This is a genomic window from Dokdonia sp. R86516 (assembly GCF_044596715.1).
Classification (GTDB): domain Bacteria; phylum Bacteroidota; class Bacteroidia; order Flavobacteriales; family Flavobacteriaceae; genus Dokdonia.
This window is the reverse complement of sequence record NZ_CP138998.1, coordinates 1,010,678-1,068,348: the sequence shown is the minus strand read 5'-3', so window position 1 is coordinate 1,068,348 and position 57,671 is coordinate 1,010,678. Positions and strand designations below refer to the sequence as shown.

Below are 57,671 nucleotides of genomic sequence, written 5' to 3'. Positions count from 1 at the left end.
AAATTCTTTTGAGTTTCACGACCAGATTTTGCTATGATTTCGCTCCACTCCATGAGTCCTAAAACGGCTTCTTTTTTACCCTTTGCTTGGAAGGCTGTTCGTACCCATGTAACAAACCATTTTTCAAACTGAATATCGTCTCCATCATGATGCAATAAATGCATGGCTTGCTGGTAATCTCCTTGTGCTTGATGAGCAATTTTATGAGCTTCGGCATCTGGAGTATTATGATGATTAATTAAAGCATCGGCAATTTGTGGTTCGCTTAATCTTGGGAAATGTAATACTTGGCATCTTGACTTTATCGTGTCTATAATGCTATCCTCATTTTCAGATATGAGAATAAATAAAGTTTTTGCTGGTGGCTCCTCTAGTAGTTTGAGAAGTTTATTTGATCCAGCAGTATTCATTTTATCGACTGCCCATATAATCATTACTTTATAACCTCCTTCATAAGATTTTAGGGCGAGTGCTTTATTGATTTCGGCAGCTTCATCTACTCCTATTTGCCCTTGCTTCTTTTCAATACCTAGATGCTGGTGCCATTCAAAAAGATCTCCATATGGATTTTCTGTAATAAATGATCGCCACTCTTTCATAAAATTATTAGAGACAGGATGGCTTTTTACTTCAGGAGTAGTAGCTACGGGAAAAGCAAAGTGCAAATCTGGATGTGATAAGTGTTCAAACTTTAAATTACAAGCTTGAGATCCTCCCTCATTTTCGCCTTGAGCGTTATTACATAAAATATATTGTGCATAAGCAATCGCCATGGGTAAAACCCCTGTACCAGATAAACCTATAAAAAGTTGAGCATGAGCAATACGCCCTGCATCAACACTTGTTGTGAGATGATTTTTAATAAAATCTTGCCCGATAACGTTTGAGAACAGCATAGCTCCAAATATAAAGGAATCACTGCATTTTTTATCCTCTGTATCTATTATATTTGTTAGCAAAACCAATGAAAATGATTACAGTAGACGACTTTAATTTTGAGAATAAGAAAGCTTTAATCCGCGTAGATTTTAATGTTCCCCTTGATGAAGATGGTAATGTTACTGATACTACAAGAATTGAGGCCGCAAAACCTACTATTTTAAAGATATTAGAAGACGGAGGATCTGCTATCCTTATGTCTCATTTAGGTCGCCCTAAAAACAAAGAAGAGGAGTTTTCTCTTTCTCAGATTTGTAGAACTGTTTCTGAAGTCATTGGTGTAGAAGTAAACTTTGTGGAGGATTGTGTAGGTACAAAAGCTACAGAGGCAGCATCTAACCTTGAAATGGGAAAGATATTATTACTAGAAAACCTTCGTTACCATAGCGAAGAAACAGCTGGTGATGTAGAATTTGCAAAGCAGCTAAGTGGGCTAGGAGATATTTATGTAAATGATGCCTTCGGTACTGCACACCGCGCTCATGCATCTACTACGATCATAGCTCAGTTTTTTCCAGATGCAAAATGTTATGGTTATTTACTAGCTAAAGAAATTGAGAGTCTTGATCGCGTGCTTAATAACAGCGAGAAGCCTGTACTAGCTATTCTTGGTGGTTCTAAGGTATCTTCAAAAATTACGGTTATTGAGAATATCCTAGATAAAGTAGATGAGATGATTATAGGTGGAGGTATGGCTTTTACCTTTATTAAGGCACAAGGAGGTAACATAGGAAACTCTATTTGCGAAGATGATAAAATGGAGCTCGCGCTTGATATTCTTAAACAAGCCAAAGAAAAAGGAGTGCAGATTCACATACCAGTAGATGTTATTGCAGCAGATGATTTCTCAAACGATGCAAACACAAAAGTGTCTGATATCATGAGTATCGAAGATGGATGGCAAGGCCTTGACGCTGGACCAAAATCTCGCGAACTCTTTGACGAAGTAGCAAGGCGTGCAAAAACTATCTTATGGAATGGACCATTAGGAGTTTTTGAGATGGAAACATTTGCCGGAGGAACTATCGCACTAGGTCATAGTATTGCTGCAGCTACAAAGGATGGAGCGTTCTCACTAGTAGGAGGTGGAGATAGTGTTGCTGCTGTAAAACAATTTGGTTTTGATACAAAAGTAAGCTACGTCTCTACTGGAGGCGGTGCAATGCTTGAGATGCTGGAAGGTAAAACTCTACCAGGTATAGCTGCTATACAAGAATAATTAACAATACATCAATAGATAAGACCACCTCTTGAGGTGGTCTTATTTTTTATATACCTAACAGAAGTTGTGCTGGCTAGAAGTTATATCCCCTATCTTTAAAACCATACGATTTTCCCGTATCTTTCGTTCCTTGACTATGACTCTAATGCAACATAATTTTAAAATATCCCTAGTAGCTTCTATACTCTTGTTTTCCGCTTTCGCGAAAGCGCAAGATACCCTCTCATATGAGGCCTACAAACAGAAAGCTCCGGTTATAAAAGAAAATAAAAAACCAACGCTCCAAAGAGATACTATCAAAGTAGTAGATACTGTCATTACAAATACAATCTCTCAAGATTTACCTCAAGTATTACTAGATACACAAGTGAGAGATTCTATAACCTTTAACTTACCAGATAATCCTCAAGCAGCACTTATAGATATGCGCTGGCGCAAGGAACTGGCAAGAATGGATCTATTTGATTCTATAAATAATATACGTGAAAGCCACACATACCGTCCAGAAGTAAACTTAGAACTTCCTACAGACACACTAAAAAAACGCCTTGCCGAAATAAATGCGCGTACTCCATTTAACGTGGAGTATAACCCGTCGCTAGAAAGCGTGATAAATCGTTACTTAAAGCGTCACAAACCTACCATGGAGAAGCTTATGGCCGTGAGCCAGTTTTACTTCCCTATGTTTGAGGAGCGTCTCGATAAGTACGACATCCCTCTAGAGATGAAATATCTCGCCATTGTAGAGAGTGCACTGCGTCCAAGAGCAAAATCTAGAGTAGGAGCAACAGGTTTATGGCAGTTTATGTTTGCAACGGGTAAAATGTTTAAGCTCGAAGTAAACAGTTATGTAGATGATCGCATGGATCCTATTGCAGCAACAGAGGCTGCTTGTGCTTATTTATCACAACTCTATGATATTCATGGAGACTGGGATCTTGCACTAGCATCTTATAACTCTGGTCCCGGAAATGTTTCTAAAGCAATAAGACGCTCTGGAGGTGCTACAAATTACTGGAATATTAGAAAGAATTTACCTAGAGAAACCGCTGGTTATGTACCTGCGTTTCTAGCCACCATGTATCTTTTTGAATATGCAGATGAGCATGGATACACACCAGAAAGAGCACCTATAAACTACTTTGCCACAGATACCATTCACATAAAACAAAGCATCGCGCTAGATCAGGTTTCTAGTATCGTGGGAATTCCTTTGGAGATTGTTCAATTTCTAAATCCTCAGTATAAATTAGATATTATTCCGGTGGTAAAGGACAAGAAATATTACGTGCGACTCCCTATCGAGAGTGTGGGTAAATTTGTACAAAATGAACAGGCTATTTACGCTTTCGCGAAAGCAGAATTAGACAAACGTGAAAAACCATTACCTGAGGTACTTACAGCAAGTTCGCAGGTGAGATATCGAGTACGTAGTGGGGATTATTTAGGTAAAATTGCCAATAAATATGGCGTAAGAGTAAGCCAAATCAAGAAATGGAATAACCTCCGATCCAATGCCCTTAAAATAGGACAGCGATTAACAATCTACCCAAGAAAACCTGTTACCAGTAGCTCATCAAATAGCAGTAAAAAAACTGTATCATTTAAAGGAAAGAAAACATATATCGTTCAAGACGGTGATTCGCTATGGAAAATTGCAAATAAATTTCCTGGAGTAAGTATTGAAAATATTAAAGTTTGGAACGATATTAGTAGTTCTAAACTCAAACCAGGAATGAAATTACGCGTTTCTAAATAATTAGATTATGAAAAAGTTATTTCTCGTCTTAAGCCTATGCTTTACAGCAGCACTTGCCGCACAAGAAGTAACTCTCAAACCTTTTGACCCTGCTGCTTATGTAGCAATAGATAGTGAAGGAAATGAAAATCGTACTGTTAAGAATCTAGTTTATACATACTTGATAGATAACTACAAAGCCATTTCAGAAAAGGAAATTCTTCCACCTAATGGTGGCGGAGATTGTGGATTTACACAAACTTTTGAAAATGGAATCGTTTACACAAAACGCAATTGTGGCGACGCAGCACTTGCAACTGGAGAAGTGCTCACCATAGCAAACCCTAATAGAGAATCTGTGCTGTTATGGGTAGAGGCGGTGAATAAGATTTTTGGAGATTATGGTCAGAATCATTGGAACTTTGACCTTACAGAATACAGACCTACGGACAATATACTAGGCGGTTTTTTTACAATTAAGAGAGATACAGATTACACCACGGTCCTTGTGATGTCTGGATGTTAATCATTAATAATAGCAATATGATAAAAAGAATATTTTTAAGTATAGTAACAGCGTCCTTACTTATTTCTTGTGGGGATAATGACGGTAAACGCATTTTAAGCCAGTCTGTAGGTAATATTAACAACGTTAAGGTAATTGTGACTAAAGCACAATGGCAAGGAGCTATAGGAGACGCGCTACGCGATGTGCTGGCAGATCCGGTGTATGGATTACCACGTGAGGAGCCTAAGTTTTCTATAGATCAGATTCCGCCAGAGGCTTTCAGTGATTTCTTACTTAAGAACAGAATTTATTTGCAAATAAAACCAGCCGATAGTGCTTCTTTAACTATCGTAAAAGATAAGTATGCACGCCCACAAACAGGAGTAATTGTTACTGGAAGTAGCCACACACAAATTGCAAATCTTATTATTGATAATGAGGAACGTATTGTAACTGCTTTTAAAGAACAAGAGCTTGTTGCAAATCAAAGTCGAATTAAAAAGGCATTGAAGAAAACAGATTCTTTACAAAAGGTATTTGGAGTAAAACTTAACTTTCCAAATGCATATCGATATGCAGAACAGAAAGCAGATTTCTTCTGGATGCGCAAAGAGCTTAAGCGCAGCGGTAACATGAATATCACAGTGTACGAGGTGCCGCTACAAGCAATTGATAAGGATACCTTAACAATCAAGAACATTATACGCATGCGTGATTCTATAGGTGGAAAGAAAATACCAGTAGATGACGGTCGCTTTATTACAGAACGTGCTTTCTCACCATACTTACAAGAAACAGAGATAGATGGAAAACTAGCTTATGAGACTAAAGGAACATGGGAAGTAGATGGTCGTTATATGGCTGGACCTTTTGTAAACTATGCCGTAAGAGATGAAAAAAATGGAAGATACTTGATATTAGAAGGTTTCATCTTCTCCCCATCACAAGACCAGCGTGATAATATGTTTGAGCTTGAGAGTATCTTGAAAAGTGCTAGGTTGAGGTAGAAGCATATTAACTTTATAAATTAAGAAGAGCTATCATAAATATGATAGCTCTTCTTAATTGTGATAGAGAATATGAATTAATAAATACTGTTAACGATTATATACGTACTCATATGTTGTAGACTGTTCTTCTTGTTTAGTAGGAAATCCATCATCGTCGTAAGTATAAGTATGTGTTATTGTAAATGAATTGGTTGTTTGAATAACGTTATTGACAAAGCTGAAAAAATCGTCTATATGCAGAATTTTCGGCTCAACATTTAATAAGGGGTTATTGAAGTCATCGTATAAATATTCTGTTGTGGAACTTTCATTTTGATTATTTAGGTAAGTAACCGACCTTGTACTTACATTATTGGACTCATCATATTGAAATTCTATTATATTAGAAATTTCAGAGGCATTGGCTCCTATATAACTGATCTTGGAAACATTTTCATTTTCAAATGTGTATAGAAATCGCTCACTAACTATTGTCTCACCGGTATCTTCATTTACATAGGTGTCTCGTCGCTCCGAAATTATGTTGTTTTCATAAAGATACTCTTCTTTGCCATCTGGGGTGCCATCGGGATTTATATATTCCGCGTAATCAATATTACCATCTAGATAATGAAATTGTTTTGTGAAGTTTTCATGCGGTTGGTTGATAAATACGCCTTCTATTTTATCTAAAGTGTAATCATCATTATAAAAAAATAATAAATAGAAATAATTATCGACAGTCAATTTTGTGAGAAGCTTTGGAGAGGATTCTTCATTGTCACTGTCATCCATTTCTACATCATCCATTTCTACATCATCTATTATTTCAATTATTTCCTCTTCAATTACTTGGGAGTCATTTTCACTACAAGAGATAATTGAGAATGCAAGTATTGTTATTATTAAACAGGCGTATTTCATTTTGTAAAGTTTTGGTCGAAAATATAAAAAAACCGCATAACTCAAAGAGCTATGCGGTTTTTCTATATAAGAAAGAGCGAGTATTACTTCTTCTCTTCTATCATATCGTCTTCTTCGTCCTTAGACGCTTTCTTAAATTCTTTGATACCGCCACCTAAGCCGCGCATCATTTCAGGGATTTTCTTACCTCCAAAAAGTAATAAAACAACTAATACAATAAGTCCTATTTGCCAAGGGCCTACCATTCCTAAAAATATTGCTAAAAAATTCATCTTCATCTGTTTTAGAAAAACAAAGATAGTAAGAAAACAGACATACGAGCGTTAAAGTGATAAAAAGGACTTAATTGTTGCTGAGTGGTTATCGCAATCCAATTTTCGCGAAAGCGTAAAGACATCAATTATCTCATATCTAAAAAGTATATTTGTATCTCAAATGGCAGAAAAAAAAGAGAAGAAAAAAAAGATTGCAAAAAAGCTACTGCATAAGTATCGCTTAGTTATTCTCAATGAAGATACTTTTGAGGAGCGTATTTCTTTTAAACTCACACGACTCAATGTGTTTATTCTAGTAGGTATATCTGCTATTATTCTTATTGCACTTACTACATTACTTATCGCATTTACACCATTAAGGGAATATATTCCTGGTTACTCAAGCACAAAACTCAAGCGCAATGCGACGCTACTCGTTGCAAAAACAGATTCTCTTGAAAATGCAATTAGAGTAAATGAGCAATATTACTCTTCTATACGTAGAGTGTTAAGTGGAGACGTAGAGGAGCTAGAATTTGATAGAGATTCTATACGCGATGCTGTTTTTAATGATGAAGAAATATATGTGCTCCCTAGTAAGGAAGATAGCCTGTTGAGACAAACAGTAGAGCAGGAAGACAAGTATAATGTGTTTGATAAAGCTATTGAGGATACAGATTTCTCACTATTTCCTCCTGTGAAAGGAACCATATCGTCTGCATATAATGCTAGCCAAAAACACTTTGCGGTAGATATTGTAACGGTAAAAGATGCCCCAGTAAAAGCGGCAGCAGATGGTACTGTAATTTTTGCCGAGTGGACTGCAGAGACAGGTCATGTACTTATTATAAATCATGGTAAAAACCTTATCACTGTTTATAAGCACAATGCTTCTCTCAATAAGTCACAAGGAGCCTTGGTTCAAGCAGGTGAAGTTATTGCCACGGTGGGTAATACAGGTGAGTATAGTACTGGACCACACTTACATTTTGAGTTGTGGAGTAATGGTTACCCTATAAATCCGACTAATTTTATAGATTTTAACTAATGTCGATAAAGTCTTTTGGAGCAAAAATTTTTGCGTCGTACATACAGCGAAGTATAAAAAAATGGGCAGATAACCCTATTGAGACTCAGCACAAAGTTTTTGAGGGTCTTATAGATGCTGCTCAGTATACGACCTTTGGTAATGATCACCGTTTTGACACAATAAAATCGCATGCAGATTTTGTTAAGCAAGTGCCTATTAGAGATTATGAAGACTTGCGCTACTATGTAGATAAAATGGTTGCTGGAGAACCAGATATACTCTGGCCAGGTAAACCTCTTTACTTTGCAAAAACTTCTGGAACGACATCTGGGGTAAAGTACATACCGCTTACTAAGGATAGCATGAAAACCCATCCTAACAGTGCACGTAACGCAATTCTCTCTTACATCGCAGAGACAGGAAATACAGACTTTGTAGATGGTAAGATGATTTTTTTACAAGGAAGCCCAGAGATGACCGAAAAGAATGGCATCAAACTAGGCCGTCTTTCTGGTATCGTAGCACATTATGTGCCTAATTATCTACAGAAGAATAGGCTTCCTAGTCTGGAAACTAATTGTATAGAAGACTGGGAGCAAAAGGTAGATGCTATTGTAGATGAAACCATAGATCAAGATATGACGCTCATAGGTGGGATTCCTCCGTGGGTACAGATGTATTATGAACGTCTTATCCAGAAAAGTGGTAAAACGGTGGGAGAGCTCTTTAAAAACTATCAGTTGTTTGTGTATGGAGGTGTAAATTATGAACCTTACCGTCGCAAGCTAGAAGACCTTATAGGTAGAAGGGTAGACAGCATTGAGTTATATCCAGCGAGTGAAGGATTTTTTGCATTTCAAGATACGCAAACAGAGAAGGGAATGCTGTTGCAACTAGACAATGGTATCTTTTACGAGTTCGTAAAAGCAGATGAGTTTTTTAATGAAAACCCAACGAGAATAACGCTTAAGGACGTAGAACTTGATGTAAATTACGTAATGATTATCTCTACCACAGCAGGACTGTGGGCATATAATATAGGTGATACTGTGATTTTTACCAGCCTTAAACCCTATCGTATCATGGTGTCTGGGAGAATCAAGCATTTTATATCTGCTTTTGGAGAGCATGTGATAGGCAAGGAGGTAGAGCAGGCTATGCTTGAAGCCTCTGCAGGAACAGACATTAAAGTGACAGAGTTTACCGTAGCACCGCAAGTAGCACCTCAAGAAGGATTACCTTATCATGAGTGGTTTATAGAATTTGAAAATGAGGGTAGTGGTGATTTGCACGCTTTCGCGAAAGCGTTAGACTCCTCACTACAAGCTCAAAACTCATACTACCTTGACTTAATCACTGGAAAGGTACTGCAGCCGTTAAAAATTACTAAAGTGGTAAAAGATGGCTTTAATGATTACATGAAATCTCAAGGAAAGCTGGGAGGACAAAATAAAATACCAAGACTTTCAAACGATCGAAAGATTGCCGATCTATTGCAATCAAAATAGTAGTTAATAATGAACTTGAACACGAAATTACCGCGGTCAAGTTCAATTAAGTACCTTTATCCCCAATTATGAGCACACAAAAAAAACAAGGCCGTACGAGAGCCCAAGAGAGCAGCAGCGCTATAGAACGCATGTATATTACTATGCGTCACCTTTTTAATAGAGGATTTTATAAACCTATGGGAGTCTCTGGTGAGACACTTAGAGAGTCACTTCTTATACTAAGGCCAGAAATTTACGGTACCATCGCCGAAGAAAAGGTAGAACTAGATGGTCTTCTTTACGTTATTGATAGACTTCCAGAAGGAATAGAGCAGTGCAGGTTTATTAACCTAACAAGTGATGAGGGTTATAAAAACAGCCACTTTGAACCTATTATTCCAGCAAAACGACGTCGTAACTGCTACCGCATAGATGAAGAACAAATGAACATCGAGATTACTCGTGGTCGTTCTGAAATTTATGATATTCTTACACACGTGACGTTCTTATTCATAGAGTCTCACAAGATTATGAAACGTGTCCTTATAAATGATGAGGGTGCAGTAATACGCGATTGGGAAAAGCTAGAAAAAGCAGTTTTAAATAACGAAGAGTTAGATCAAAATAGCTGGGAGATTGCCACCACGCATACTGCAAACATCTTAGGACGCACCTTTGCAGAGGTACGAGCTATTGCACCGCACTTTAATACTAGATCAAACAATAAACGTTTTTTTGAACTTATTTACTGGTTAGGTAAGCTGGCTATAGCAGAAGTACTTAGAGAGGAAAAGCGTACAGTTACCTTTAGTCCTGTTCTAAGAGAGCGTCTAGGTCACCACATACATGGTAAGATCTGGGCAAATGATATAAAGGCTACGTTAAAAAAGAACAACCTTCTAGGTAGGCCTTTACATATTATAAGTGCAAATATGCACTCTGTAATGAACACACTGTATGCTCCACTCGCACTTAAATCTGAGCTTAAGAAAAAGTCTAAACTAGAGGTGTATGAGATGCTTAGTGATAGCGGTAATAGTGCTCTACGTGCCAAAGTAGAGAGGGCTGCATTACAAAATGGAATGATATACCTACCAGATGATAGTGGTACTAATATCAATGTGCAAATTTTTGACATGTGTAAGCTACCAGTAGCCGAAAATGATTTTTGTAGTAATGATCTAAAAAAGGAGGAGCAGCCAGTCATTATAGTGATGGACTACGCCTTTGGAGAGCAGGCTTATGAAACTATGGAAGAGCTTCTCAAACCGTATGAAGAGGGAGAGGAGAAAACATATTTAGACGTAGATTCTGTATCTATTATGGGTAAAGCAGGTATTCTAGAAGGTGGAAAGGGAGACCTTATGATACCAAGTGCACACCTTTTTGAAGGTACGGCAGATAACTATCCGTTTGAGAATGAACTTACTAAAGAGGATTTTGAAGGACATGGATTAGAAGTGTTTGAAGGTGCTATGGTTTCTGTATTAGGAACATCACTGCAAAATAGAGATATCCTTAAATTCTTCCATGACAGTACGTGGAGTGTGATAGGTCTAGAAATGGAAGGAGCGCACTATCAAAAAGCAATACAAGCTGCCGCAAAACTACGTAAGAGTATACAAGAAGATGTAAAAGTAAGATATGCGTATTATGCTAGTGATAACCCACTAGAAACGGGTAGTACACTCGCATCTGGCGGACTAGGAACTACAGGAGTAAAACCTACGTACCTTATTACAGAAAAGATTCTACATCAGCTTTTTACCTCTAATAAGTAGTACGGATATAATACAACTAACATTCAATTTTAAGTAAGCTCATGAGCGATCACAACAATCCGCCTGTAAATCAGCAAGAAATGGACCTCTCAGATATCTTTTCTTTGATAGGTAGACTATTTAAAAATGTAGTTTATTCATTTTTTAGGGTTGTTGATTACTTCATCAAAATGTGGTGGGCCTTCTTATTACTCATTGTTGCTGGAATAGCTCTAGGGTTTGTTTTTAAGGAGGAGCCATCTTATGAGGCAAATCTGTTATTAAAAACTAATTTTACTAGTCAGGCGTATGTTTATACGGCAATAGAGCAGTTTAATAATAACCTTGAGGAAGACGATGAAGGTTTTATAACCTCCCTTGGTAAATCACCAGAAAGCTTTAGTATTAAAGAAGTAAGCGTAGAGCCTGTAGTTGAGGTGATAGATTTAGTGAATTATATTGGAGAAAATGACGGTGCACTAGGAGAGATGACTAGAGAGTTTAAGCTTGAAGATGATCGTGAGTTGTTTGCAACAGATCGGTTTTTATCTAAGTTTAAATTTCATAAACTCAAATTTGTATTTGATAGTGATAAAAACTTAAACGATATTGAGACTTTCTTGTCATTTATTAATGACAACTCGTATGCTAAAGAATTGAAAAAGGAAGGCCTCAAAAACCACATAGCTTACCTTGAAAGTCAAGAACAATCTATTGCTCAGATAAATGAGCTTATCAATTCTATTAGTAAGGATAAGAATATATCAGATCAACAAGGGCAGCAGGGGTTCTATTTTAATAATCAAAATGAAAACTTAGCATCATTATTTCATGCCAAATCAAATCTGGTAGGAAATTTAGAAATAGAAAAGAATGACTTTGTAAGTTATAGTAATCTAGCAGTAATCGTAAGTGACATTCAAGTATCAAAGAAATCATCTATAACAGATAACTTAATTGTTATCTACCCATTAGTATTTGTGATAATATTTTTAATACTCTCGGGTATTGTAAGTGTATATAGATCATACAAGCGTGAAACTTCTGCATTAAAAAGATAGTTTTTCTTACATATTAATAATTATTTATGAGTAATAAAGTAGCATTAATTACCGGTGTGACTGGTCAAGACGGAGCGTACTTAAGTGAGTTTTTACTTAAAAAGGGCTATGAGGTACACGGTATTAAACGCAGATCATCTTTATTTAATACAGATAGGATAGATCACCTTTATGAAGATCCTCATATAGATAATCAGCGATTTTTTCTGCACTATGGAGATCTTACAGACAGTACAAACTTGTTTAGAATTATTCAAGAAGTACAGCCAGATGAGATTTATAACCTAGGTGCAATGAGTCATGTACAGGTATCCTTTGAGATGCCAGAGTATACAGCAAATGTAGATGGACTGGGTGCCTTACGATTATTAGAAGCTGTGAGAGCTCTAGGACTTGAAAAAAAGACGCGCATTTATCAAGCAAGTACATCTGAGTTGTATGGAAAAGTACAAGAAGTACCGCAATCTGAAACCACACCTTTTTATCCAAGAAGCCCTTATGCAGTAGCAAAACTATATGCATACTGGTCTACCGTAAATCATCGTGAAGCTTATGATATGTTTGCGTGTAACGGTATTTTATTTAATCACGAGTCTCCAGTACGAGGAGAAACTTTTGTGACTAGAAAGATTACTAGAGCTACATCAAAAATTGCTTTGGGATTACAAGATAAAATGTATTTAGGTAATCTAGATGCAAAGCGTGACTGGGGTCATGCTAAGGACTACGTAAGGATGATGTGGATGATCTTGCAAGCAGAAGAGCCAGAAGATTGGGTAATCGCCACGGGAGAGACTACAACAGTACGTGACTTTATAAAAATGGCCTTTACACATATAGGTGTTACCTTATCTTTTGAAGGTGAAGGAATTGATGAAAAAGGAATTGTTACGGCATCAGAAAATGCAGATTATCCTGTAAAAATAGGGCAAGTAGTGGTTGAGGTAGACCCAAAATATTTTAGACCTACTGAGGTAGAGCTTTTAATAGGTGATGCTACAAAAGCCCTCAAAAAGCTGGGCTGGAAGCCCGAATATAAACTTCAAGGTCTTGTAGATGATATGATGCAGAGCGACCTAAGGTTAATGAAAAAAGATAGCTACCTCAAAGAAGGCGGATATAAAACGATGAATTATTTTGAGTAATACATCCATACCTACCAACGCTAGAATTTTTGTTGCTGGACATCGCGGCTTAGTGGGAAGCGCGATTGTTAATACACTTGTAGCAAAAGGCTATACGGATATAATCACGCGCACTCACAAGGAACTCGACTTAACAAACACAGTAGCAACACAAGAGTTTTTTAAGAAAGAAAAGCCAGAATATGTTTTTCTCGCAGCTGCAAAAGTGGGTGGGATTATAGCAAATAATACGTATCGAGCAGATTTTCTTTATGTTAATCTCATGATTCAAAACAATGTAATTCATCAGAGTTATGTACACGGAGTTAAGAAGTTGTTGTTTTTAGGAAGTACTTGTATTTACCCTAAAAATGCACCGCAACCTATGCCAGAAGACGCTCTGCTTACAGGAGCTTTAGAATATACAAATGAGCCCTATGCCATTGCCAAAATAGCCGGCATCAAACTTTGCGAGAGTTATAATTTGCAATACGGGACAGATTTCATTTCGGTGATGCCTACTAATCTTTATGGAATTAATGACAACTTCGACTTAGAGAAATCTCATGTCTTACCAGCATTGATAAGAAAGATTCACCTTGCAAAATTACTTTCAGAAGGAAAGAATGATGAGGTCTGTAGAGACTTAGATGTTTCCGCTTTCGCGAAAGCGCAACCTATACTAGAAAAGTACGGTGTAACAGCCAAAAGCGTTGAGATATGGGGAACAGGAACGCCTAGAAGAGAGTTTTTATGGAGCCAAGATATGGCAGATGCCTGTGTGCACATTTTAGAAAACACAAGTTTTGATGACGTAAGAGGAAGCACAACCGAAGTAAGAAATACACACATAAACATAGGCACAGGAGAGGATATATCTATAAAAGAGCTAGCAACGCTTATTAAAGAAACGATAGGTTTTAAAGGAAAACTAATTTTTGATAGCTCAAAACCAGATGGCACACCGCGCAAGCTTACCGACGTTACAAAACTTAATAGTTTAGGATGGAAACATACGGTAGCGCTTGAGGATGGAGTTAATAGATTATATAATTGGTATTTAGATATTAAGAACCGATAAAAATGTCATTTTACAATACACTTAAATTTATAGTTACACATCCTCTTAATAAGAAAAATCCTGTAGCTGGCCTTGTACGTTTTGGTAAATGGCAGTTAAAAAGTAGGCTTCTTAACAGGCCTATAATTTGCAATTTTGCTACTAAAAGTAAGCTATTAGTCTCTAAAGGAATGACTGGAGCAACCCAGAATATATACTGTGGCCTTCAGGAATTTAATGATATGTCTTTCCTTCTTCATTTTCTGCGAGATACGGATCAATTTATTGACATAGGGGCAAACGTAGGTAGTTACAGTATACTTGCTTCTTCTGAGATAGGTGCTACCACGTTTGCTGTGGAACCAGTTCCTAAAACTTTCGAAAGTTTACAAAGAAATATTGAACTAAATAATAGTCAAGATAGAACGCAATCATTTAATATGGGTGTGAGTAGTACTAAAGGGAAGATTTTATTTACTGCCGGATTAGACACAATGAATCATGTAGCTATAGAAGGAGAAAAAAATACTATAGAGGTCCTTGTAGACACTTTTGATAATCTGTTTGAATTAAATAAAACTACTCTCGTTAAGATAGATACAGAAGGATTTGAATCTGCCGTTTTAGAAGGAATGGAGGAATCAATCTCAAATAGCAACTTGCAAGCTATAATCATTGAGTTAAATGGACTATCTAAAAGATATGGTTATGATGATAATAAAATTCACAATAAGCTCATAGAAAGCGGTTTTAAGCCATATGATTATAATCCTTTTACACGCACTCTGAATTTACGCACATCGTACGGACAATATAATACTTTGTATTTACGTGATTATAATTTTATTTTAAACAGAGTTCAAGCGGCTCCATTATTTAAGATTCATAACACTGAATTTTAAATGTAACAATCACATTATAGTTTGAAAAACCTTCATAAAATTAAGGCGTTAATTCATTCCTCATTTGGGAAGAGAATTTCTGTAAATTATATCTCGCTTTTACTTATTCAAGTTACAAACCTAGTATTACCTATAGTTACTTTTCCTTATCTCATCTCAATATTAGGCTTGCAGAAGTTTGGATTGATAATGTTTGCACAAGCAATTTGTTCTGTACTTTACATTTTTGTTGATTATGGGTTTAGTCTCAGCGCAACAAGACATATAACGCTACAGAGATCTGATAAGGAAGAAATGGCAACTGTTTTTTCAACTGTCCTTCTTATAAAAATTGTAATCGCTACAAGTGTATTTATGTTATACGCTATTACTGTTTTTGTTGTGCCCAAATTTCAAATTGAAAAAGAAGTGTTTTTATTAAGCTACCTTATGGTCTTTGGACAGGCGTGCTTTGTAGATTGGTTTTTTCAAGGAATAGAAAAGATGAAAGTGATGGCACTCTTGAGTCTTTTGGCAAAAGGAGTTTTTACACTTCTTATATTTGTGTTTATACGTGATGTGTCAGATTATGTTCAAGTTCCATTCTTTATGGGTATAGGATATATTCTAGCAGGAATTCTGAGTATTATTTTAGCTTTGAAATACGTTTCCATTGTTAAACCTAGTTTAACCTTAGTAAGAAAATTATTAAGGGAAAGCTTTAGTTTATTTGTGTCTAACCTCGCTGCTAGATTGATTAACACTATTCCCATCTTAGTGCTAGGTTTCTTTGTTAATGAGTCTACAGTAGCTATTTACACAAGTATGGAAAAGCTTATCACAACTTCAAAAGGGGTCTTTGTGTCTCTATATCAAGCGTTATTTCCATGGTTAGTTAGTCAAACACGTGTAAAACAGAGAGAATACGTAATAAAAATGTTACCTATAGTTGGCTTACTTGCAATTATGGTTACACTACCATTCCTAATTTGTGGAGGATGGCTGTTAAACATATTGTATGATAATATAGCTATAAATGAAAATAGTTACCTTTTCTACATACTTGCACTTAATATCATTTTCACTAGTTATTTTATGCTATTTATTGCCCATTACTTTCCTGCTGTTGGTGATTTTATGTCTCGATTGAAGACATTGGCTTTTTCAGCTGTTTGCGGGATCATAATAGGCTTAATCTTTATCAGTCAGCTTGAGATACTTGGAGCAGTTATCACGGCGGTTTCTATAGAAGCTATTCTATTAATATTCTCAATATATTACTTTATTAAAACGAGACCTGTTGGAACTATCTAAAGATAAAAAGTTTATTATTATTCAAACGGCTGTCCCAGATTATAGAAAAGGTTTCTTTAAAGCCTTGAGAGATAATCTAGGGTATAATTTTGAGTTGTATAGTGGTAATCACTATTTTGAAAAATCTATACAGTCTGACGCGACAATCCCTCATAAGAAAACTAAGAATACTTACCTTTTTAACGCTAGATTTTTAATTCAATTTCAAGTCATAAAATTAATAGCGAGTGATAACCTGTTAGTGCTTGAACTCAACCCTAGAATAATTTCGAATTGGATATTATTGATAGGTAGAAAAATTTTAGGTAAACAAACGATACTGTGGGGTCACGCATGGCCACGACAAGGTAAAGATTCTAGTACTGATAGTTTAAGACATCTCATGCGTAAACTAGCAAGGGCTATTGTTGTATATACTAATAAACAGCAATTAGAACTTCAAGAGAAAATGCCCCGTAAAATCATTCTCGCAGCACCTAATGCACTTCTCAATACATCTCAAATGGGTGCAATTGCTGGAAACCCTAAACACCTTATTTATGTGGGGCGTTTAACAGAAAGTAAAAAAACACTTTTTCTTGCAAAGGCATTTAGCAAAGCACTTAATGATATTCCAAACGATGTACAGCTTTTTATTGTAGGAGATGGAGAAAAAAAGAAAGTTCTAGAATCATTTATAATAGAAAACAACTTGTCTCACAGAATACATTTGCTGGGCCATATTAATGATATAGCTCGATTGAGAGAATTATATAGCAACAGTTATTTTAGTGTTTCTCCTGGTTACGTTGGGTTGTCTGTAACTCAAAGTTTTGGTTTTGGTGTACCTATGATCGTTTCAAGAGATGAAAACCATTCCCCAGAAATTGAAGCAGTTTTAGATGGTGTAAATGCTCTTTTTTTTGATACTAATAGCGAATTAAGCTTTCGCGAAAGCTTAATAAATGTGTACAGCAATATTGATTTATGGACATCAAGAAGAAATGAAATTGCCGCATTTTGCGCCAAAAATTATTCTGTAGAGGCAATGGCTCAAGTATTTTGTAAATTGTTAAATACTAAGAGGTAATGAGCCCCTGTAACCACTAGCCCGTCAAGCGAAGCTTTTTTACTTGTACTCAATAAAGAAAGTGATAATTTCTAATAATTCTCAATTAAATGGATATAATAAGGAGCCAAAATAGTATCAAGTTAGTAGAGGGTGCTCTCTTGTTATTATTTGCCTCTATTTTATTACCCTCTAATATAAAATCGATTGCAATCGGCTTCTTTGCCGTTGTGAGTTGTTTACATTTTTTTAAAAGTGGAAACACCTTTAATACTAGGTTTTTCTTTTTAAATAGTGCCGTTTTTATAGTAATGGTCTTTACGTTACTATATAGTGATAATCTTGAGTATGGAGTACAGAGACTTATCATGTTTTTATCTCTTGTAGTTTTCCCACTTTGCTTTTCTATGTACTCCCAAAAAGATATTAACTTCTTATATAGAAATAAGTATAGGTACTTGTTTGCATATATAATTACAGTGGTTCTATTTAATGTAATACCTTTTTTGTGGTTTTATATCACTCATTACAGTTTTATAGAAATGTTAGAACACTTTCCTATGACAATGAAATTAAATGTAGGAAAATATGGAATGCATGCTATATATCTATCCATGCATTGTAGTGTTGCCCTTATCTTTTCAGTGTATGTATTACAGTCCTTAACAACAAAATGGAAAGTAATATGTTTAATTGTCTTAGATCTAATATTAGTTTGTTTCTTATTAATTTACGCAAAGAAAGGATCAATGATTGGTTTAACTATAGTTGCTTTTCTCTTTATACTCTTTCGACGAAAAAAGATAACTATAAGACCTTATCTTTTTGCTTTAATAGGACTAATGGTACTCATAGTCGCAATTCCGCGCACTCGAAATAAATTTTTAGAATTTAAGAAAATTGAGGCAGTAGGTGAAGGAGCCCCTACCTCCACAAATATTAGATACACTATCTATAATGTTGCTAAAGATGTAATACTAGATAGCCCTATTTTAGGTTATGGAGTAGGTGATTTTAGATCAGTTTTAACTGATAAGTATCACGAATTAGAAATTCCAGTGTTACAAGAAGGAAGATATAATGCACATAATCAGTTTCTAAGTTTTTTGATTATTGGCGGTATTGTAGCGCTTCTAGCTTTTATATGTACGCTTTTAATAAACTTTATCTTTGCTGTAAAGTTTAATGACGAATTACTAATACTATTTATCATTTTTTATGGTATTTTAATGCTTACCGACAATATTTTAGAGAAGGAGGCAGGTGTTGTATACTTTTCATTATTCTTCAATTTTCTTACTGCCAAATCACTATTTGCAATTCCTAATCACAGTGACTTAAGAAGATAATTAGAATGGGTTTAGTTGAAAATATTCAAGTTTAAAGATGTATGCTAGGTAAACTCATATTGATGTTATCTTATCTACTGATAAGTATATTTCTATTTGCAACATTCAGTGCAGATACTTCTGTATGGATATCATTCTTTATAAGTAATCTCTTATTATTTGGGATGTTCTGGTGGCATTTGTATCAAGAGAAAGAGTTTTCTCCTTTCATTTCTGTGTTTCTTGTCTTTAGCTTTCTATTTTTCATACTTTCTCCGCTTCTCCAAATAGGAGAATTAAACCTTACAAATGGAGTTTTCATAACTAAATTAAAATACTCCCAAGCGGCAATTGTACACACAAATGTACTTGTAATCATATTCAACCTGACCTTTGCTGTAGCATATCTTTATTTTAAAAAGTTTCGAAAACTGAGAGTTATTCCAGTTTATGATCAGACCAAATATAAAGCCCTGCCAGTACTAATTAGTATAATCTCTATCGCTACAGTGCTAGTGTTTATTGCTAGTTTCGGTTTTGTACAAGAAGAAATAAGAAGACATAGTGGGACACCCTCGTCTGCGTCAATAGGGATGCTCTTGTTATGGAAAAAGGTGCTATTTATGATGCCATTTGCAGGAATCGTACTATGCTTTCAATATTTTGACAAACGAAAAAAACTACCAATAAACATTATTATTGTAGCCTTACTTTTCTTAATTCTTGGAGCGTTTTTATTATGGTTTAAAAACCCCTTGACAGAAAAGCGCAACGCTTTAGGTCCCATTTATATTTGTATTATATTCTTAATGGCACCTAGATTACTTAATAGCAATGTTAAAATGACGCTATTTATGTTCTTTTCAATGATTATAGTTTTCCCACTCTCTGCCATGCTCACACATGTGACAGCCACGTTTGAGGAGATTTTAGACAGACCTAGAGTGTTATTGGACAGTTTTGAAGGTTATGGTATAGGTCAGGTTTTTAATACATTACATTATGATGCCTTTATAAATATTACAGCAACCTTAGATTATGTAAAATATGAGGGCTTTTCATACGGTTATCAATTGCTAAGCGGTTTATTATTTTTTGTTCCTCGTAGTCTATGGGAGACAAAACCCATAACCACTGGAAAATTAGTTGGTGAACATCTTATTGAATATCATGGGTTCCATTATAGTAATTTATCTAATCCACTAGTATCTGAGGGTTACATTAATTTTGGGATTTTTGGAGTCGTTATGATGGCTATTTTTCTCGCAATTACATGTATAAAGCTTCTTTCATGGTTTAAAAGCGACGACTATCTCAAGAAGATTTTAGCACTTTACTTTGCTATACATTTATTATTCTTATTGAGAGGTGATTTTGCAAATGGCTTTTCTTATTACATTGGCATATTTGTCGGAGTTTATATACTTACACGCTTTATACAATATACAATGGAACAGATGTTTTTAAACCAGAAATCATGGAAGGCAAAACATGAGCAACGTATATAAAGAAGCCTTATACTACGCAAATTTATAAATTAATGTAGGCATCATTTTGAACTGTAAAAAGTGATTTACTTATCTGCATTTTTGATTGTTTTCACTTCTAATATCTCTAAGTAAGAAATGCACATAGTTCAAATACATAATAGATATAAAGACATAGGCGGTGAAGATATCGTTGTAAGTCGAGAAAAATTAATACTACAAGCGGCAGGCCATAAAGTCTCTCAATATATTGTAAATAACAATGATATTAATACGCTTTCGCGAAAGCTAAAAACGGCATTGTCGCTACCATATTCGGTTTCTCAAAAGAAATTAATTAAGGCATTTTTAAAAGATTCTTCACCTGATGTTGTGCACGTGCATAATTTTTTGCCTGTAATTACTCCGTCGATTTTTTACGCGTGTAAAGAACTACACATACCAGTAATAGTTACTCTACATAATTACAGAATACTATGTAGTAACGGGCTTCTTTTTAGAGATGGGAAACCTTGCGAAGACTGTATAAAAAGTAAATGGGGTATTCCCGCTATTAAAAACGGTTGTTATCAAGAATCTAAAATCGCGACAGTATTTCCTGTAATCAGTAACGCCCTGCATGGACATTTAGAAACATGGTCATCATATATTGACAAAGTGATATTGCTAAGCGAATTCTCTCATGAGATTTTTAAGAAATCCCATATAACTTTTAGAGATGAACAAGTTATAGTCAAGCCAAATTTTACAGAAGATAGAGGCTACCTCTATGATAAAGAGAATTATATGCTATTTGTAGGGCGTCTCTCAGATGAAAAAGGGATTGTAAACGTAATAGAAGCTTGTATTAAAGCAAATAAAAGACTCAAAATTGCAGGTACAGGTCCCCTTCATGAAGTTGTTGAGAATTATTCACACCTACATAATAATATAGAATTTGTAGGAAATCAAGATGGAGAAGAGTTATCAAGCTTATATAAAAATGCTCAAGCATTAATCACAGCATCTAAGATGTACGAGACTTTTGGGTTGGTTATAATAGAATCATTCTCCTTTGGTACCCCAGTTATTGCACCATCGTTTGGGAATGGTGGGCAATTAGTTAAAGATCAATACAATGGATTACATTACACGTTAGATGATATTGATAATCTTGTAGAAGCGATTGAAAAAACAGATTACCTAGATCAAGAAACTATGAGAAATAATGCCCGAGAAACATTTCTGAAAAACTACACAGCTCAACAGAACGTATTAAAATTGCTAGATGCGTATAAATCCGTTTTGTGATTAGGAAATTCTATTAAACTATTTTTACAAGCCCTATGAATAATCTCCAAGGCAAACACATCACACTTATTTCCTTAAACTTCTACCCAGAAGACACTGCAATAGGACTTTACAGCACGCAACTAGCAGAATATCTAGAGCAGCAAGGAGCACATATTTCGGTGATTACTGCGTTTCCTTATTATCCAAAATGGGAGATAGCAGAAGCATATCAAAACCAAGGAGCTTATCTACATGAGAAGAAGGGAACCATTGATATATATAGATATAAGCAGTTTACTCCCAAGGAGCCTACATTCTTAAAACGGGTTATACATATAGCCGATTTTACCATAGGTTCACGCTTTAATTTCAAGCAGATTGCAGCGTGTGATATTGTAATCTCTGTAATTCCTTTTACGAGTAGTGCATGGTTAGGAAATACGCTTTCGCGAAAGCGTAACGCAAAACACTGGATTCACATTCAAGATTTTGAATTTGACGCGGCTTTTCAGTCGGGTCTTGCCGCTGGAGGTGAAAGTAAAAGTATGGCGTATAAAGGGTTGATGAAATTAGAGCGCAGTATTCTCAATAAAGCAGATTATGTGAGTACGATAAGCCATGCGATGCTTGCCAAACTAAAAGAGAAAACCACCACCGAATCCTACTATTTACCTAACTGGATAGATGCAAACGAGAGTGATCCATCTAAGTCACAAGCACATCCTTATTTTTCTAAAGATAAGTGTAGTATTTTATATTCTGGTAATGTGGGAGACAAGCAAGACTGGCAGTTATTTACAGACCTTATCAAAGCATTAGACTTTAATACGTTTGAAGTAATTGTAGTAGGAGCAGGGGCAAAAATGAATGCTCTAAAGGAGAATTTAAAACATACAGAAGTAAATTTTTATCCTCCGGTACCATTTGCCGCGTTATCAAGTTTGCTAGCTAGTGCAGATGTGCATATTTTATTTCAAAAGAGCGAAGTTGTAGATACGGTTATGCCTTCTAAAATACTAGGTATGATGGCGAGCGCTAGTCCATCTATCATTACCGGTCACCCAGATGCAGAGCCAGCTAAGATTATAAATGATTCGAAAGGTGGATATTACAACTCCGTTATTAATGTTGATATAATATTGAGCCAGCTACAGACTCTCCATTCGGCTCCAGAAACTGCTTTAACTATGGGTACAGCTGCAAGAAACTATGTACTTGAAAAATTTGCAAGGAAACCTATTTTAGATAAATTTTCTCAAACGCTGAGTAGGTTGTAGGGCTTAGGCTTTACAAGCAGGTAATACTTCCTTATTTTTACGAACACAGATTGTTAAGTCTGTATAGATTAATCAACCAATTATGAAGAGAGTTTTAATTACGGGTGCTGCAGGATTTTTGGGGTCTCATTTATGTGATAGATTTATTAAAGAAGGTTTTCATGTAATTGGTATGGATAACCTTATCACTGGTAGCCTGTCTAATATTGAGCACCTTTTTAAGTTAGAGCAATTTGAGTTCCATCATCACGACGTTACTACTTTTGTGCATGTGCCAGGTGACTTAGATTATATTCTACATTTTGCGTCACCAGCGAGTCCTATTGACTATCTTAAAATACCCATACAGACACTTAAAGTAGGTTCGTTAGGAACACACAACCTATTAGGATTGGCCAAGGTTAAAAATGCCCGTATTCTGATTGCATCAACATCAGAAGTTTATGGTGATCCACTCGTGCATCCTCAGGATGAAAATTATTATGGTAATGTAAACACTATAGGGCCAAGAGGAGTATATGACGAGGCAAAACGCTTTCAAGAATCTATCACAATGGCTTATCATCGTTTTCATGGCTTAGAAACTCGCATAGTGAGAATTTTTAACACCTATGGACCTCGTATGAGACTTAATGATGGTAGAGTAATACCTGCATTTATGGGACAAGCGCTCAGGGGAGAAGATCTAACGATATTTGGTGACGGTTTACAAACTCGTTCCTTTTGTTATGTGGATGACCAGGTAGAGGGTATTTACCGCCTATTAATGAGTGATTATGCATTTCCCGTAAACATTGGAAACCCAGATGAAATTACAATAAAAGATTTTGCAGAAGAGATTATAAAACTCACAGGGACTGATCAAAAAGTAATTTACCAAGACTTACCGGTAGATGACCCGATGCAACGTAAACCTGATATTTCTAAAGCAATGGAAATATTAGATTGGGAGGCCAAGGTAGGTCGCGCAGAGGGTATGAAAAAGACGTTTGAGTATTTTGAAAGTTTATCTCAAGAGCAATTATATAAAAGCGAACATAAAGACTTTTCAAAACACATACGTAAATAAGTATGGCGCAACGCGTAGGTAGGTATTCCTTTTACATAAGACCCATAATTTATGTTATAGACCTAGTAATTATTTTATTACTAGCTAGGGTATGCCTCATTATGAATGAGGATTTTGTGGTGTTCTCATTGTATATCACGACAACTTGGATTTTATCAACCATCAAGTCAGATTTTTATGAAGTTTATAGGTATACTAAGCCTACACGTATAGTATCCCTTTTACTATTACAGTTATTCATTTTTGCATTACTTGTTTTTGCATTCTTCGGTCTATTTCAAACAGTAGACGCCTCTCCAATAGCTGTGTTTCTATATGTTTTATATGTTTTTATAGGTGTAGGGATCAATAAATTTGGAGTATTCTATTTGTTAAAAACGTATAGAGCAGTTTTAGGAGGTAACCATCGTCGTGTTGTTATTTTAGGCTGGAATGTGCAAGTTAAGGAGCTTAAAAAGTTTTTTGATGAAAACAAAAGGTATGGTTATGTAGTGAGTAGCACCTTTGATATAAAAGACCCAAGTGTATCTCTTGACAGTATATTTAATTACATATTAGAGAATAGTGTAGATGAGGTTTACTGCTCAGTAGAGCAGTTTACTAATGAAGAGTTGAGAGAGATATCTGAATTTACAGATAACAATCTTAAGATATTAAAATTTATTCCAGACAGCCGCGAGATTTTCACAAAGAAACTAGAATATCAATACCTAGGGATTACTCCCATTCTATCATTGCGTACCATCCCTATAGATAAACCATTAAATCAGTTTATTAAGCGTGCGTTTGACATCGTTCTTTCTATTGCGGTACTTGTAGGCGTATTATCATGGCTTACCCCTTTGCTTGCAATTTTAATAAAGCTCGACTCTAAAGGGACTGTGTTTTTCAAACAGAAACGTAACGGATTAGATTATCACGAGTTTTACTGCTATAAATTTCGCTCTATGAGAGATAATGAGAAGGCAGATATTGAGCAAGTGAGTAAAAATGATAGTCGTATTACTAGAGTAGGTCGCTTCCTACGTAAAACCAGTATGGATGAATTACCGCAATTCATTAATGTCCTTAAGGGAGACATGTCTGTCGTGGGGCCTAGACCTCATATGGTGAGACATACTCATATGTATGCAGAGCGTATAGATAAATTTATGGTGCGTCACTTTATAAAACCTGGAATCACTGGTCTTGCCCAAGTGAGTGGTTACAGAGGAGAAATAGAGACTGAAGAGGATATAGTAAACCGCGTAAAATTTGACATATTCTACGTAGAAAATTGGTCACTCTTCTTAGATATTAAAATTGTTTTTAATACTATTTATAAAGCTATTGTAGGAGATGACAAAGCTTACTAAAAATGACATACAGCCACTAGTCTCCATTATCACTCCGCTGTATAATGCAGCACCATTTATTGCTCAAACTATCGCGAGTATTCAAGCACAAACGTATCAAAACTGGGAGCAAATTATCGTAGATGATTGCTCGACAGATAATTCTGTTGATATTGTAAGAGCCCTAGCAGCTCTTGATGATAGAATTAAACTTATTACGCTTTCGCGAAATAGTGGTGCCGCACACACCCGCAACATTGCAACAGAAGCTGCCCAAGGAAAATACATTGCATTCTTAGATTCTGACGACTTATGGAATGCAGAAAAACTCCAGAAGCAAATTGCCTTCATGCAAAAAACAGCTTGTGACGTTTCTTATACCAGCTATGTACATATAGATGAACATGGAAAACCACTTGGTAAACGCATCGTGGCATTACCAGAGCTCCATTACAAAAAGCAACACAGCAATAACTATGTGGGAAATCTCACTGGTATTTACAATGCAACCTCAATAGGTAAAATAAGCGCTCCAGACGTTAGAAAAAGACAAGACTGGGCGCTGTGGTTAGACGCGATAAAGAAGAGCGGAAAACCCGCCTTAGGTTTGCAAGAAGATCTGGCTTTTTATAGAGTGCGTGAAGGCTCGATGAGCTCAAATAAATTAAATCTCGTTAAGTACAACTATCAGTTTTACAAAACTTGCTTAGGATATTCTCACATAGTAGCTGCATTATGTTTACTCCGCTTTTTCTGGGAGTACTTCGTAGTAAGACCTGAATGGATACAGCGATATGATGTCTAAGAAACGAGAGAAGTAAACTGTTTGAGTTTACCTCTATCACTACGGTCCAGTGCGGCTACTTTTTCAAAAGTTAGCTTTAGTCCATCTTCAAGATAAGTAGCGGTAGCTTTTTCAATATTTCTTTTTTCTTGAGCATTAAGTGGTCTCTCAGAGGTATAAATAAATTTAAATGAATCTTGAGCAGTTTGCTCAATAATGAACTCACTTACATTGCCATCTTCCTCTATAATACTCTTGGTCACATAATAAAATGTTAGGCCAGGAACTACTTTGCCGCTAGGTAGCCGTGCAATATCACTTGTTCTTCCTTGAAGATTTTCTAAAATAGGTTTTTTAAGTGTGCTTAGTGGTGATAACGATCCCATATCACCTATATCATAACGTATAAAAGGATGTGCTTTATTATAAAAAGATGTGATTACAATACGCCCTACCACACCGTGAGGTACAGGCTTATCGTTATCATCAAGAATTTCGACAAATAACAACTCACTATCTACCTCTAACTGATTCTCCTTATTTTGAAAGGCTATAAGTCCTACTTCTGAGGCTCCATATTCATTAATGATTGGGACATTAAATTGCTCCTGCATTAATTGTAAATCATCGGGAAATAGCATTTCACTAGTGACAATACATGCTTTAAGAGTAGGACAGATATCAGTGAGTATAATTTGGTGCTTTTTCAAATGCTTAGCAAGTAATACAATGCTACTTGTGTAGCCATTTATATAGTCAAAAGGTGTCTTGCTAAATTTTTTAACCATATCTGCAAGCTTGTGCTCACAAAGATCAAAAATGGGAAAACGATATCTGTTACCTAGTTTATCCTTGAGTCTTTCCTTTTGATAGGCAATCGTTGTAAGCGGAATCCCATAAAAACGAGCCTGTTTTGAGGTGTCCAGGTCAAGATGATACCAGTTGTACCTCCTTTGGAAACTCACCCAGCTCAATGCATGAGCGTCTTTATCTTTTGCAAAAACAAAAGGATGTCCAGAAGATCCAGAGGTCTTACCTACATATACCGTCTTGCGGTCGTAGTTTTGAGAAAGCCTGTTTTCAAGAGGCTGTTGTAAATCTGATTTTGTTAGCACTGGCAGTGTTTCCCAGTCTTTTTCACCTCTTTCGGTAAGGAGACTTTTATAAAAGGAATTATAAATCTCGTGATGGGTAACTATCTTTTTTTTCTGCTCAGATATATATGCTGCATATTCACTTTCTGGGATATCTATGATACGTTGTAATTCCGCTTTCGCGAAAGCGGTATCAAATCCCTTCATTTTTAAAGCCCAGTTGAATAAATTCACATCGTCTTAATTAGGGAGCCAAAATACAAACATTTATTTTTGTCTAAACGCAAAATATACCATAATGAATATCTTAATCTTAGGTTCTGGAGGACGCGAGCATACATTTGCTTATAAACTAGCACAGAGCGAGCAATGTGATTCACTTTTTGTTGCACCAGGTAATGCAGGTACTGCTCAAATTGCAACGAATGTTGCCATAGGCGTAACCGATTTTGAAGCCATCAAAGCCTTAGTGATTAAGGAACAAATAACAATGGTTGTTGTAGGACCTGAGGATCCGCTTGTGCAAGGAGTATATGACTTCTTTAAAGCAGATGAAGCTCTCAAAAACGTTGCTGTCATTGGGCCAAGTAAGGAAGGAGCAGAACTTGAAGGGAGCAAGGAGCGCGCAAAGGAATTTATGATTGCTCATGATATTCCTACGGCTGCCTACGAAGCCTTTACAGTAGAAACACTAGAGAAAGGACAAGCGTTTTTAGAAACTTTAAACCCTCCATATGTTTTAAAAGCAGATGGTCTTGCGGCGGGTAAAGGAGTTTTAATCATAGAAGATCTTAATGAGGCAAAGAAGGAACTAGCGAGTATGCTTGGCGGTAAATTTGGCGATGCAAGTACAACCGTAGTCATAGAAGAGTTTCTAGACGGAATCGAGCTTAGTGTTTTTGTACTTACAGATGGTAAAAACTATAAAGTGCTTCCTACTGCCAAAGATTACAAACGTATAGGTGAAGGTGATAAAGGACTTAACACCGGAGGAATGGGTGCAATAAGCCCAGTTCCATTTGCAGATGATGCTTTTATGAAAAAAATAGAAGACCGCATTGTAAAGCCTACGGTTAATGGTCTTACTAAAGAAAATATAGATTACAAGGGATTCATATTTATTGGTCTTATCAAAGTAGGAGATGACCCTAAGGTAATTGAGTACAATGTACGCATGGGTGATCCTGAGACCGAGGTAGTATTACCACGTATTCAGTCTGATCTTGTATCACTTTTTAAAGCGGTTGATAATCAAACATTAGACCAGCAAGAGTTTAAGCTAGATGCTAGAAGTGCGGCTACAGTAATGCTTGTTTCTGGAGGATATCCAGAAGCTTATGATAAAGGAAAAGTAATCACAGGACTTGAAAATATTGAAGGTTCTATTGCTTTTCATGCAGGAACAACAGAAAAAGATGGCGCAGTAGTTACTAATGGAGGTAGGGTGATTGCAATCACATCCTTTGATAAAGATTACAGAGAGGCCATAAAAAAATCCTACCAGAATATAGAAAAACTACATTTTGATAGGATAAATTATCGTACAGATATAGGTTTTGACCTATAGTAAATTAAAGGTTGCTTTCTAGCTCGCTGTTTTTACCTAAGAAACCGTGAGCTTTTGCCTCGCGGTATTCTGTATCGTTATCGTCATACTTTTTGATTTCCATAATCCAGTATACGATTGCAGCTGCACAAATGAGCATAAATAACCAGTTTACTCCGTTAGCAAGCAACCAGTTGCTCAATTCTAATTCGGCAAGGGCGTTAAAAGGTGCAAATAAAGTTGCTTCTGCAAATTCTTCAATGCCTTCGAAAAATCCTGTCAAACTCATAATGTTGTATGTTTACAATATTGAAATCTTAATTACACATCACATAAAGATGTTATTGCAAAAATAGGAAAAAAACTAGCTATGCTCACAAGATTTTTTGGGACTTCAAAACCACTCGCCATTGCGCTTGTTTTGATATATATGACCTTGGGGTTTTTCTATAGCCATAGGGATATATTTACAGAGCCATTTACATGGCTAGGCATATCTGTAACGTTAGGTATGTGGTTACTTTATGTACTCACTATGTTTATATTGAGCTTCGTTTCTCAAAAAAATGACCTTACCAAGCGATCTTCATATGGAGTACTGTTGTTTGCAGCATTTAGTCTAGCATTACCAGTAGCCCTAAAGGATCACGCCATATTAATAGCAGGTTTTTTTATCTTAATCGCGCTGCGTAGAATCATTAGTTTCAAGTCAGAATTACACATGGAGCGCAAGATTTTTGACGCGGCATTATGGATACTATTAGCGTCACTTGCCTTTTATTTTAGCTGGTTGTACGTTATAGCGATTTATCTAGCGTTACTTTTTTATAGAATTACGGTAGTAAGATATCTCTTTATACCACTATTAGCACTACTAAGTTTTGGTGTGATTTATTATTCCATTTTATTATTCCAAGTAGGAGACCCGTCTGAGGTTTCGTTATCATTTCAACCCATATCACTAGATTTTACAGCTTATAATAATCTACAAGTGCTCGGTGCAATCGCTTTCTTCATTGGGACATTATTGTGGACCTTCTGGAAGTATCTAGGTAAACAACGAAGAGCCTCTACTGGATCAAAAAGTAGATACTCCGTTATTTTAGGAATACTAGCTGTAGGGTTATTAGTAATCTTGTTTACCACTACAAAAACTGGAGCAGAGTGGTATTTTATTATTCCTGTAATGACCATTATTGTAAGCAATTATCTAGAAAACACAGAGAGCCTGCTCTTTAAGGAAAGCTTACTATGGTTTATCATATTATTACCTATTCTTATTCATCTACTACCTTAATTTTATAGCTCTTGTTTCTAAATTCAAGGGTACTGTTAACAAGTAAAGGCAGTGGGCTATTCCAAATCAAAAAATAATATCTTTGTAGACAATGCATGTTGCCCGTAATCCTTAGGGATTTTAACCGTTATCCGACGCACTAGGCATTATAGAACAATTACATTATAGAAAACAATTATATGTTTACAGAAAAGGCAAACGCCATTTTTAAAGAAGCAATCGATACCTATCATTTAGTAAATACGGTAGACCAACCTTTTACTAATAAGTATGATAAAAATGAAGATTTATTGGGTCATTTGTTGTACAGAAAATGCTGGATAGATACGGTACAGTGGCACTATGAAGACATCATTCGTGATCCGCAGATTGATCCAGTAGCAGCCTTGACTCTAAAACGTAAGATTGATGCGTCTAACCAAGATCGTACAGATATGGTTGAATATATTGACAGCTATTTTCTTGAGAAATATAACAACGTTGAGGTTAAAGAAGGCGCTACCATTAATACAGAAAGTCCGGCTTGGGGAGTAGATCGCTTATCTATTCTAGCGCTCAAAGTGTACCACATGGACGAGGAAGCAACTCGCACAGATGCTAGTGATGCACACCGAGCAGCTTGTAAAACTAAACTTGATATATTACTAGAACAACGCGTAGACCTTTCGACAGCGATAGATACTTTGCTTGAGGATATCTCAAAGGGAGATAAGTACATGAAAGTCTATAAGCAGATGAAAATGTATAATGACGATGAGCTCAACCCAGTACTGCGCAATATCAAAAAATAATTATCTGTTGAAGGATTTAATTTAAAATTGATAAACCCTTCACAAGTCTAGCGAGATAATGGCTCAACAAAAACACATGCTCATCATTCGTCTCTCTGCAATGGGAGACGTTGCGATGACAGTGCCTGTGGTGTACGCTTTCGCGAAAGCGAACCCAGAAATAAAAATATCCTTCCTTTCAAAACCTTTTTTTAGGCCTATTGTTGAGGCAATACCTAATGTAACCTTTATCGCTGCCGAAGTTAATACCATACACAAAGGCGTAAGCGGTATGTGGAAATTATCGCGCCAACTTAAAAAGTTAGGAATTACCCATGTAGCAGATATGCACAATGTAATTCGGTCAAAAATGCTGCGTAAGTTTCTTAATCTTCCCAGCGTTTGCCTAGATAAAGGTAGACCAGATAAAAAAGCACTTACTAGAAGTACAGATAAAGTTTTTAAAGCCCTTAAGACCACAATAGCTAGATATCAAGATGTTATTGAAGGGTTAGATGGACGTCATTTTATACCAGAATCACTCCCTAAACCTAACAAACAAGAGGAGGTTGTAGAGTTTACTGCTGGTTGTCATAAAAAGTGGATTGGCATTGCGCCATTTGCAGCACATCAAGGGAAGCAATATCCACTAGACTTGATGGAACAGGTTATTAGACAGCTAGATGGTAAAAAAGAATACAATTTATTCCTTTTTGGAGCACCAGATGAGGAGGAGATACTAAAAGATCTTTCTCAAGGTTGCATGATGACAAAGGTGGTTGCCGGAAAACTCAAATTCAAAGAAGAAATTAATCTTATCAGTCAGCTGGATGGTATGCTCGCTATGGATAGCGGTAATGCACACCTAGCAGCAATGTATGGGATTCCTACCATAACGTTGTGGGGAGTAACGCACCCACATGCAGGATTTGCACCATTTAATCAAGAAGCAAACTGCCTACTTTCAGATAGAAAAAAGTATCCAGAAATACCGACTTCTATTTATGGAAACGTAGTGCCAGAAGGGTATGAGGATGTGATGACGACTGTCTTACCTGTTAATATTGTTGACAAAATCACGGATACGATCTAATATAAAAGTATTATGCACGCATAATAAGATTGATTATATTTGTTTAAATTGAATGTTATGAGCACAACAAAACCTACCCTAAAAGATTTACTTGGAATTACACATCCTATCATTATGGCACCTATGTTTTTGGTATCTAATGTAGCGATGCTCAAAGCCGGAATGGAAAACGGAATTGCTGCTTGTGTGCCAGCACTCAATTATAGAACGATAGATGAGCTTAAGGCTGCAATTACTGAGCTTAAGGCTGCCAAGGTTCCTGGAGGAGCTTTTGGTATTAACCTCATTGTAAATAAGTCAAACATGAAATACCCTGCACAGCTGGAAGCGGCTTGTGAGCTAGGGGTAGACTTTATAATTACATCCTTAGGATCACCACAGATGGTGATTGAGCAGGCAAAACCTAAGGGAATCAAAGTATTTTGTGACGTAACAGATCTTGGTTACTCAAAAAAGGTGGAGGCTATGGGCTGTGATGCTCTTGTGGCTGTAAATAATCAAGCAGGAGGACACAGAGGTAACATCGCTCCCGAAGCATTAATAAAAGAACTTAATGAAAACTGTACAATTCCAGTAATCACTGCTGGAGGCGTTGCAAATAAAGCAGATCTAGAGCGCGCCATGTCTTACGGCGCCATAGGAGCAAGTATAGGAAGCCCTTTTATAGCATCAGAAGAGGCTCCAGTATCTCAAGAATACAAGCAAGCTTGTGTGGACTTTGGTGCTAAGGATATCGTGATGACTCAAAAGATTTCTGGTACACCTTGTACTGTCATAAACACGCCTTACGTTCAAAAGATAGGGACTAAGCAAACGTGGTTAGAAGGCTTACTCAACAAGAATAAGAAGCTTAAGAAGTGGGTAAAAGCGATTCGTTTTGCAAAAGGGATGCGTGACACCACAAAAGCAGCGCAGAGTGCTACATATAAAACAGTTTGGGTAGCAGGGCCATCCATAGAAGAAACGACTGCTATAGAGCCTGTAGCTGCTATTATTAAAAAATTTATATAGAAGTACGCTTTCGCGAAAATTTGAGATGTCATCTCGACGCTAGGAGAGATCACACAAGTAGCTCAAGGCGGAAATTTTCAGAAAGTTTGCTTACCTCAAATAACCAAAATTTTTCAGATCTTTTGAGGTATGAACTTCATGAGCAACACCATCTTTTAATACCAAGTTCTTAGTAGAAACATCAAATACATCTGTATAATAGTGATCTGTGAGTATGATTCCTTTTTTCGCTTTAAACGAAATTAAAAACTCTTTTATTTTTTCCTTGTAAAGCGGTTCTATCATAGAGAAAGGTTCATCAAGCATTAAGAAAGAATGGTTGAGGTTTGCGACAAGTAGTAATTCTAGATAGCGTATTTCTCCCATGGAGAGTAGGCCTGCCTTTCTCGAAGCAATTTTTTCAATAAATGGAGCTCTAAAGATGGTGTCTTGAGCATCACCACTTTCATGAAATAGGGGAATAATATCTCTCACTTTTAAATGCTTAGGCAAGAAACTTTCTTGCGGTAAGTAACCGATAAGTTGCTCAGGTATGATGTTTTTAGGTGCTATGGATGTACCATTTATGCTAAGCTCTAAGCGCGTAGGTTTAAGTGTTCCAAAAAGAATTTTGAGAAGGGTAGATTTTCCACATCCATTTTTTCCAAAAAGTCCTAAGACATCTCCTGTACTAAGATTAAAAGATACATCTGTGAGTATGTTTTTCCTTCCAAAGTTTTTGTAGAGATCGTGTACATTGAGTTCATTTTTCATATAAACGGGAGTACAAAAACAGTGAGTATACAGGCAAGAACAAAATTTATCGCCCATATACGTAGTATCAGATAGCGCTTTGTAAATCCGAGATTATAATACATATAATATTGCTGCTTCTGAAAATACGCAAATGCCAAAACGCCTAAACCAGTGCCAAAAACTCCAAAAATAATGATGGTGGTAATTATCCCTACAGAAACGCGTTCACTAGCGGGAACGTGAACAAGCCCAAACACTAAGCAAATGCCTGCGGCGTATAAAGTTACATCACGGTAATAGGTCCACATGGATTAAAAGTATGCTTTCAAGTCTAATCATATATTCAGACAAGATATATCTATATAAACCAAGACTGTTAAACTTTAGTATAACATCAACACCCTAAGTTGAGTATAGCTAGAGCTGCATGTTTTTTAAGTACGCTATATTTTATAGACTCCCTTACCACCATGCTGAGCGATGACAAGGCTATTAAATTCCTTTAAAAATGATTTTTTATCTAAGGCATACTTTTCTGCAGTAGCTCTAAGTCCTTTTTTGAGCGTAGCATTTTTCTTAAGAATGGAAACTAAAAACCAAATAAGTATGGCTATTATTAAGACTCCTAGTGCGAGCATTGTCATTTCTATAATATTCTTCTCTGAATAAGTAACACGTTTTCCAGAAATAAAAATGCTGTAAATACCAAATAGTCCAGCTACTGCAAAACCCACATATCTTACATTATAGGTGGTTTTCATAAACAATATATAGCTATCAACTTGGGCTTGAAGTGTTTGAGGCGGTAGTGTTGTTAGTATTGGAAATTCCTGTTGGTTTACATTCATTGTATTGTTCAATAAGTTTAGTGATTCCTTTTGTGAAAATTTTCATTCTAGTAAAAGAAGCCTGCAATATATCTACAAATGATAAGTACATGCAAGTGTTTAAAAAGAAAAAACTCATTAAGTAGCTATACCTAATGAGTTTTAAAAATATGTTATCGTAAAAGACTACACATCATCATAGTCTACCACAATCGAAGCTGAGGTAGGGTGCGCCTGGCAGGTAAGTATTAATCCTTCGGCTACTTCTGAGTCTGTTAAGATTTGGTTTTGTGACATAACTGCTGTTCCTTCTGTTACACGAGCAATACAGCTGCTGCATATGCCGCCTTGACAAGAATGTGGAGCATCTATGTCTTGATCTAAAGCTGCATCAAGAATAACGGCATCCTTCTCCATAGTAAATTCAAACTCCTCATCATCACAAACCACTTTGATAGCAGTTTTACCATCTAGGTTGGCGTCAATAGTCACCTCTTCTGTACTTGCTGTAAAAAGTTCGAAGTGTATGTTTTCTTCTTTGGTGTCGTTTTCCTTAAGCACTTTAGAAACTTCTTTGATCATGGCTTCTGGACCACATAAGAAGTACTCGTTAAAGTCATTTGCCGCATATTTGTTTTTCACTACAAAATTAACTGTAGCCTTCATAATACGTCCAAAATGTGCTCCATCTACTCGTGTTTGAGAGTAAATAAACTCTATAGAGAAACGATCTTTATACTGGTCACGTAAGGCTATTAACTCATCGCGGAACATGGCTTCTTTTTCGGTGCGGTTTCCGTACACTAGAACAAATTTACTATCTGCAGACTGTGATAATGTAGTCTTAATCATTGATAAGATAGGCGTGATTCCTGATCCTGCGGCAAAGGCTGCGTAGGTTTGCGCTTTCGCGAAAGCGGAATTTTCAATTTTAAATCGTCCTTCTGGTGTATGAACGTCCATGGTATCACCCTCTTTTAACTCACGGTTTGCATAGGTGGAAAAGGTACCATTCTCAACTTCTTTTATCGCAACAGTAAGTCCTTCTTGAGGAGTGCTGCAAAGAGAATATGCGCGACGAACTTCCTCGCCATTAATTTGAGTTTTTAAAGTTATATATTGTCCTGCAGAGAAGTTGAAATCTTCTTTAAGTGAATCTGGAACAGCAAAAGTTACTGCCACAGATTTTTCTGTAACGCGCGTAATGCTTTGTATATGAAGTGTATGGAATTGTGACATTATGTTTTTTTTGTAAAAATACAAACGATTGCGTTTTGTATGTAACATTATCGAGAGTTTAAATACCTATACCTCGCTAAATAACCTGTAATTATGGTAAAACAATTTATAAGTCTAGAGTGGAAGGCTTTTTTTAGAAGTGCTTCTTTTCAAACCAACCTCGCTCTCAAGATCTTGATGATTTTTGGGGTGTTGATGATGATATTGTACTTAGGAGGTGCAGGTGTAGGACTCTATTTCCTTCTTGAGAAAATGGATCTCGAACCATTTACTACGGTAAATATGTTTATGATTTATTATGTAGTGGGTGATCTCATTATAAGATATATGGGTCAGAAAATGCCAGTAGTAAACATCAAACCACTATTACTACTGCCTTTTAAGAAAACCAAAATTGTAAAATTTGCACTAGGGAAGACGGTGCTTTCTTTCTGGAACTGGATGCATGCATTTTTCTTTATTCCATTTTCTATTGTATTAATCACACAAGGCTTTAATCCGCTGGGAGTATTGGTGTGGCATATTGCAATGTTCTGTTTTATATATGCAAATAACTTTATCAATGTCTTTTTGAATGATAAGTTGTGGTTAGTAATAGGTATGGGAGTGCTTTTTGCACTTCTAGGCGCTGCTCAGTATTATGAATATTTTGATATTACTGCTTTCACTCAGCCGTTCTTTCAAGGGTTGTATGAAATTAAGTGGACGGTTATTTTCCCTATAGCACTACTTGTTGTGGTGGCAACCATCGCATTTAAATATTTCTTAGCACGATTATACCTTGATGCAGGGCTGGCAAAAAAGGTGAGTGAAGCAAGCGGTGGAGATTTAGGATGGTTAGACCGTTTTGGGAAACAATCTACATTTCTCAAAAATGACATTAGACTTATAATGAGAAATAAACGCTCTAAGACTACGGTCTTTATGAGTATGATGTTTTTGTTTTATGGATTGTTGTTTTTTGGAGATGCTATAGAGGTTTATAGTGGTCCGTTCTGGATGATGTTTGCGGCAGTGTTTGTGTCGGGAGGGTTTTTATTCAGTTTTGGTCAGTTTGTTCCATCATGGGATAGTGCTTACTATCCTCTCATGATGACACAAAATATTGCTTATAAAGAGTATTTAAAATCAAAGTGGTTACTAGTGGTAATTGCGACCCTTATCTCTGCGGTACTTTGTATTCCTTATGTTTATTTTGGAGTAGATGTACTACTCGCCATCATTGTAGGCGCCATTTTTAATATGGGAATTAACGCTCACTTAGTATTACTAGGCGGTGCGTTTATAAAAACACCTATAGACTTGCAGAGTGGTAAAAAAGCCTTTGGAGATAAGAGCTCTTTTAACCTTAAAACATTACTCGTGAGCTTGCCAAAAATGCTTGGACCTATGGCTTTATATGCTATAGGCCACTTTACAGTAGGGCCTATGCTAGGGTATGCACTTGTTGCTATAGTAGGATTGATAGGTTTTGCCTTTAGAGATAAAGTGTTTAACCAGATTATTAAAATATATAAGAGCGAGAAGTATAAAACGCTTGATGCTTACAAACAAACTAAATAACAGAGACTATGATTACTATAAACAATTTATCAAAATCATATAGTGGAGTAACAGTTCTTAATCTTGAAGGTTTTGAGATTCCTAAGGGACAATCTTTTGGACTCGTAGGTAATAACGGCGCGGGAAAAACAACACTTTTTAGCTGTTTGCTAGATCTTATCCAGCCTACTTCTGGTTATATAGAAAATGGAGGAGTAAAAGTGAATGAAAGTGAAGACTGGAAAACACACACCGCATCTTTTATAGACGAGACTTTTCTCATAGGTTACTTAACACCAGAGGAATACTTTTACTTCATAGGAGACTTGAGAGGTGAGAATAAGGCAGATGTAGATGCGTTACTTGCAACTTTTGAAGATTTCTTTAATGATGAGATTATAGGAAAGCGCAAGTATTTGCGTGATCTCTCTAAGGGAAATCAGAAAAAAGTGGGTATTGTAGCTACACTTATAGGAAAGCCTGATGTTATTATTTTAGATGAACCTTTTGCAAATCTAGATCCAACTACGCAAATAAGGCTTAAGGGAATCATCAAGCAAATGGCAATCGATAAGGAGGTTACAGTACTAGTTTCAAGTCATGATTTACAGCACGTAACAGAAGTTTGTGAGCGTATTGTAGTGCTTGAGAAAGGAGAACTTGTAAAGGACATTATTACCTCACCGGCTACTCTTAAAGAGCTAGAAGGTTATTTTGCTGGCAATGAGGTAATCACAGGGGTGTAAATTTTGGGTAAAAAAAATGGTCACAATAAAGTAACCATTTCCTAAGTTCCCCAACTTAATTGTTCAAACCTTATAAAGGTCTGAACAGTAAAAATACTAAAGTGCTTGCAATCAACGATGAACATGGGGTAATTTTTATGAAAAAATTTCAAACGATTGCGTAAATACGCTTTTTGATACTTTTTTACTGGAAATAGGATACTTCTTAATAAGTGAATACTATTTAATTACGGATAGAAATCTTCGTTTTTTCAAAAAGAAGCGTATTTTTACGAGCCTCCATACTAATTACGGTAAATTACAGTTCCCTTTAGTAAAAACAAATAAGGTTTGAAATTACTCTTAAGACGTTTATTCTTTACTGGTGTTATTACACTATCTCTATCGAGTTGCTCTCGTAAGAACGATTCTTTTTTGAGCCGTAACTTCCATGCTGTTACTACAGAGTTCAATACATTGTATAATGGAAACGTTGCGCTAGAAGAAGGTAAGAACTCCCTCGTGCAAACCTTTAATGATAATTATTGGGATGTTTTACCTATTGAGCGCATCGCTTTTGAAGAAAATACAGCTCTAGGAGAAGAGAATAGAGACCCTAACTTCTTACGAGCAGAAGAAAAAGCCATAAAGGCAATACAAAACCATGCTATGAAAATAGATGGTGAGGAACGCAACCCACAAATGGATGAAGCTTTTCTTCTATTGGGTAAAGCACGTTACTACGATCAGCAGTTTGTACCTGCTTTAGAGGCTTTTAATTATGTACTCGCATATTATCCCAAGAGTAATAACATAGCACAAGCCAAGGTCTGGAAGGCAAAAACAAATATTAGGCTTGAGAATAATGAGGTAGCGATTAAAAATCTTAAACAAATTTTTGAGGTAGAAAAAGACCTCAAAGATCAAGACATTGCAGATGCCCATGCAATGCTCACGCAAGCATATCTCAACCTTGGTATTCAAGATAGCGCATTTCAATATATACAAAGTGCGGCAAAGCTTACAAGAAAATCTGAAGAGCGCGGTCGCTACAACTATATTTTAGGCCAATTATACAATAGAGCAGGCGAGTATTCACTCGCAAATGAAGCGTTTCAAGATGTTATTGATCTCAACCGTAAAATACCACGTAAATACCATATTAACGCACGCTTGGAGCAAATGCGTAACTACGATTATAAAGTGGTAGATACGCTAGTAGTAAGAGAGCGCTTAGATAAAATGGTTCGTAACCGTGAGAATAGACCATTTTTAGATAAAATCTATTACGCAAAAGCAGACTTCTTTATGAGAACAGGAAGAGAAGACTCTGCAATTGTTAATTATAATAAGTCTTTAAGGCAAAGTAGTACAGATGATTACTTGCTTTCTAGAGATTACCTAGCACTCGCAGATTACAATTTTGAGCAGGCCTCGTATAAAATTGCGGGAGCATATTATGATAGTGTTATAGGAAAAATTAATGATCGTAGCCGTGAGTATCGTACTATCAAGAAAAAGCGAGAGAATCTAACTGACGTTATAGATTATGAAAACCTCACACAGCGCAATGATAGCATCATTGCTTTAGTGACACTTTCAGAAGACTCACTTACGGCTTATTTTGATAACTACATTGCTCAAATTAAAGCAAAAAAGGAAGCAGATTCTATTGCACGTGTTGATAAAATACGTAACAATGAATTTTTTAATGCTTCAGGTAGTGGAGCTAGAGAATCCGGTGGAGAGCCAGGAGAGTTTTATTTCTATAATGATGTAGCAGTTGCATACGGAAAACAGTCTTTTGAAAGAAGATGGGGGAAACGCCGTCTCGTGGATGGATGGAGATTATCTTCTGTACAATCTGTACCTCTTAATTCGAGTAACTTGCCAGTTGCCTTAGATAATCCAGATCTTGACGGAGAAAAAGACATGACTACGGCAGATTATATTGCAAGCTTACCAAGGGAGAAGGCTCAAATAGATAGTCTGTTAAAAGAACGCGACTTTGCTTACTTCCAGCTAGGTCTTATTTATAAAGAGAAATTTAAAGAATATCCTCTGGCAGCCCAGCGATTAGAAAAATTACTAACTTTTAATCCAGATGAAAAGTTGGTGCTTCCTGCATTATACAATCTCTACCAAGTGTATGGGACTATGGACGCTTCCGCGAAAGCGAATACCTACAAAAATAAAATTACAACGGAATATCCAGATTCTCGTTACGCAACTCGCATCAATAATCCAAACAAAGCATTAGCAGCCGATGCAGAGTCGCCAGAAGAGGTGTACAAAGGATTATATAAGAGATTCCAAAATCAAAACTTTGTAAATCTCGAGAGCGATTTAAATAAAAGAATCGATCAGTTTTATGGTGACCCTTATTTACCAAAGTTCGAATTACTTAAAGCAACAGTCGCTGGAAGATATGAAGGGTATGAGGCTTATAAGAAAGGGTTGAGCTATGTAGCACTTACATATCCTCGCACAGAAGAAGGAAAGAAAGCACAAAGCCTACTGCAAAATGCACTCCCTACCATGAAGTTTGATCAATTTGATGACGAGTCTATTGCAATTAACTATAAAATAATCTATCCATTTAAAAATAGTAATATTCAAGGAGCAAGAGATTTACAGCAAAAACTTTTAGAAAGTTTTGAGGAGGTGGGCTATACGGAGTTTTCAACCTCTATAGATGTTTATGATGCACAACAATCATTTGTTGTAATTCATTATTTAAGTAGCCGCAGCCAGGCAGAAGGCCTAGTGGAGTTGCTTAGTACTAATAAAGATATTTTGATAACGTTACCTAGTATGGTAATCGCATCAGAGAATTATAAAATAATTCAAATGCATAAAAATCTTGATGCATACAAAGCACAAGATTCAAATTAACTGATTAATTTTTACTCATGTTTTCAGACAATAAGAAAGGAAAAGGACCTGATCTATCTAACCAGCAGAACCGCATAAGCCAGGGTACAACGCTTAAAGGTGATGTCACCTCAGAAGGTGGTTTTCGTATTGATGGCGTTATACATGGTAATATTACCTCACCTAATAAAATTGTAATAGGTAAAACAGGTGTGGTACTAGGAACCCTTATTTGTAATGATGCAGATGTAGAAGGAAAAATAGAGGGTAAACTAGAAATTAAGAACCTTCTTTCTATAAAAACAGCTGCTCATATTGAGGGCGAAGTAATTACAGGCAAGCTAGCTGTAGAGCCAGGGGCGACCTTTAATGCATCATGCGTTATGAAGGGAAGCGTAAAAACACTGTCTAATGGCAAAGGAAAAGAAGGGCGCTCAGCTTAATAGGTGGGTTAAATTTTCTACCATACCTTTTCAGATGGGAGCAACCATCTACTTAGGTAATTTACTAGGAACATGGCTCGATGTGAGATATGAAACAGAGTGGGTGGAAACAACAATCACATTAATTGCAGTTTTTCTTTCTATTTATATTGTAATCAAAGGGGTTATACAACTTAACAAGTAGTCGTGATAAAAAAAATACTCCTCTATGTTGCTGTCGCTGTGGCTACTTTTTTTATCAGTTACAGCTTACATAATTATATATTGATCTCTATAGACAATACCCCTCCTTATAATTTGAGAGATGTATATATCTTTCATCTATCATTATCACTTTTTATCGTTTTGTTATTTGAGTTGATCATTTATTTTTTAAAGGAATTTAAAGATCAAATAGGATTTTTATACTTAGGGTCTATTGTCTTAAAAATGATGCTCTTCTTTGTTATTTTTAGAGAATTACTGTCAACAAGCTTACAATTGTCAAAAACAGATAAATTATCATTACTCATTCCTATTGCTATTTTCATAATTTATGAGGTGATGATAGTTGTTAAAATGCTAAACAGAGCGGATTAATTTTGAAATAATTAAGAAATGCATTTTATTTTCAAGAAAATGAGTATTTTTGCACAAAATTTAAGGTTACGTTATTTATTGAAAATTTAAGAATGAAGGTAGCATCAAAATCAATCACACTTTTAGTATTAGTTTTTGTTCTTAGTATTCCCTTTTACGCTTTCGCGAAAGCGGATACTGGAAAGACTGGAGAAAAAGGAAATCCGGTTAATACTAAAGAGGAGGTAAAGGCTTACATACAGCATCACTTAAAGGATTCTCACGACTTCCATTTATTCTCAACTTTTGATGATAATGGGGTAGAGCACCACTGGGGTTTCCCGCTACCTGTTATGTTATGGGGAGAAAACGGATTTACTGCTTTTATGTCTTCAGAGTTTCATCATGATGATGAAGGTCAGGTAATCGTAACTAAAGGTGAAAGCCGCTTTGTGAAAAATCACGGTCGCATCTACGAGCTTGAGCCAGGAGCAACAAGTCTTACTTATGATGAAGATCACCACGCAACAAATGCTTCAAAACCTTTTGATCTTTCAATCACAAAAAGCGTTTTTGGTATTATACTAATAGGGCTTTTAATGTTAATCTGGTTCTCAGGATTAGCAAGACAATACAAGAAAAAAAATATTCCAACTGGATTTGCACGAGTACTTGAGCCTCTAGTAATTTATGTGAGAGACGAAATAGCAAAACCGAACATTGGGGAGAGCTACAGAAAATTTACAGGATACCTTCTTACAGTATTCTTTTTTATCTGGATACTTAACTTAGTAGGATTAATGCCATTTGGTTTTAACGTTACAGGTCAGATTGCGGTAACTGCAGCACTTGCTGTTATTACATTAGTGATTTATGTATTTAGCGGTAATAAGCATTTCTGGGGTCACATGTTATGGATGCCAGGTATACCTTACGTGTTCAGACCATTATTAGGTGTTATCGAGCTTGCAGGTACATTGGTTATTAAGCCATTCTCACTGTTAGTTCGTTTATTTGCAAACATTACGGCAGGGCATACTGTTGTTATGAGTCTTGTTGCTGTGGGAATCTTATTGCAAGATTCACTTAGCGTTGCGGGATCTACAATAGTATCATTATTCTTATCTGCATTTATTATGCTTATCGAATTGCTAGTAGCATTTCTACAGGCTTATATATTTACTACGCTATCAGCATTATTTATTGGTATGGCTGTAGCAGATGATCATCATGACGAGGAGTTGCATGATGAGCATGGTGAAACGATAGAGGATACAGAAGTTATTAGAAAGAACTTCACTTAATTAAGAATTTTTATTTGTTTAATTTTTTATATACACTATTATGTCTTTAGCATTAGTACAAGAAGTAGCACCAATGATCCCAAATTTAGTGGGAGCTGGTTTAGTAGTAATTGGAGGTGGTATCGGTCTTGGTAAGATTGGTGGAGCTGCAATGGAAGGAATTGCTCGTCAGCCTGAGGCTGCTGGTAAGATCCAGACTGCGATGATTATCGTTGCTGCACTTTTAGAAGGACTTGCATTTGGAGCACTTATCTTAGGATCGTAATCCAAGTCAACCTTAAAATTCAACTCCCTGTAACGGTTGGTTGCAGGAGTTGAATTTAATTAAACAAAGATTAAAAGAACAAAGAATAACTTTTGAGATGGAACAATTATTAGAGAATTTTTCACTTGACCTGTTTGTAAAACAAACAATCCTTTTTTTATTGATCATATTTTTGATGGTAAAATTTGCTTGGAAGCCTATTATGAATGCTCTTAACGAGCGTGAAGAAGGTATTCAAGGAGCTCTAGATGCTGCTGAAAAAGCAAAGCTAGATATGCAAAACCTTCAAGCTGATAACGAGAAGCTTTTAAAAGAAGCACGTGCTGAGCGTGAGTCTATGCTTAAAGAAGCTCGTGAAATGAAGACAAAAATGATTGATGATGCCAAGGCGGAGGCTAAGGTGGAAGCAGATAAAATGGTGTCACAAGCACAAGCAGCAATTGAGGCAGAGCGCAAAAGTGCTATCGCAGATCTTAAAGGTCAAGTGGCAGCACTTTCTGTAGAAATTGCAGAGAAGGTTGTTAAGAGTGAACTTACAAATAAAGGAAAGCAACTAGAACTCGTAGATGAGATGCTAGGTAATGCAACTTTAAACTAATAGAATTTAAGCCGCCATCACTATGAGTAGAGCAGCAATAAGATATGCAAAAGCAGTACTAGATCTGTCAAAAGATAATGGTACTATTGAGGCAGTTTTAAATGATATGAAATCTGTTACAGCAACGCTAGAGGAAAGTAAAGGTCTTCGCAATGCTCTTAGCAGCCCAATTATCAAGGCAGATGATAAGCGTGCCGTATTAAGACAAGTATTTACAGATGGAACAAAGGAGACTCTTGGTCTTATAGATGTTCTTGTTGATAATAAAAGAGCTGACTTGTTAGGAGGCGTAGCACAAAGTTTTATTACAGAATATAATAAAGCTAATAAGATAGAGGCTGCAACGGTAACAACAGCAGTAGCGTTAACACCAGAGCTAGAGACTAAGGTGCTAGCAAAAGTGACTGAGCTTACTGGAAGTACGAACGTTACTTTAACTAATGTGATTGATGAGAGCATTATAGGTGGTTTTGTGCTACGTGTAGGTGATACGCAGTACAATGCTAGTATCGCTAGCCAGTTAAGTAAATTAAAAAGAGAATTTAGTAACAGTTTATAAATAAACGGCTCATCGTGAGGTGAGAAAAATTTCGCGAAAGCGAACTTATAAATTTAGATCAAATGGCAGAAGTTAAACCAGCAGAAGTTTCGGCAATTTTAAAGAAACAACTTTCAGGTTTTGAAGCAACAGCTTCCCTTGACGAAGTAGGAACAGTACTAACTGTGGGTGATGGTATCGCTCGTATTTACGGACTTGCAAACGCACAATATGGTGAGCTTGTAGAGTTTGAAAGCGGTCTTGAGGCAATTGTTCTTAACCTTGAAGAAGATAACGTAGGGGTTGTACTCTTAGGTACTTCTTCATCTATTAAAGAAGGTGATACCGTAAAACGTACACAACGTATCGCATCTATCCAGGTAGGTGAAGGTATTACTGGACGTGTGGTAAACACGTTAGGTCTTCCTATTGATGGAAAGGGACCTATCGCTGGAGAAACTTATGAGATGCCACTTGAGCGTAAAGCGCCTGGTGTTGTTTTTCGTGAGCCAGTAACAGAGCCATTACAAACAGGTATTAAGGCAATTGATGCTATGATACCAGTAGGTAGAGGGCAGCGTGAGCTTGTAATTGGTGACCGTCAGACAGGTAAGTCTACTGTTTGTATTGACACTATCCTTAACCAAAAAGAATTTTACGATGCTGGTGAGCCAGTACACTGTATATATGTAGCTATTGGACAGAAAGCTTCTACTGTTGCACTTATTGCACAGGTACTAGAAGATGCTGGAGCAATGGCATACACAACTATCGTAGCGGCAAATGCATCAGATCCTGCAGCAATGCAAGTATATGCACCATTTGCAGGAGCTGCAATTGGAGAGTACTTTAGAGATACAGGTCGTCCTGCATTAATCATTTATGATGATTTATCTAAGCAAGCAGTTGCATACCGTGAGGTATCACTTCTTCTTCGTCGTCCACCGGGACGTGAGGCATACCCTGGAGATGTATTCTTCTTACACTCTAGATTACTTGAGCGTGCTGCAAAGGTGATTAATGATGATGCTATTGCAAAAACAATGAATGACCTTCCAGATAGTCTTAAACCTATCGTAAAAGGAGGAGGGTCACTTACTGCACTTCCTATCATTGAGACACAAGCGGGTGACGTATCTGCTTATATCCCTACAAACGTAATTTCTATTACAGACGGGCAGATCTTCTTAGATGGAGATTTATTTAACTCTGGTGTACGTCCGGCTATTAACGTAGGTATCTCGGTATCACGTGTAGGAGGTAATGCACAGATTAAGTCAATGAAGAAAGTATCTGGTACACTTAAGCTTGATCAAGCAGCTTTCCGTGAACTAGAAGCGTTTGCAAAGTTTGGATCAGATCTAGATGCTGCTACCCTTAACGTAATCGAAAAAGGAAAGCGTAACGTAGAGATACTTAAGCAAGCAGAAAACACGCCATTTACAGTAGAAGATCAAATTGCAATTATTTATGCAGGATCTAAAAACTTATTACGTGACGTGCCTGTAAACAGAGTTAAAGAATTTGAAGCAGAATATATCGAGTTTTTAAACGCAAAGCACAGAGGTATCCTTGATACACTTAAGTCTGGAAAGCTTACAGATGAAGTTACAGATACACTTGTAGCAGTAGCAAAAGACCTATCTGCTAACTATAACTAGTAGAATTTCGCTTTCGCGAAAAATATAATTCAACAACTCCCGCGCAAGCGGGAGACTTGTCAAAATTAAAGACAAATCGTGCCTAGCAAGTCTTACTTGTAAACACGGGAATTTATACAAGATGGCAAACTTAAAGGAAATAAGAAACAGAATTTCATCAGTATCTTCTACGATGCAGATTACCAGTGCTATGAAAATGGTATCTGCTGCAAAGTTGAAGAAAGCACAAGATGCAATTACAGCAATGCGCCCATATTCTGATAAGCTTACTGAGCTTTTACAGAACTTAAGTGCAACGCTAGAAGGAGATTCTGGAAGCAAACTCGCAGAAAATCGTGAGATTAATAAGGTACTTATTGTAGCTATTTCATCAAACAGAGGTCTTGCAGGAGCTTTTAATACAAACATTATTAAAGGTGTAAATGCACGTGTTGCTGCAAAGTATGCTGGCAAAGAAGTGCACCTAGTAACCTTAGGTAAAAAAGCAGATGCTATACTTGGTAAGACTTTTAAGGTAATCGAAAATAACAATGATATTTACGATGATCTTACTTTTGATAACGTATCAGCTATTGCAGAAGATTTAATGGCTCGTTTTGAAGCTGGTGAGTATGATCGTATAGACATCATTTACAACAAGTTTAAAAATGCAGCAACGCAAATTGTTACTCCTGAGCAGTTTCTACCTATCGTAGCAACCGTACAAGAAGAAACAACTGCCACTGCAGATTATATCTTTGAGCCGTCTAAAGAAGAGATTGTAGAAGGATTAATTCCTAAAGCATTAAAGACACAGCTTTTTAAAGGTATAAGAGACTCTGTAGCATCAGAACACGGTGCACGTATGACTGCGATGCACAAAGCAACAGATAACGCAACAGAGCTTAGAGATGCGCTTAAATTGCAATATAACAAAGCACGTCAGGCGGCTATTACAAACGAGATACTCGAGATTGTAGGTGGAGCAGAAGCTTTGAATAACTAGTATTGATTTAAAATATCACTATTATAACTCATAGAGTAAACCCCAATCGGAAACGGTTGGGTTTTTTTATTGCATATTTACTGAGAGAATACAGATAGTAGTGAATAGTTATGCTTAAGGATTTATTTGATTTTCTTAATAATAATCTTTACTATCTTTATGGCAAGGGTTTTGAATATTAACCCAAAACAACCAATTATGAAAATGTACAAACTACTAGCGCTTTTAAGTATAGGTTTTTCCTCTTTATTATTAACCCAATGTAAGTCTAGCGCTGTGTCAGAAGCTCAAGAAACTATGGTACTATCTCAACCATCCTTTGCATCAAGTCCAGCATATTATAATACGTATGTGGCCGGTATGGCTCAAGCAGGCTCGGGAGTAGAGTTTTATTTAGATATAGAAGCATTAGAAGCAGATGTGGTGTTAGAAAACGTATATTATCGCGAAAGCGTAGGAAAATTTATGCGTGGTAGTGATAATTATGTTGCTCGTTTTAGAACGGACCAAGCTCGCAATCAAGATCTAGTGATGTCTGATAATGTAGAAGATGAGGCGGTAAATACTCCTCCTGTTCAAAAGGAAGCATTTCCTTTTGCCTTGTTGCCTTCCGAAGCTGGTATAACGTATCGTGATAATGGCGTACTTAAATACGCTAAAATCACAAACGTTATAAAGAAAGATACTAAAGCCTACCCTAGTCAGAAACCACGTGGTGGTCGTAACTAGTTGCTAGTATAATTTCTGTACTTTTGGCTACTTAAATACAAAATTATTTGAGTTCTCTTAAAAGCCTTTTCAAACACACCTTTGTGTATGGTCTAGCGACGGTATTACCGCGCGTGCTTACGGCTTTACTCACACGTCTCTATACTGGATATTTACCAGATAAGGAGGCTTTTGCAGAAGTGACTATTGTATTTTCTTATGTGATGATACTCAACGTGCTTCTTACGTATGGTATGGAAACCGCTTTTTTTAGATTTTTTAATGATGATAAGTATAGTGCTAAGACACTATCTACATCGCTTATAGCATTACTAGTTTCTACCGTTGTATTTACAGTTATTGCATTTTTGGGTATTGATACGCTATCTCAAATCTCAAATGTTCCCGCTGTATACTGGCGATGGGTCATCCTCATTATTGCATTTGATACACTCACCGTGATCCCTTTTGCATACATGAGAGCGCAAAAGAAGTCTGGAACATATGCATTTATAAAATTGCTCAATGTTGTTATCTCAACAGGACTCTCTGTAATTCTTTTAGTATGGCTGCCTGGTTTAGATGGTGTTGCTAGTTGGTTACCCTCAGACAAGATAGAACTCCTTTTTATTGCGCTTTTCTTACCAAGTGTGCTCACTTTTTTAATCGTAATCAAGCCATATTTTGTAAAGTGGTCTTTTGATGCAGACTTGTGGAAAAAGATGCTTACCTATGGAGCGCCTGTATTACTGGCAGGTTTAGCTTTTACCATTAATGAATCTTTTGACAAGATTCTATTAGAAAAGTTACTACCAGAAGACATCGCCAAAGGGGAAGTGGCTATTTATGGCGCCTGCTATAAATTATCTATTGGTATGACACTGTTTGCTACTGCATTTCGAATAGGGATTGAACCTTTCTTTTTTAGCGAAGCAAAAAATGAAAATGCACAAGTCATGTATGCTCAGATTACAAAGGCATTTGTAGTCTTAGGCTCTATTGCATTATTTGCTTATGTGGTCCTCGTAGACGTTGTAAAAGTGATGTTGCTCGATGGAGAAGAGTACTGGGAAGGCATGTACATCGTGCCACTTATTCTCGTAGCATACCTGTTTTTTGGAATTTATCAAACGCTGTCCGTTTGGTATAAAGTGACAGATAAAACTAGATATGGCGCTTATATTTCAGTTGCAGGGGCATTACTTACCATAGTGATAAATGTCTTACTCATCCCAAAAATAGGATATCTCGCCAGTGCCATTGCTACCTGTAGTGCTTATGGATTAATGATGGTCGTATCTTATCTCATGGGACGTAAACATTTGGCAGTTCCTTATGATGTAAAAAATATACTTTTGTATCTAGTCATGAGTATTGCATTTTCTTGCCTTTTCTTCTATGGTTTTAGAGATTATTTTGGTGTTGGGAGCTTACCATTGTATCTTGTAGGAGTCGGTATGATTGTAGTTTTAATAGGCTTTATTAGCTTTCGCGAAAAAGAGCTTTTATTAAGATTGTTAAAAAGAAAATAAAGTCAACTCTTAGTTTAATAAAAACACCGCAGCTGCGGAATTGAAATAGATTATAATGAAGATTAAAGTCATTAATAAAAGTGCACACGCACTTCCTCACTATGAAACCATTGCTAGTGCAGGAATGGATTTACGTGCAAATATCACAGAGTCAATCACGATAGGATCATTAGAAAGAGCCATCGTTCCTACCGGGATATTTATGGAACTTCCTATAGGTGTTGAGGCGCAAGTAAGACCACGTAGCGGACTAGCTGCCAAAAAAGGGATCACCGTACTCAACGCTCCAGGAACCATAGATGCAGATTATAGAGGAGAAGTAGGAGTAATTCTTGTGAATCTATCTAATGAACCGTTTACTATTGAAAATGGTGAACGCATAGCACAGATGGTAATTGCAAAACATGAGCAAGGACAATGGGAAGAAGTGACAGAACTTTCAACCACAGATCGTGGTGAAGGCGGTTTTGGGAGTACAGGGTTAAAATAGATATCTATGAAGAAATTTATAACTTTATTTATAATATTAATATCATTTAGCCTTAATGCACAGTCTAATCCTGAGCAAATTATTGAGGATTTTTTTAGTGACTATCAGTCCAAAGGTGTGGTTCAAGCCATTGACAATATTTATGCAAGTAATCCTTGGATAAATACTCAAACTGACGCAATAATTAACTTAAAGAATAAAATGAGTGACCTCACCGAGGAATACATTGGTAAACTGCACGGTCGAGATTTAATAACTAAGAAAGAATTTTCGGATAAATATGTGATTTATACATATTTAGTAAGATATGATAGGCAACCTGTAAGATTCACCTTTGAGTTTTACAAGCCTAAGAATGAATGGCGTATACATTCATTTAAATATAATGGGGATGAATTTGAGTCAGAACTTGAAGAACTAACCAGATTGTACAATTTAGACTTAGAGAATAAAAACTAAGTAATCCATATAAATGGAATAAATAAAGATTTATAAAAGATGAAGATAATAGTACCAATGGCCGGACTCGGCTCGAGATTAAGACCACATAGTTTAACAATCCCTAAACCACTTATTCCTGTTGCAGGAGCACCTATCGTGCATCGTTTAGTGCGTGATATTGCAAAAATTTTAAAGCAGCCAGTAGACGAGATTGCTTTTATACTTGGTGATCCTACATTTTTTGGTGATACCGTAATTACACAACTCGAAGAGCTTGCAGAGAGTCTTGGAGCAAAAGCCTCTATTTATCGTCAGGGAGCGCCATTAGGAACTGGTCACGCTATTATGAGTGCAGAGCCTTCTTTAAGTGGTCCAGCAGTAATCGCATATGCAGATGCACTAATACGTGCAGATCTGGAGCTAGATGCAGAGGCAGATAGTGTAATCTGGACTAAGAAAGTACCTAATCCAGAAGCCTACGGAGTTGTAAAACTTAATGAAAAGGATGAGATTGTAGAGCTTGTAGAGAAGCCAGAAACGTTTGTATCTGACCAAGCTGTAATAGGAATATATTATTTTAAGGATGTAGCCGTTCTTAAAGAGAAGCTTCAAGAAGTGCTAGACGAAAATCTAATGAATGGAGGTGAGTACCAGATTAACGATGGTATCAAGAAAATGATGGCCGAAGGTCGTATTTTCAAAACTGGAACCGTAGATGAGTGGATGGATTGTGGTAATAAAGAGGTTGCCATAGATACTAATTCTAAGATGTTACAGTTCTTACACGATGAGAAGGAAGAGCAACTAATTGCAGATTCTGTGGTAAATGAGAATTCAACGATTATTGAGCCTTGTTTTATAGGTGAAAACGTAGTTCTTAAAAATTGTAGCATAGGTCCAGGTGTTGCGATTGGAGCTGGCACAACTATTGAAGATAGTACCATAAGCCATAGCTTAATCCAAAAGGATAGTGTTATTAAAAACGCACAGTGGACAGAAGCCATGATAGGTAATAAAGTGCAGTATAACGGGGAGCACACACGTGTAAGTCTTGGAGACTACACAGTGATGAAATAATCTAAAGTGATGAATAAAGGAATTTACATACTCATATTAACGGTGTTTTTTACGCTTTCGCGAAAGCGTATGAACGCACAGCAACCGCAAGAGATAACACCTTTTGCAGATGAGAATGTAGATGACTTAGGTGATGTGTCAGATGCTTTTCAAACCGCTTTTTTTGAAGCTCTTAAGCAAAAGGGGATTGAAAATTATGAACGCGCCATTACTTCACTAAATAAGTGTATCGCTCTAGAACCTGAACTTGCCATATTGTTTTTTGAAAGAGGTAAAAACCAAGTCTTTCTCAAAAACTATGATGAGGCTGCTTCAGATTTTAATACGTACTTAGATATTAAACCTAATGATGTAGATGTTTTAGAGGCGCTATATGAGGTCTACTTTCAGCAGCAGGACTATGAGTCTGCTGCCTCCACAGTAAAAAAACTTATAGGTTTTGATGTGCAGTATAAGGAAGATCTTGCGCGTATTTATACTAGCACAAAGCGATACGAAGAAGCACTTGACCTCATAGAAGAGCTCGATAATGAGATAGGTAGTGATATATATCGAGATCGCTTGAAAAGTAAATTATACAGACTTTCTGGTAATACGAATAGACAGGTAAAGGAGATAGAAAAAAACATTGCATCAAATCCAAAGAGTGAGGCAGAGTATCTCAAACTTATATTACTGTATAGTGAGCAAGGCGACACGCAAAAGGCATACGAAACAGCACTTGAGCTGCAAAAGGTAAACCCATATGCAGACGAGGTCCACCTAGCTTTATACAAGTTTAACCTTAATGATGGGAAGATTGATGACGCAATTAGCTCTATGCAAAAGGTACTTGAGAGCACTCGAATGAGTCCGCCAGCAAAGCATCGCGTGCTTAATGATTTTGTACTCTTTGTAAATAGAAATCCCAAGTACGAGCCAGCGCTTGAGCGAGCTATTGCAATTTTTGACACCCAAGTAGCAGATGCAAATATTTATCAAGAACTAGCTACATATTATATCCAAAAAGGAAATAAAGCGAAGGCTTTACCATACCTTACTAAAGCGTTAGATAGTGAGCCAGAAAATCTCGAGCTTATAAAAAATACAAGTTTATTATTGCTAGATGCAGGTGATTTTGAAAAAGTAGAAGATGTAGTGGCAGACGGTCTTGATTTATATCCATCGCAGCCGTTATTGTATCTTACTTATGGCGTAGCATTAAATAAACAGGGTAAGTTCAAAGCTGCTATTGATCAGCTGGAGCTTGGTGTGGATTATATTATTGAAGATTTGATGATGGAGATGGACTTTTACAAGCAACTAGGTGATGCACATACTGGTGATGGTGATGCTGTAAAGGCAGCTCGTTATTACAGTAAGGTAAAAGAACTTAAAGCACAAGGAAATTAATGAGGAAGCTAGGCTACATATTATTAGTAATAGTGCTCGCAAGTTGCGGTGGTGCAAAGAAAGTTACTACTACAGAGACAGTAGAAGATGTTTCATCTAAGCGTCTTGTAAAGGAATATTATAATAATGCGATAGATTTTACAACTTTTGACGCTCGTACAAAAATTAAGTATAGGGATAAAAAAGGAACTAAACCTACAGTTACTCTTACTATCCGTATTGAAAAGGATAAACAAATCTGGATGAATGCATCCTTGATAGGCTTTTCTGGTGCTCGTGCTTTAATAACTCCACAAAAAGTGCAGTTTTATGATAAGCTCAACAATCAATACTTTGATGGTGACTTTGCATTTTTAAGTCAGTATCTCGGTGTAGAAATAGACTTTTTCCAATTGCAGCGTTTACTTACTGGGCAAACTGTGTATGACTTGAGAGAAGGGAAGTATACGTTTAAAGAAACTCAAAATGGCTACGAGGTTACTCCAAGAAAGCAACTTGATGAAGTTAATTTATTTTTTGGGATTAATACTCAAAACTTTGTTACTCAAGAACAACGCATAGAGCAAAAGGATAATGGAGGATCACTTGATATTGCATATGGTGATTATAAAGAAGTAGGAAATAAAATCTTTCCTTTCTTGCTAGATATCCTCGCAGATGATGGTAAGAATCAATCACAGGTTCAAATTGAGTATCGCGATATTGATTTAAACGGAGAAGTACGCATGCCATTCTCTATTCCTTCTGGTTACCAAGAAATCAAGCTCAATGCAAAAAAGTAAGTTAGCATACACCTTTATTGTAAGCTGTTTCTTGACGTTGTTTATGTCTCAAGCAGTCTTTGGGCAGAGTGCAAAGCAAAGACAGCTAGAACAACGCAGAGAGGCTCTTAAAAAGGAAATGCAGCAGTTACAACGCTTGCGCGAAACAAATAAAAAGAAAGAAATATCTATCCTTACACAAGTAGAAGATCTAGATACAAAAATTAGACTGCGATCAGACCTTATTAAAATCACTAACAGTCAGGCCAACTTGCTCACTCGTGAGATTAATGAGAATCTCGAGAAAATGGAAAACCTACGCAAGGAGCTTGCTATTCTCAAAGAAGACTATAGTGATATGATACGTAAGTCTTATAAAAGCAAGAGTGGTCAGAGTAAGATTATGTTTCTCTTATCTAGTGAGAGCTTCAAACAAGCATATAAGCGTACGCAATACATGAAGCAGTATGCAAATTACCGCAAGAAGCAAGGCTTGCAAATTAAGGAGCGCACCACACTTATTCAAGAAACAAATAAGAAGCTAGTAAAACAAAAAGGTGATAAGGAAGCCCTTATTGCAGAGAATCGTATAGCTAGACGAGAGCTTGATAAAGAGAAAGAACGTCAAGATGAGCTTGTAAAAGAGATTAGAAAAAAATCAAGTAGTTACATTGCCCAGATTAAAACTAAACAACGAGAGGCAGATCGCATAGATAGACAAATAGATAAACTCATTGCAGATGCTATTGCAGCGAGTAATAAAAAAGCTGGAAAGTCGGCTAGCAGTAAGACATTTGCTATGACTCCTGCAGAAGTTGCACTAGCTAAAGAGTTTTCTGGAAACAAAGGAAGATTAATATGGCCAGTAGTGAGAGGTAGAGTCACTCGTCGCTTTGGTAAATCTGCACACCCTACGCTACCTGGAATCACACTTACTAATAGCGGTGTAGATATTGAGACAGCACCAGACGCAGCAGTGAGAGCCGTGTTTGCGGGGGAGGTTACTCAAATACAAGATATGCAAGGAGGTACCATTACAGTTTTTATACGTCATGGAGATTATCTTACTGTCTATACAAACCTTAAGAGTATCAAGGTGAAGCAGGGCGACCAAGTTTCCTTTAAGCAAGAGATAGGACAAGTAACGCGCAATGCCTTTAGCGGTAAGAGTATTCTTAAATTTTCGGTACGTAAAAACACTTCAAAACTTAATCCAGCAGACTGGGTACTTAATATGTAATGTTATTTTTTACGCTTTCGCGAAAGCGTACTTCTAATATCATTTGGCACTTCATTTATATCTTTTGTAATAAGCTTAACATAAGCGTGTTGCATAAGTTTTAAATTTAGGGGTATGAAACATCTTAGCCTCTTGCTCTTAATTTTATTCGCTTCAATTATTAGTGCTCAAAACACTACAACCACGGCAGAACCTCGTTTTTCTCTAAACTCGATAGGTGCGCTACCTAGTAATGTAGGAGAACCCAATAAAGAATTTTATGATCAAACACGCACGCTACTTGTGGGTACATCTTTAGGTTATAAGTCTAGCTTGCAAGGTGGGATATCTAGGTCACGTGTAGGTAATGACGAGGTGCTTGAGTTTCCTCTTATTTTTAAATATCAAGCCACAAAAGGTATAAGTGCATACCTGGGCGTACAAGGACAAGTGGTGAGAGGACTTAATACTAATGGGGCGTTGTTTACAGAACTTTCTCCTACCATGGGAGTTGATGTGCAATTTACACCAGAGTGGGATGCAGGTATTCAGTTTGTGGCACCCGTATATCAAAATAGTGCTGCGCCTGCAGTAAGCTACGAGCTATCACACCCTATAAGGTTAAGAACGGGGGTTAAATTTTAGTATTTACTAGGCTTGCAAACTTTAGCACAACCATAACACTTTTTAATACTCTCTTATTACAATAAAGCGCTCATTAAAAGTAATTTAGTGGTGAATTTAAAAAGAGAAGATTATGAACAGTACAGAACTAGAAGGAAAGTGGAATCAAGTAAAAGGAGATTTTAAACAGAAATACGGAAAGCATTTTGACGACGACGAGACATTTGCAGATGGAAAATTTGATGAAGTTGTAGGTCGTATCCAAGAAAAAACTGGAAAAACCAAAGAAGCTATTAAAGAAGAAGTAGAGAAGTGGTAAACACCACAAGCATAAAAAAAAGCCTCCAATTGGAGGCTTTTTTTTTGTTATATAAATAAAGCTTTAAGCTCTGTTGCGTCTTCTGGTTTCATCTTACCTGCGAGCACAAGAGATAGTTGCTTACGTCGCAGTGCGGCGTCATATCGTTTCTTCTCAAGATCAGACTCTGGAGTTACTTGTGGTACTAGAACTGGGATTCCTTGCTCATCTACGGCAACAAAGGTATAAATTGCTTCATTAGCCTGCGATTTTAAGCCGCTTTCACGGTCTTCTATCCACACATCAATCACTATCTCCATAGAGGTTCTAAAAGCGCGAGAAATCTTTGCTTCTACAGTTACTACACTTCCTAATGGAACCATGCGATTAAAGGCTACGTGGTTTACAGATGCAGTTACTACAATACGACGAGAGTGTCGTCTTGCAGCAATACTTGCAGCTCTATCCATACGAGCGAGTAACTCACCTCCAAAGAGATTACCCAAAGGGTTAGTCTCACTAGGTAGTACTAAGTCTGTTAGTATAGTTTTTGAATCAGTAGGCGTACGTGCTTCCATTACATTTCAATTTTGGCGCAAAGGTACGTCAAACTCGAAAGGTTAAAAATGAAAATGTGAAAAGGATTAATTCATTTCTTGTACAAGAAGCCATGCTTCTTTGTTATCTGTACTGCGTATTGATTTTAATGCAGCTAGTGCTTCTTGTGAGTCTGTATAGCTTCCATACACTACTTGATGAAGGCCATATTTATTAGTTCCTATCTTGCGAGCCTTAAAACCTTGTTCTGTAAGTTGGTCCACACGTGTTTGTGCATTTTCTTCCATACGGAAAGCTCCTGCAACAATGTGATAGCTCCCTACAGGCTTTGTAAGTGATAGCTTAATCGCTGGTAGCGGATTAGGTATCTCAAAAGTAGCTTCTTGAATTTTATCTTCAAGTTGCTCTTTTGCCTCTTGATGAGACACATAGTTATGCTGCTCTACATCTTTTACATAGTTAAATCCTACAGCGCCTATAAGTCCAAAAGCGATTACAGCCGCAGCTGCATACTTCATCCACGAGCTCGTTGCCTTGCGTTCTGGAGTAAAAGCTATAGGAGTTGTGCTTTCTAGAGCAGTAACTTCTTCTTTGTATACTTCTCTTAAAATCTCTGGAGAGGTAAATGAAGAAAGACCAAAAGAATCTGTAAGATAATTAAGGTGGTATGATGGCTCAAATTGTAACCTGCTTTCTGTGTCTAGAGAAAGAGTACCTATGTTTGATAGTGTTTGTGCTTCTCCCTTATGAAGACTGTCAAATAGAAAACGAACGTATGTTTTAATACGAGTACTCGCTTCCTCATGAGGGATCATCTCAGTTTTAGAAATATAATTTGCTAGCAATCCATCGCTATCTGTAAGTTGCGCGTTAAAAGAAAGTTTCTTCTTAGGCGGGTAGAAGGCATGGGTTGTTGAGTGAATCTGTGCACTCTGGATTTGAGTCAAAAAAGCCCCAAAACCAGGTAATATCACACATTCATATCTATATAATAAATCGCTTATGTACTGATCTAACTGCATAATTCAAAATTAATCAAAATGCATAACCCTCCAAGATTTAGTGATTTATTTTATTAACAGATATAATAGTTGTTACTTAGATGTCTTAAAATCAACAGTTAATGTCCGAAAAAGAATTACTTTCCTTGCTTACATTACAACATACTCCTAATCTAGGTGATGGTACCATCAAGAAATTAATACAACAATTTGGGAGTGCAGAGGAGGTACTAAAACAGTCCAAAACCACGCTTCTCAAAATAGATGGGATAGGAAATCATAAACTTAGTGCCTTCGGTGAGGAGAAGTATTACGCTTTCGCGAAAGAAGAACTTTCTTTCATACAGTCTAATGATATTAAGGCAACTACCTACACAGACCCAGACTATCCGCAGCGGTTGAAATATTGTATAGACGGACCAGTTGTTCTCTTTTCTCGAGGGAATATTAACTGGAATAATCCGCGGATCATAAGTATTGTGGGAACTCGTAAGATCACTACTTATGGTGAGCATTTCTTAAAAAAGTTCATAAAAGAGATAGCTCCGCTCAATCCGCTTATTATTTCGGGA

General features: G+C 36.6%; 59 protein-coding genes (2 of these 59 running past the window's edge). 48 read left to right on the top strand and 11 right to left on the bottom strand.

The annotated features are described in order from the left end of the window. Positions 1-896: the 5' portion of an ATP-binding protein gene (locus tag SJY23_RS04965; protein WP_396598100.1), read on the bottom strand. The gene continues 253 nt to the left of window position 1, outside the view; the window shows 896 of its 1,149 coding nt (coding positions 1-896); its start codon is at positions 894-896; its stop codon lies off the left edge, out of view. A gap of 74 nt (positions 897-970) precedes the next feature. On the opposite strand from SJY23_RS04965, the gene SJY23_RS04960 reads away from it, so the two are divergent. From SJY23_RS04960 to SJY23_RS04945, 4 genes are all read left to right on the top strand, one after another. Then, positions 971-2,158 (top strand): phosphoglycerate kinase, encoded by a 1,188-nt coding sequence (locus SJY23_RS04960; RefSeq protein ID WP_396597680.1) that lies wholly within the window; start codon positions 971-973, stop codon positions 2,156-2,158. Between the two features lie 139 nt (positions 2,159-2,297). Next, the gene (locus SJY23_RS04955; RefSeq protein WP_396597679.1) at positions 2,298-3,920 is read left to right on the top strand and encodes a LysM peptidoglycan-binding domain-containing protein; all 1,623 of its coding nucleotides are present in this window, start codon (positions 2,298-2,300) and stop codon (positions 3,918-3,920) included. Between the two features lie 7 nt (positions 3,921-3,927). Next, the gene (locus tag SJY23_RS04950) at positions 3,928-4,425 is read left to right on the top strand and encodes a hypothetical protein (RefSeq protein WP_396597678.1); all 498 of its coding nucleotides are present in this window, start codon (positions 3,928-3,930) and stop codon (positions 4,423-4,425) included. Positions 4,426-4,442: 17 nt separating this feature from the next. Further along, entirely contained in the window at positions 4,443-5,414 is a 972-nt protein-coding gene (locus SJY23_RS04945) for a DUF4837 family protein (protein ID WP_396597677.1), read from the top strand. Between the two features lie 90 nt (positions 5,415-5,504). On the opposite strand, the gene SJY23_RS04940 is transcribed toward SJY23_RS04945, so the two are convergent. Then, entirely contained in the window at positions 5,505-6,320 is an 816-nt protein-coding gene (locus SJY23_RS04940; protein ID WP_396597676.1) for a hypothetical protein, read from the bottom strand. A gap of 83 nt (positions 6,321-6,403) precedes the next feature. Next, entirely contained in the window at positions 6,404-6,592 is a 189-nt protein-coding gene (gene tatA / locus SJY23_RS04935; RefSeq protein ID WP_013750675.1) for a twin-arginine translocase TatA/TatE family subunit, read from the bottom strand. Positions 6,593-6,755: 163 nt separating this feature from the next. Here tatA and SJY23_RS04930 point away from each other — a divergent pair, with 163 nt between their 5' ends. The 9 genes from SJY23_RS04930 (at position 6,756) to SJY23_RS04890 (ending at position 17,363) form a co-directional block, all read left to right on the top strand. Beyond that, positions 6,756-7,622, top strand: a complete 867-nt coding sequence (locus tag SJY23_RS04930) for a M23 family metallopeptidase (protein ID WP_396597675.1) — start codon at positions 6,756-6,758, stop codon at positions 7,620-7,622. Beyond that, on the top strand, positions 7,622-9,112 hold the full coding sequence (locus SJY23_RS04925; RefSeq protein ID WP_396597674.1) for a GH3 auxin-responsive promoter family protein: 1,491 nt from the start codon (positions 7,622-7,624) through the stop codon (positions 9,110-9,112). The genes SJY23_RS04930 and SJY23_RS04925 overlap by 1 nt, the downstream gene beginning before the upstream one ends. Before the next feature lie 68 nt (positions 9,113-9,180). Beyond that, the gene (locus SJY23_RS04920) at positions 9,181-10,875 is read left to right on the top strand and encodes a DUF6909 family protein (protein ID WP_396597673.1); all 1,695 of its coding nucleotides are present in this window, start codon (positions 9,181-9,183) and stop codon (positions 10,873-10,875) included. A 41-nt stretch (positions 10,876-10,916) separates the two neighbouring features. Then, positions 10,917-11,915, top strand: coding sequence for a hypothetical protein (locus tag SJY23_RS04915; RefSeq protein WP_396597672.1), 999 nt, complete (start codon positions 10,917-10,919; stop codon positions 11,913-11,915). Positions 11,916-11,941: 26 nt separating this feature from the next. Beyond that, positions 11,942-13,060 (top strand): GDP-mannose 4,6-dehydratase, encoded by a 1,119-nt coding sequence (gmd, locus tag SJY23_RS04910; RefSeq protein ID WP_035335106.1) that lies wholly within the window; start codon positions 11,942-11,944, stop codon positions 13,058-13,060. Further along, positions 13,053-14,120, top strand: coding sequence for a GDP-L-fucose synthase family protein (locus tag SJY23_RS04905; protein WP_396597671.1), 1,068 nt, complete (start codon positions 13,053-13,055; stop codon positions 14,118-14,120). Before gmd ends, SJY23_RS04905 begins: the two co-directional genes overlap by 8 nt. Before the next feature lie 2 nt (positions 14,121-14,122). Continuing rightward, complete coding sequence (locus SJY23_RS04900; RefSeq protein WP_396597670.1) at positions 14,123-15,001, top strand: FkbM family methyltransferase; 879 nt, start codon at positions 14,123-14,125, stop codon at positions 14,999-15,001. A 21-nt stretch (positions 15,002-15,022) separates the two neighbouring features. Continuing rightward, positions 15,023-16,294 carry an oligosaccharide flippase family protein gene (locus SJY23_RS04895; protein ID WP_396597669.1) on the top strand — a complete coding sequence of 424 codons (1,272 nt, stop codon included), beginning with the start codon at positions 15,023-15,025 and terminating at the stop codon, positions 16,292-16,294. After that, entirely contained in the window at positions 16,281-17,363 is a 1,083-nt protein-coding gene (locus SJY23_RS04890) for a glycosyltransferase (protein ID WP_396597668.1), read from the top strand. The genes SJY23_RS04895 and SJY23_RS04890 overlap by 14 nt, the downstream gene beginning before the upstream one ends. Positions 17,364-17,448: 85 nt before the next feature. Here the strand turns inward: SJY23_RS04890 and SJY23_RS04885 are convergent, their stop codons facing one another. Further along, positions 17,449-17,712 carry a hypothetical protein gene (locus SJY23_RS04885; protein WP_396598133.1) on the bottom strand — a complete coding sequence of 88 codons (264 nt, stop codon included), beginning with the start codon at positions 17,710-17,712 and terminating at the stop codon, positions 17,449-17,451. On the opposite strand from SJY23_RS04885, the gene SJY23_RS04880 reads away from it, so the two are divergent. The 7 genes from SJY23_RS04880 (at position 17,654) to SJY23_RS04850 (ending at position 25,914) form a co-directional block, all read left to right on the top strand. Then, positions 17,654-18,691 carry an O-antigen ligase family protein gene (locus tag SJY23_RS04880; protein WP_396598099.1) on the top strand — a complete coding sequence of 346 codons (1,038 nt, stop codon included), beginning with the start codon at positions 17,654-17,656 and terminating at the stop codon, positions 18,689-18,691. The two genes, SJY23_RS04885 and SJY23_RS04880, sit on opposite strands and share 59 nt — an antisense overlap. Positions 18,692-18,753: 62 nt before the next feature. After that, the gene (locus SJY23_RS04875) at positions 18,754-20,178 is read left to right on the top strand and encodes an O-antigen polysaccharide polymerase Wzy (RefSeq protein WP_396597667.1); all 1,425 of its coding nucleotides are present in this window, start codon (positions 18,754-18,756) and stop codon (positions 20,176-20,178) included. A gap of 117 nt (positions 20,179-20,295) precedes the next feature. Further along, positions 20,296-21,447: a glycosyltransferase family 4 protein gene (locus SJY23_RS04870; RefSeq protein WP_396597666.1), complete on the top strand. Its 1,152-nt coding sequence runs from the start codon at positions 20,296-20,298 to the stop codon at positions 21,445-21,447. 35 nt (positions 21,448-21,482) lie between these two features. Further along, positions 21,483-22,706 carry a WcaI family glycosyltransferase gene (locus SJY23_RS04865; protein ID WP_396597665.1) on the top strand — a complete coding sequence of 408 codons (1,224 nt, stop codon included), beginning with the start codon at positions 21,483-21,485 and terminating at the stop codon, positions 22,704-22,706. An 82-nt stretch (positions 22,707-22,788) separates the two neighbouring features. Further along, positions 22,789-23,775, top strand: coding sequence for a UDP-glucuronic acid decarboxylase family protein (locus SJY23_RS04860; RefSeq protein ID WP_396597664.1), 987 nt, complete (start codon positions 22,789-22,791; stop codon positions 23,773-23,775). A gap of 2 nt (positions 23,776-23,777) precedes the next feature. Further along, complete coding sequence (locus SJY23_RS04855; protein WP_396597663.1) at positions 23,778-25,130, top strand: undecaprenyl-phosphate glucose phosphotransferase; 1,353 nt, start codon at positions 23,778-23,780, stop codon at positions 25,128-25,130. Beyond that, on the top strand, positions 25,114-25,914 hold the full coding sequence (locus tag SJY23_RS04850; RefSeq protein ID WP_396597662.1) for a glycosyltransferase family 2 protein: 801 nt from the start codon (positions 25,114-25,116) through the stop codon (positions 25,912-25,914). Before SJY23_RS04855 ends, SJY23_RS04850 begins: the two co-directional genes overlap by 17 nt. Here the strand turns inward: SJY23_RS04850 and SJY23_RS04845 are convergent. After that, positions 25,911-27,194: a phenylacetate--CoA ligase family protein gene (locus tag SJY23_RS04845; protein WP_396598098.1), complete on the bottom strand. Its 1,284-nt coding sequence runs from the start codon at positions 27,192-27,194 to the stop codon at positions 25,911-25,913. The genes SJY23_RS04850 and SJY23_RS04845 overlap by 4 nt on opposite strands. A 91-nt stretch (positions 27,195-27,285) precedes the next feature. Here SJY23_RS04845 and purD point away from each other — a divergent pair, with 91 nt between their 5' ends. After that, a complete protein-coding gene (gene purD / locus SJY23_RS04840) occupies positions 27,286-28,554 on the top strand; it encodes a phosphoribosylamine--glycine ligase (protein WP_396597661.1) in 1,269 nt (422 codons plus the stop codon). A gap of 4 nt (positions 28,555-28,558) precedes the next feature. On the opposite strand, the gene SJY23_RS04835 is transcribed toward purD, so the two are convergent. After that, complete coding sequence (locus SJY23_RS04835) at positions 28,559-28,822, bottom strand: uracil phosphoribosyltransferase (RefSeq protein WP_396597660.1); 264 nt, start codon at positions 28,820-28,822, stop codon at positions 28,559-28,561. Positions 28,823-28,903: 81 nt separating this feature from the next. Between SJY23_RS04835 and SJY23_RS04830 the strand changes: the two genes are divergently transcribed. The 4 genes from SJY23_RS04830 (at position 28,904) to SJY23_RS04815 (ending at position 32,704) form a co-directional block, all read left to right on the top strand. Next, on the top strand, positions 28,904-29,830 hold the full coding sequence (locus tag SJY23_RS04830) for a hypothetical protein (RefSeq protein WP_396597659.1): 927 nt from the start codon (positions 28,904-28,906) through the stop codon (positions 29,828-29,830). A 179-nt stretch (positions 29,831-30,009) separates the two neighbouring features. After that, a complete protein-coding gene (locus SJY23_RS04825) occupies positions 30,010-30,621 on the top strand; it encodes a DUF4254 domain-containing protein (RefSeq protein ID WP_396597658.1) in 612 nt (203 codons plus the stop codon). A gap of 58 nt (positions 30,622-30,679) precedes the next feature. Next, positions 30,680-31,693 (top strand): glycosyltransferase family 9 protein, encoded by a 1,014-nt coding sequence (locus SJY23_RS04820; protein WP_396597657.1) that lies wholly within the window; start codon positions 30,680-30,682, stop codon positions 31,691-31,693. Positions 31,694-31,750: 57 nt separating this feature from the next. Then, positions 31,751-32,704, top strand: coding sequence for an NAD(P)H-dependent flavin oxidoreductase (locus SJY23_RS04815; RefSeq protein ID WP_396597656.1), 954 nt, complete (start codon positions 31,751-31,753; stop codon positions 32,702-32,704). 90 nt (positions 32,705-32,794) lie between these two features. Here SJY23_RS04815 and SJY23_RS04810 read toward each other — a convergent pair whose 3' ends face one another. The 3 genes from SJY23_RS04810 to SJY23_RS04800 form a co-directional block, all read right to left on the bottom strand. Then, a complete protein-coding gene (locus tag SJY23_RS04810; protein WP_396597655.1) occupies positions 32,795-33,457 on the bottom strand; it encodes an ATP-binding cassette domain-containing protein in 663 nt (220 codons plus the stop codon). Positions 33,458-33,882: 425 nt separating this feature from the next. Next, a complete protein-coding gene (locus SJY23_RS04805; RefSeq protein ID WP_396597654.1) occupies positions 33,883-34,200 on the bottom strand; it encodes a hypothetical protein in 318 nt (105 codons plus the stop codon). Between the two features lie 252 nt (positions 34,201-34,452). Beyond that, positions 34,453-35,505, bottom strand: coding sequence for a 2Fe-2S iron-sulfur cluster-binding protein (locus tag SJY23_RS04800; RefSeq protein ID WP_396597653.1), 1,053 nt, complete (start codon positions 35,503-35,505; stop codon positions 34,453-34,455). 93 nt (positions 35,506-35,598) lie between these two features. Between SJY23_RS04800 and SJY23_RS04795 the strand changes: the two genes are divergently transcribed. The 22 genes from SJY23_RS04795 (at position 35,599) to SJY23_RS04690 (ending at position 55,561) form a co-directional block, all read left to right on the top strand. Beyond that, the gene (locus SJY23_RS04795; RefSeq protein ID WP_396597652.1) at positions 35,599-37,068 is read left to right on the top strand and encodes a DUF5687 family protein; all 1,470 of its coding nucleotides are present in this window, start codon (positions 35,599-35,601) and stop codon (positions 37,066-37,068) included. Positions 37,069-37,076: 8 nt separating this feature from the next. Beyond that, positions 37,077-37,793, top strand: coding sequence for an ABC transporter ATP-binding protein (locus tag SJY23_RS04790; RefSeq protein ID WP_396597651.1), 717 nt, complete (start codon positions 37,077-37,079; stop codon positions 37,791-37,793). Between the two features lie 330 nt (positions 37,794-38,123). Next, positions 38,124-40,667, top strand: a complete 2,544-nt coding sequence (locus tag SJY23_RS04785; RefSeq protein ID WP_396597650.1) for a hypothetical protein — start codon at positions 38,124-38,126, stop codon at positions 40,665-40,667. 17 nt (positions 40,668-40,684) lie between these two features. Then, a complete protein-coding gene (locus SJY23_RS04780; RefSeq protein ID WP_035335147.1) occupies positions 40,685-41,089 on the top strand; it encodes a polymer-forming cytoskeletal protein in 405 nt (134 codons plus the stop codon). Further along, positions 41,058-41,273 carry an AtpZ/AtpI family protein gene (locus SJY23_RS04775; RefSeq protein WP_035335148.1) on the top strand — a complete coding sequence of 72 codons (216 nt, stop codon included), beginning with the start codon at positions 41,058-41,060 and terminating at the stop codon, positions 41,271-41,273. The genes SJY23_RS04780 and SJY23_RS04775 overlap by 32 nt, the downstream gene beginning before the upstream one ends. A gap of 2 nt (positions 41,274-41,275) precedes the next feature. Next, the gene (locus SJY23_RS04770) at positions 41,276-41,668 is read left to right on the top strand and encodes a DUF6168 family protein (protein ID WP_396597649.1); all 393 of its coding nucleotides are present in this window, start codon (positions 41,276-41,278) and stop codon (positions 41,666-41,668) included. A gap of 92 nt (positions 41,669-41,760) precedes the next feature. Then, the gene (atpB, locus tag SJY23_RS04765; RefSeq protein ID WP_035335150.1) at positions 41,761-42,951 is read left to right on the top strand and encodes a F0F1 ATP synthase subunit A; all 1,191 of its coding nucleotides are present in this window, start codon (positions 41,761-41,763) and stop codon (positions 42,949-42,951) included. A gap of 40 nt (positions 42,952-42,991) precedes the next feature. Then, positions 42,992-43,216: an ATP synthase F0 subunit C gene (gene atpE / locus SJY23_RS04760; RefSeq protein WP_275450825.1), complete on the top strand. Its 225-nt coding sequence runs from the start codon at positions 42,992-42,994 to the stop codon at positions 43,214-43,216. Between the two features lie 97 nt (positions 43,217-43,313). After that, positions 43,314-43,814: a F0F1 ATP synthase subunit B gene (locus SJY23_RS04755; RefSeq protein WP_396597648.1), complete on the top strand. Its 501-nt coding sequence runs from the start codon at positions 43,314-43,316 to the stop codon at positions 43,812-43,814. Positions 43,815-43,836: 22 nt separating this feature from the next. After that, complete coding sequence (gene atpH, locus SJY23_RS04750) at positions 43,837-44,373, top strand: ATP synthase F1 subunit delta (RefSeq protein WP_396597647.1); 537 nt, start codon at positions 43,837-43,839, stop codon at positions 44,371-44,373. 62 nt (positions 44,374-44,435) lie between these two features. After that, entirely contained in the window at positions 44,436-46,013 is a 1,578-nt protein-coding gene (atpA, locus tag SJY23_RS04745) for a F0F1 ATP synthase subunit alpha (protein WP_035326318.1), read from the top strand. Positions 46,014-46,134: 121 nt separating this feature from the next. Further along, positions 46,135-46,998, top strand: coding sequence for an ATP synthase F1 subunit gamma (atpG, locus tag SJY23_RS04740; protein WP_396597646.1), 864 nt, complete (start codon positions 46,135-46,137; stop codon positions 46,996-46,998). A gap of 198 nt (positions 46,999-47,196) precedes the next feature. Then, positions 47,197-47,727, top strand: coding sequence for a hypothetical protein (locus SJY23_RS04735; RefSeq protein WP_396597645.1), 531 nt, complete (start codon positions 47,197-47,199; stop codon positions 47,725-47,727). 47 nt (positions 47,728-47,774) lie between these two features. After that, on the top strand, positions 47,775-49,238 hold the full coding sequence (locus tag SJY23_RS04730) for a lipopolysaccharide biosynthesis protein (RefSeq protein WP_396597644.1): 1,464 nt from the start codon (positions 47,775-47,777) through the stop codon (positions 49,236-49,238). A gap of 55 nt (positions 49,239-49,293) precedes the next feature. Beyond that, entirely contained in the window at positions 49,294-49,728 is a 435-nt protein-coding gene (dut, locus tag SJY23_RS04725) for a dUTP diphosphatase (protein ID WP_396597643.1), read from the top strand. A 6-nt stretch (positions 49,729-49,734) separates the two neighbouring features. Next, a complete protein-coding gene (locus SJY23_RS04720) occupies positions 49,735-50,187 on the top strand; it encodes a hypothetical protein (protein WP_035335163.1) in 453 nt (150 codons plus the stop codon). A 39-nt stretch (positions 50,188-50,226) separates the two neighbouring features. Then, positions 50,227-51,246 (top strand): sugar phosphate nucleotidyltransferase, encoded by a 1,020-nt coding sequence (locus SJY23_RS04715; protein WP_396597642.1) that lies wholly within the window; start codon positions 50,227-50,229, stop codon positions 51,244-51,246. A gap of 9 nt (positions 51,247-51,255) precedes the next feature. After that, positions 51,256-52,638, top strand: coding sequence for a tetratricopeptide repeat protein (locus SJY23_RS04710; RefSeq protein ID WP_396597641.1), 1,383 nt, complete (start codon positions 51,256-51,258; stop codon positions 52,636-52,638). Further along, a complete protein-coding gene (locus SJY23_RS04705) occupies positions 52,638-53,420 on the top strand; it encodes a DUF4292 domain-containing protein (protein ID WP_396597640.1) in 783 nt (260 codons plus the stop codon). The genes SJY23_RS04710 and SJY23_RS04705 overlap by 1 nt, the downstream gene beginning before the upstream one ends. Beyond that, entirely contained in the window at positions 53,407-54,639 is a 1,233-nt protein-coding gene (locus SJY23_RS04700) for a murein hydrolase activator EnvC family protein (protein ID WP_396597639.1), read from the top strand. The genes SJY23_RS04705 and SJY23_RS04700 overlap by 14 nt, the downstream gene beginning before the upstream one ends. A 114-nt stretch (positions 54,640-54,753) precedes the next feature. Further along, positions 54,754-55,263 (top strand): hypothetical protein, encoded by a 510-nt coding sequence (locus SJY23_RS04695; RefSeq protein ID WP_396597638.1) that lies wholly within the window; start codon positions 54,754-54,756, stop codon positions 55,261-55,263. A 112-nt stretch (positions 55,264-55,375) separates the two neighbouring features. Then, positions 55,376-55,561 carry a CsbD family protein gene (locus SJY23_RS04690; protein ID WP_013750728.1) on the top strand — a complete coding sequence of 62 codons (186 nt, stop codon included), beginning with the start codon at positions 55,376-55,378 and terminating at the stop codon, positions 55,559-55,561. 47 nt (positions 55,562-55,608) lie between these two features. Here the strand turns inward: SJY23_RS04690 and SJY23_RS04685 are convergent, their stop codons facing one another. Further along, on the bottom strand, positions 55,609-56,118 hold the full coding sequence (locus SJY23_RS04685) for an acyl-CoA thioesterase (RefSeq protein ID WP_035335172.1): 510 nt from the start codon (positions 56,116-56,118) through the stop codon (positions 55,609-55,611). Positions 56,119-56,184: 66 nt separating this feature from the next. After that, the gene (locus SJY23_RS04680) at positions 56,185-57,120 is read right to left on the bottom strand and encodes an SPOR domain-containing protein (RefSeq protein ID WP_035335173.1); all 936 of its coding nucleotides are present in this window, start codon (positions 57,118-57,120) and stop codon (positions 56,185-56,187) included. 101 nt (positions 57,121-57,221) lie between these two features. Here SJY23_RS04680 and dprA point away from each other — a divergent pair, with 101 nt between their 5' ends. Beyond that, positions 57,222-57,671 carry the 5' end (the start) of a DNA-processing protein DprA gene (gene dprA, locus SJY23_RS04675; protein ID WP_396597637.1) on the top strand. 654 nt of this gene lie beyond the right edge of the window, so 450 of the gene's 1,104 nt are visible here — the first part of the coding sequence; its start codon is at positions 57,222-57,224; its stop codon lies off the right edge, out of view.

Bases quoted from the DNA above. Each gene is read 5' to 3' on its own strand.
- SJY23_RS04685 (WP_035335172.1), bottom strand. From the start codon at position 56,118: ATGGAAGCACGTACGCCTACTGATTCAAAAACTATACTAACAGACTTA.
- SJY23_RS04710 (WP_396597641.1), top strand. From the start codon at position 51,256: ATGAATAAAGGAATTTACATACTCATATTAACGGTGTTTTTTACGCTT.
- SJY23_RS04885 (WP_396598133.1), bottom strand. From the start codon at position 17,712: ATGATAAGTCTCTGTACTCCATACTCAAGATTATCACTATATAGTAAC.
- SJY23_RS04960 (WP_396597680.1), top strand. From the start codon at position 971: ATGATTACAGTAGACGACTTTAATTTTGAGAATAAGAAAGCTTTAATC.
- SJY23_RS04690 (WP_013750728.1), top strand. From the start codon at position 55,376: ATGAACAGTACAGAACTAGAAGGAAAGTGGAATCAAGTAAAAGGAGAT.
- SJY23_RS04680 (WP_035335173.1), bottom strand. From the start codon at position 57,120: ATGCAGTTAGATCAGTACATAAGCGATTTATTATATAGATATGAATGT.
- SJY23_RS04695 (WP_396597638.1), top strand. From the start codon at position 54,754: ATGAAACATCTTAGCCTCTTGCTCTTAATTTTATTCGCTTCAATTATT.
- dut (WP_396597643.1), top strand. From the start codon at position 49,294: ATGAAGATTAAAGTCATTAATAAAAGTGCACACGCACTTCCTCACTAT.
- SJY23_RS04700 (WP_396597639.1), top strand. From the start codon at position 53,407: ATGCAAAAAAGTAAGTTAGCATACACCTTTATTGTAAGCTGTTTCTTG.
- SJY23_RS04900 (WP_396597670.1), top strand. From the start codon at position 14,123: ATGTCATTTTACAATACACTTAAATTTATAGTTACACATCCTCTTAAT.
- SJY23_RS04930 (WP_396597675.1), top strand. From the start codon at position 6,756: ATGGCAGAAAAAAAAGAGAAGAAAAAAAAGATTGCAAAAAAGCTACTG.
- SJY23_RS04865 (WP_396597665.1), top strand. From the start codon at position 21,483: ATGAATAATCTCCAAGGCAAACACATCACACTTATTTCCTTAAACTTC.
- SJY23_RS04945 (WP_396597677.1), top strand. From the start codon at position 4,443: ATGATAAAAAGAATATTTTTAAGTATAGTAACAGCGTCCTTACTTATT.
- SJY23_RS04830 (WP_396597659.1), top strand. From the start codon at position 28,904: ATGCTCACAAGATTTTTTGGGACTTCAAAACCACTCGCCATTGCGCTT.
- atpB (WP_035335150.1), top strand. From the start codon at position 41,761: ATGAAGGTAGCATCAAAATCAATCACACTTTTAGTATTAGTTTTTGTT.
- SJY23_RS04845 (WP_396598098.1), bottom strand. From the start codon at position 27,194: ATGAAGGGATTTGATACCGCTTTCGCGAAAGCGGAATTACAACGTATC.
- SJY23_RS04915 (WP_396597672.1), top strand. From the start codon at position 10,917: ATGAGCGATCACAACAATCCGCCTGTAAATCAGCAAGAAATGGACCTC.
- SJY23_RS04790 (WP_396597651.1), top strand. From the start codon at position 37,077: ATGATTACTATAAACAATTTATCAAAATCATATAGTGGAGTAACAGTT.
- SJY23_RS04940 (WP_396597676.1), bottom strand. From the start codon at position 6,320: ATGAAATACGCCTGTTTAATAATAACAATACTTGCATTCTCAATTATC.
- SJY23_RS04880 (WP_396598099.1), top strand. From the start codon at position 17,654: ATGGTCTTTACGTTACTATATAGTGATAATCTTGAGTATGGAGTACAG.
- SJY23_RS04870 (WP_396597666.1), top strand. From the start codon at position 20,296: ATGCACATAGTTCAAATACATAATAGATATAAAGACATAGGCGGTGAA.
- SJY23_RS04800 (WP_396597653.1), bottom strand. From the start codon at position 35,505: ATGTCACAATTCCATACACTTCATATACAAAGCATTACGCGCGTTACA.
- SJY23_RS04755 (WP_396597648.1), top strand. From the start codon at position 43,314: ATGGAACAATTATTAGAGAATTTTTCACTTGACCTGTTTGTAAAACAA.
- SJY23_RS04860 (WP_396597664.1), top strand. From the start codon at position 22,789: ATGAAGAGAGTTTTAATTACGGGTGCTGCAGGATTTTTGGGGTCTCAT.
- SJY23_RS04810 (WP_396597655.1), bottom strand. From the start codon at position 33,457: ATGAAAAATGAACTCAATGTACACGATCTCTACAAAAACTTTGGAAGG.
- atpG (WP_396597646.1), top strand. From the start codon at position 46,135: ATGGCAAACTTAAAGGAAATAAGAAACAGAATTTCATCAGTATCTTCT.
- SJY23_RS04875 (WP_396597667.1), top strand. From the start codon at position 18,754: ATGTTATCTTATCTACTGATAAGTATATTTCTATTTGCAACATTCAGT.
- SJY23_RS04825 (WP_396597658.1), top strand. From the start codon at position 30,010: ATGTTTACAGAAAAGGCAAACGCCATTTTTAAAGAAGCAATCGATACC.
- SJY23_RS04720 (WP_035335163.1), top strand. From the start codon at position 49,735: ATGAAGAAATTTATAACTTTATTTATAATATTAATATCATTTAGCCTT.
- atpE (WP_275450825.1), top strand. From the start codon at position 42,992: ATGTCTTTAGCATTAGTACAAGAAGTAGCACCAATGATCCCAAATTTA.
- SJY23_RS04855 (WP_396597663.1), top strand. From the start codon at position 23,778: ATGGCGCAACGCGTAGGTAGGTATTCCTTTTACATAAGACCCATAATT.
- SJY23_RS04705 (WP_396597640.1), top strand. From the start codon at position 52,638: ATGAGGAAGCTAGGCTACATATTATTAGTAATAGTGCTCGCAAGTTGC.
- SJY23_RS04950 (WP_396597678.1), top strand. From the start codon at position 3,928: ATGAAAAAGTTATTTCTCGTCTTAAGCCTATGCTTTACAGCAGCACTT.
- gmd (WP_035335106.1), top strand. From the start codon at position 11,942: ATGAGTAATAAAGTAGCATTAATTACCGGTGTGACTGGTCAAGACGGA.
- SJY23_RS04775 (WP_035335148.1), top strand. From the start codon at position 41,058: ATGGCAAAGGAAAAGAAGGGCGCTCAGCTTAATAGGTGGGTTAAATTT.
- SJY23_RS04815 (WP_396597656.1), top strand. From the start codon at position 31,751: ATGAGCACAACAAAACCTACCCTAAAAGATTTACTTGGAATTACACAT.
- SJY23_RS04715 (WP_396597642.1), top strand. From the start codon at position 50,227: ATGAAGATAATAGTACCAATGGCCGGACTCGGCTCGAGATTAAGACCA.
- SJY23_RS04835 (WP_396597660.1), bottom strand. From the start codon at position 28,822: ATGAGTTTGACAGGATTTTTCGAAGGCATTGAAGAATTTGCAGAAGCA.
- tatA (WP_013750675.1), bottom strand. From the start codon at position 6,592: ATGAATTTTTTAGCAATATTTTTAGGAATGGTAGGCCCTTGGCAAATA.
- SJY23_RS04955 (WP_396597679.1), top strand. From the start codon at position 2,298: ATGACTCTAATGCAACATAATTTTAAAATATCCCTAGTAGCTTCTATA.
- atpH (WP_396597647.1), top strand. From the start codon at position 43,837: ATGAGTAGAGCAGCAATAAGATATGCAAAAGCAGTACTAGATCTGTCA.
- SJY23_RS04795 (WP_396597652.1), top strand. From the start codon at position 35,599: ATGGTAAAACAATTTATAAGTCTAGAGTGGAAGGCTTTTTTTAGAAGT.
- SJY23_RS04920 (WP_396597673.1), top strand. From the start codon at position 9,181: ATGAGCACACAAAAAAAACAAGGCCGTACGAGAGCCCAAGAGAGCAGC.
- SJY23_RS04735 (WP_396597645.1), top strand. From the start codon at position 47,197: ATGAAAATGTACAAACTACTAGCGCTTTTAAGTATAGGTTTTTCCTCT.
- SJY23_RS04780 (WP_035335147.1), top strand. From the start codon at position 40,685: ATGTTTTCAGACAATAAGAAAGGAAAAGGACCTGATCTATCTAACCAG.
- SJY23_RS04805 (WP_396597654.1), bottom strand. From the start codon at position 34,200: ATGAAAACCACCTATAATGTAAGATATGTGGGTTTTGCAGTAGCTGGA.
- purD (WP_396597661.1), top strand. From the start codon at position 27,286: ATGAATATCTTAATCTTAGGTTCTGGAGGACGCGAGCATACATTTGCT.
- SJY23_RS04850 (WP_396597662.1), top strand. From the start codon at position 25,114: ATGACAAAGCTTACTAAAAATGACATACAGCCACTAGTCTCCATTATC.
- atpA (WP_035326318.1), top strand. From the start codon at position 44,436: ATGGCAGAAGTTAAACCAGCAGAAGTTTCGGCAATTTTAAAGAAACAA.
- SJY23_RS04820 (WP_396597657.1), top strand. From the start codon at position 30,680: ATGGCTCAACAAAAACACATGCTCATCATTCGTCTCTCTGCAATGGGA.
- SJY23_RS04925 (WP_396597674.1), top strand. From the start codon at position 7,622: ATGTCGATAAAGTCTTTTGGAGCAAAAATTTTTGCGTCGTACATACAG.